The organism is Niveibacterium sp. 24ML (assembly GCF_026586805.1).
GTDB lineage: Bacteria > Pseudomonadota > Gammaproteobacteria > Burkholderiales > Rhodocyclaceae > Niveibacterium.
In genome coordinates, this window is sequence record NZ_JAPFHA010000019.1 from 57110 (window position 1) to 104472 (window position 47363).

The 47363-nt window shown below is 65.5% G+C and carries 40 protein-coding genes, 1 pseudogene and 1 riboswitch (1 of these 42 cut by a window edge); of the genes and pseudogenes, 9 read left to right on the plus strand and 32 right to left on the minus strand.

The features are described from left to right. The 12 genes from OPU71_RS15570 to thiD form a co-directional block, all read right to left on the minus strand. Positions 1 to 818 carry the 5' portion of an ABC transporter permease gene (locus tag OPU71_RS15570; RefSeq protein WP_267728930.1) on the minus strand. The gene continues 382 nt to the left of window position 1, outside the view, so the window shows 818 of its 1200 coding nt (coding positions 1-818); it begins with the start codon at positions 816 to 818; its stop codon lies beyond the left edge, outside the window. 13 nt (positions 819 to 831) lie between these two features. Then, positions 832 to 2052, minus strand: a complete 1221-nt coding sequence (locus OPU71_RS15575) for an ABC transporter permease (protein ID WP_267728931.1) — start codon at positions 2050 to 2052, stop codon at positions 832 to 834. A 152-nt stretch (positions 2053 to 2204) separates the two neighbouring features. Continuing rightward, entirely contained in the window at positions 2205 to 2888 is a 684-nt protein-coding gene (locus OPU71_RS15580; RefSeq protein ID WP_324256074.1) for an ABC transporter ATP-binding protein, read from the minus strand. 61 nt (positions 2889 to 2949) lie between these two features. Next, positions 2950 to 4686, minus strand: coding sequence for a hypothetical protein (locus tag OPU71_RS15585; RefSeq protein ID WP_267728932.1), 1737 nt, complete (start codon positions 4684 to 4686; stop codon positions 2950 to 2952). A gap of 323 nt (positions 4687 to 5009) precedes the next feature. Further along, complete coding sequence (locus OPU71_RS15590) at positions 5010 to 6194, minus strand: efflux RND transporter periplasmic adaptor subunit (protein WP_267728933.1); 1185 nt, start codon at positions 6192 to 6194, stop codon at positions 5010 to 5012. 523 nt (positions 6195 to 6717) lie between these two features. Beyond that, positions 6718 to 10062 (minus strand): DEAD/DEAH box helicase, encoded by a 3345-nt coding sequence (locus OPU71_RS15595; protein ID WP_267728934.1) that lies wholly within the window; start codon positions 10060 to 10062, stop codon positions 6718 to 6720. A gap of 22 nt (positions 10063 to 10084) precedes the next feature. Further along, entirely contained in the window at positions 10085 to 10834 is a 750-nt protein-coding gene (locus OPU71_RS15600) for a hypothetical protein (protein WP_267728935.1), read from the minus strand. Between the two features lie 43 nt (positions 10835 to 10877). Next, the gene (locus tag OPU71_RS15605) at positions 10878 to 11561 is read right to left on the minus strand and encodes an ABC transporter ATP-binding protein (protein WP_267728936.1); all 684 of its coding nucleotides are present in this window, start codon (positions 11559 to 11561) and stop codon (positions 10878 to 10880) included. Between the two features lie 2 nt (positions 11562 to 11563). Continuing rightward, a complete protein-coding gene (locus tag OPU71_RS15610; protein ID WP_267728937.1) occupies positions 11564 to 12787 on the minus strand; it encodes an ABC transporter permease in 1224 nt (407 codons plus the stop codon). 7 nt (positions 12788 to 12794) lie between these two features. After that, the gene (locus OPU71_RS15615) at positions 12795 to 14054 is read right to left on the minus strand and encodes an efflux RND transporter periplasmic adaptor subunit (protein ID WP_267728938.1); all 1260 of its coding nucleotides are present in this window, start codon (positions 14052 to 14054) and stop codon (positions 12795 to 12797) included. Between the two features lie 100 nt (positions 14055 to 14154). Beyond that, positions 14155 to 14658, minus strand: coding sequence for a hypothetical protein (locus OPU71_RS15620; RefSeq protein ID WP_267728939.1), 504 nt, complete (start codon positions 14656 to 14658; stop codon positions 14155 to 14157). A 102-nt stretch (positions 14659 to 14760) separates the two neighbouring features. After that, positions 14761 to 15603: a bifunctional hydroxymethylpyrimidine kinase/phosphomethylpyrimidine kinase gene (gene thiD / locus OPU71_RS15625; protein WP_267728940.1), complete on the minus strand. Its 843-nt coding sequence runs from the start codon at positions 15601 to 15603 to the stop codon at positions 14761 to 14763. Positions 15604 to 15775: 172 nt separating this feature from the next. Between thiD and OPU71_RS15630 the strand changes: the two genes are divergently transcribed. Beyond that, positions 15776 to 16840, plus strand: coding sequence for an acyltransferase family protein (locus OPU71_RS15630; protein ID WP_267728941.1), 1065 nt, complete (start codon positions 15776 to 15778; stop codon positions 16838 to 16840). A gap of 322 nt (positions 16841 to 17162) precedes the next feature. On the opposite strand, the gene OPU71_RS15635 is transcribed toward OPU71_RS15630, so the two are convergent. The 9 genes from OPU71_RS15635 to OPU71_RS15675 all read right to left on the minus strand — a co-directional run bounded on the left by OPU71_RS15635 (position 17163) and on the right by OPU71_RS15675 (position 26147). Continuing rightward, positions 17163 to 18281, minus strand: coding sequence for a DUF3369 domain-containing protein (locus tag OPU71_RS15635; protein WP_267728942.1), 1119 nt, complete (start codon positions 18279 to 18281; stop codon positions 17163 to 17165). Positions 18282 to 18335: 54 nt separating this feature from the next. Further along, on the minus strand, positions 18336 to 18935 hold the full coding sequence (locus OPU71_RS15640) for an NUDIX domain-containing protein (protein WP_267728943.1): 600 nt from the start codon (positions 18933 to 18935) through the stop codon (positions 18336 to 18338). Between the two features lie 28 nt (positions 18936 to 18963). Continuing rightward, on the minus strand, positions 18964 to 19605 hold the full coding sequence (gene alkB / locus OPU71_RS15645) for a DNA oxidative demethylase AlkB (RefSeq protein ID WP_267728944.1): 642 nt from the start codon (positions 19603 to 19605) through the stop codon (positions 18964 to 18966). Between the two features lie 48 nt (positions 19606 to 19653). Beyond that, positions 19654 to 20142, minus strand: a complete 489-nt coding sequence (locus OPU71_RS15650; RefSeq protein ID WP_267728945.1) for a response regulator — start codon at positions 20140 to 20142, stop codon at positions 19654 to 19656. A gap of 124 nt (positions 20143 to 20266) precedes the next feature. Next, the gene (locus OPU71_RS15655) at positions 20267 to 22258 is read right to left on the minus strand and encodes a peptidase U32 family protein (RefSeq protein WP_267728946.1); all 1992 of its coding nucleotides are present in this window, start codon (positions 22256 to 22258) and stop codon (positions 20267 to 20269) included. Between the two features lie 145 nt (positions 22259 to 22403). After that, positions 22404 to 22643 carry a hypothetical protein gene (locus OPU71_RS15660; protein ID WP_267728947.1) on the minus strand — a complete coding sequence of 80 codons (240 nt, stop codon included), beginning with the start codon at positions 22641 to 22643 and terminating at the stop codon, positions 22404 to 22406. A 179-nt stretch (positions 22644 to 22822) separates the two neighbouring features. After that, a complete protein-coding gene (locus OPU71_RS15665; RefSeq protein WP_267728948.1) occupies positions 22823 to 23833 on the minus strand; it encodes a sensor domain-containing diguanylate cyclase in 1011 nt (336 codons plus the stop codon). Positions 23834 to 24040: 207 nt separating this feature from the next. Then, positions 24041 to 25669 (minus strand): methyl-accepting chemotaxis protein, encoded by a 1629-nt coding sequence (locus OPU71_RS15670; protein ID WP_267728949.1) that lies wholly within the window; start codon positions 25667 to 25669, stop codon positions 24041 to 24043. 28 nt (positions 25670 to 25697) lie between these two features. Beyond that, positions 25698 to 26147: a cache domain-containing protein gene (locus OPU71_RS15675; RefSeq protein ID WP_267728950.1), complete on the minus strand. Its 450-nt coding sequence runs from the start codon at positions 26145 to 26147 to the stop codon at positions 25698 to 25700. A 452-nt stretch (positions 26148 to 26599) separates the two neighbouring features. Between OPU71_RS15675 and dcm the strand changes: the two genes are divergently transcribed. The 3 genes from dcm to OPU71_RS15695 are packed head-to-tail and all read left to right on the plus strand — an operon-like array spanning position 26600 to position 29399. After that, the gene (dcm, locus tag OPU71_RS21270) at positions 26600 to 28666 is read left to right on the plus strand and encodes a DNA (cytosine-5-)-methyltransferase (protein WP_324256075.1); all 2067 of its coding nucleotides are present in this window, start codon (positions 26600 to 26602) and stop codon (positions 28664 to 28666) included. Further along, entirely contained in the window at positions 28663 to 29034 is a 372-nt protein-coding gene (locus OPU71_RS15690) for a hypothetical protein (RefSeq protein WP_267728951.1), read from the plus strand. Before dcm ends, OPU71_RS15690 begins: the two co-directional genes overlap by 4 nt. After that, positions 29034 to 29399 (plus strand): hypothetical protein, encoded by a 366-nt coding sequence (locus OPU71_RS15695; protein WP_267728952.1) that lies wholly within the window; start codon positions 29034 to 29036, stop codon positions 29397 to 29399. Before OPU71_RS15690 ends, OPU71_RS15695 begins: the two co-directional genes overlap by 1 nt. Positions 29400 to 29544: 145 nt before the next feature. Here OPU71_RS15695 and OPU71_RS15700 read toward each other — a convergent pair. From OPU71_RS15700 to thiC, 5 genes and pseudogenes are all read right to left on the minus strand, one after another. Then, positions 29545 to 29904 (minus strand): annotated as a pseudogene (locus OPU71_RS15700) (phosphomethylpyrimidine synthase ThiC); the annotation flags it as partial. A gap of 61 nt (positions 29905 to 29965) precedes the next feature. Next, positions 29966 to 31300 (minus strand): aminotransferase class III-fold pyridoxal phosphate-dependent enzyme, encoded by a 1335-nt coding sequence (locus OPU71_RS15705; protein WP_267728953.1) that lies wholly within the window; start codon positions 31298 to 31300, stop codon positions 29966 to 29968. Positions 31301 to 31508: 208 nt separating this feature from the next. Continuing rightward, a complete protein-coding gene (locus OPU71_RS15710; protein WP_267728954.1) occupies positions 31509 to 32369 on the minus strand; it encodes a hypothetical protein in 861 nt (286 codons plus the stop codon). Continuing rightward, positions 32326 to 34080 (minus strand): diguanylate cyclase, encoded by a 1755-nt coding sequence (locus tag OPU71_RS15715; protein WP_267728955.1) that lies wholly within the window; start codon positions 34078 to 34080, stop codon positions 32326 to 32328. Before OPU71_RS15715 ends, OPU71_RS15710 begins: the two co-directional genes overlap by 44 nt. A gap of 363 nt (positions 34081 to 34443) precedes the next feature. Further along, positions 34444 to 36357: a phosphomethylpyrimidine synthase ThiC gene (gene thiC / locus OPU71_RS15720; RefSeq protein WP_267728956.1), complete on the minus strand. Its 1914-nt coding sequence runs from the start codon at positions 36355 to 36357 to the stop codon at positions 34444 to 34446. Positions 36358 to 36475: 118 nt separating this feature from the next. After that, positions 36476 to 36572, minus strand: a riboswitch (TPP riboswitch). Between the two features lie 211 nt (positions 36573 to 36783). On the opposite strand from thiC, the gene OPU71_RS15725 reads away from it, so the two are divergent. Further along, a complete protein-coding gene (locus OPU71_RS15725) occupies positions 36784 to 37344 on the plus strand; it encodes a hypothetical protein (protein WP_267728957.1) in 561 nt (186 codons plus the stop codon). On the opposite strand, the gene OPU71_RS15730 is transcribed toward OPU71_RS15725, so the two are convergent. Together OPU71_RS15730 and OPU71_RS15735 are read right to left on the minus strand one after the other, a co-directional pair. After that, positions 37320 to 38234 (minus strand): DMT family transporter, encoded by a 915-nt coding sequence (locus tag OPU71_RS15730; protein WP_267728958.1) that lies wholly within the window; start codon positions 38232 to 38234, stop codon positions 37320 to 37322. The genes OPU71_RS15725 and OPU71_RS15730 overlap by 25 nt on opposite strands. After that, the gene (locus tag OPU71_RS15735) at positions 38231 to 38635 is read right to left on the minus strand and encodes a hypothetical protein (RefSeq protein WP_267728959.1); all 405 of its coding nucleotides are present in this window, start codon (positions 38633 to 38635) and stop codon (positions 38231 to 38233) included. Before OPU71_RS15735 ends, OPU71_RS15730 begins: the two co-directional genes overlap by 4 nt. 120 nt (positions 38636 to 38755) lie before the next feature. Between OPU71_RS15735 and OPU71_RS15740 the strand changes: the two genes are divergently transcribed. After that, positions 38756 to 40156 (plus strand): PLP-dependent aminotransferase family protein, encoded by a 1401-nt coding sequence (locus OPU71_RS15740; protein WP_267728960.1) that lies wholly within the window; start codon positions 38756 to 38758, stop codon positions 40154 to 40156. 20 nt (positions 40157 to 40176) lie between these two features. Here OPU71_RS15740 and OPU71_RS15745 read toward each other — a convergent pair whose 3' ends face one another. Further along, the gene (locus OPU71_RS15745) at positions 40177 to 41058 is read right to left on the minus strand and encodes a LysR family transcriptional regulator (protein ID WP_267728961.1); all 882 of its coding nucleotides are present in this window, start codon (positions 41056 to 41058) and stop codon (positions 40177 to 40179) included. 112 nt (positions 41059 to 41170) lie between these two features. Between OPU71_RS15745 and OPU71_RS15750 the strand changes: the two genes are divergently transcribed. Further along, complete coding sequence (locus OPU71_RS15750; RefSeq protein WP_267728962.1) at positions 41171 to 41560, plus strand: VOC family protein; 390 nt, start codon at positions 41171 to 41173, stop codon at positions 41558 to 41560. 23 nt (positions 41561 to 41583) lie between these two features. Continuing rightward, positions 41584 to 42396, plus strand: coding sequence for an HAD family hydrolase (locus tag OPU71_RS15755; protein WP_267728963.1), 813 nt, complete (start codon positions 41584 to 41586; stop codon positions 42394 to 42396). A 178-nt stretch (positions 42397 to 42574) separates the two neighbouring features. Here the strand turns inward: OPU71_RS15755 and metW are convergent, their stop codons facing one another. The 3 genes from metW to OPU71_RS15770 all read right to left on the minus strand — a co-directional run bounded on the left by metW (position 42575) and on the right by OPU71_RS15770 (position 46140). After that, positions 42575 to 43162, minus strand: a complete 588-nt coding sequence (gene metW / locus OPU71_RS15760; RefSeq protein WP_267728964.1) for a methionine biosynthesis protein MetW — start codon at positions 43160 to 43162, stop codon at positions 42575 to 42577. Position 43163: 1 nt separating this feature from the next. Further along, positions 43164 to 44291, minus strand: coding sequence for a homoserine O-succinyltransferase MetX (gene metX, locus OPU71_RS15765; protein ID WP_267728965.1), 1128 nt, complete (start codon positions 44289 to 44291; stop codon positions 43164 to 43166). Between the two features lie 226 nt (positions 44292 to 44517). Next, a complete protein-coding gene (locus tag OPU71_RS15770; RefSeq protein WP_267728966.1) occupies positions 44518 to 46140 on the minus strand; it encodes a methyl-accepting chemotaxis protein in 1623 nt (540 codons plus the stop codon). Between the two features lie 233 nt (positions 46141 to 46373). Here OPU71_RS15770 and OPU71_RS15775 point away from each other — a divergent pair. Beyond that, positions 46374 to 47363: sigma 54-interacting transcriptional regulator (locus OPU71_RS15775; RefSeq protein WP_267728967.1), on the plus strand; the 990-nt coding region annotated here is incomplete at its 3' end.

The window sequence follows — 47363 nt, forward strand, 5'->3', positions numbered from 1 at the left end:
GTCAGCGTATCGAGGATGGTGCCGAACACATCCAGCATCTGTTGCTGCGTGATGATCGTGAAGTCCTCGCCGCTGTGCCGCGCGGTGAGCACCTGCTTGATGCTCGCCACCACCTCGTCCACCGGCGCAGTGGGCTCATACACGACGTGGATTTCCATCAGCCCGTCGCGGTTGAACATGTCCAGCGCACGGCCAACCGGGATGTAGGCGGTGTCGTCCAGATCGAAGCCGAGCATCTGGCCCTTGGGCGCCATCACGCCGACCACGATGTAGCGCTCACTGCCAACGCGGATACGCGCGCCGAGCGACTGCTGGCCGGGGAACAGCTCGCGCGCCACCTTGGCGCCCAGCACTGCGAAGGCGCGCGCGTTGCGCGGATCGTCGTCCGGCAGGAACTGGCCGCTTGCCACCTTCATCTGCAAGGCGTCGGGGAACTGGTGGCCAACACCGTACAAGGCCACACGGCGCGTGCGCTTGCCGAACTCCAGTTCCGCGTTGCCCTGCACCAGCGGATCGGTCACCCGCACCCAGGCCGCGCGGCGCAGCGCGATCGCATCGTCGATCGACAGCGGGCGGGTGGTGTTGATGCCGCCCAGCGGCGCGCCCTGCGTCTGGCTCTTGCCCGGCTGCACCGTCAGCAGGTTGGTGCCGAACTGGGTGAACTCAGCGATCACAAAGTGATGCAAGCCCTCACCGATCGCGGTGAGCAGGATCACTGCCGCGATGCCCACTGCCACCCCCAGCGCCGACAGCGCGGTGCGCATCCGGTGCGCGGTGAGCGAGGTAAGCGTGAAGCGGGTGAGGTCGGCGGTGCGCATTGTCAGTGCCCTCTCATCGCTTCGACAAGGCCTGCACCGGATCGAGCTTCGCTGCCTGGCGCGCCGGCATCACGGTGAACACGACTGCGGTGACCACGGCCGTGAGCGGCGCGGCCACCAGCGCCCACCACGGCGCCGAAAACGGAATGTTCGGGAAGGCCGCAATCAACGCCTGCTGGCCCAGCAGCCCCACCGCCACGCCCGCCGCCGCGCCGCCCAGCGCCAGCAGCACCGCTTCGCTGAAGAAGATGTGGCGGATCTCCGCCGCGGTCGCGCCGAGCGCCTTCAGCAGCCCGATCTCGCTGCGCCGCTGCGCGACCGAAATCAGCATCACGTTCATCACCAGGATGCCCGCCACCGCGAGGCTGATCGCCGCCAGCCCGCCGATCGCCAGCGTCAGGGTGCCGAGGATGCGGTCGAAGGTTGCCAGCACTGCATCCTGTGTGATCACCGTGACGTCGCGCTCGCCTTCGTGTCGCTGCATCAGGATCGCCTCGGCATCGGCCTTGGCTTGCGGCACCTGATCGCGGTGCTTGGCCTCCACCAGCACGCGGAACAGGCCCTCGGTATTGAAAAGCGCCTGCGCCGCGGCCACCGGTACGATCACCACTTCGTCGGTGTTGAAACCCAGCGAGGTGCCCTGCTTGCCAAGCACGCCGATCACGCGGAAGCGCCGGTCGCCAATGCGCAGCCAAAGACCCAGCGCGTTGCGGGCGCCAAACAACTCCTTGGCAAGGTCGCGCCCGATCACGCAAATCGGCTGCGCATGGTGCGGATCGCCCGCGGGCAGGAAGACGCCCTGCGCGAGCGTCATGTTGCGCACCGCGAGGAAGTCGGCCGTTGAGCCGAGCACCGGCCCCTCGCGCACGCGCGCGTCGGCGCCATCGGCCGCCCGCACCGCGCCAAGGCCCACGATCAGCGGCGCAAGGCGGCGCACCGCCAGGCTGCGTTGCAGGGCCAGCGCATCGTCCAACGTGATGTCGCGGGTCGTTTCGCCGCTCGCAATCGCCGGCCCGGCGCCCGCGGTCTCCGATCGCCCCGGCAGCACGATCACGAGGTTCGTGCCAAGCGCGCCGAACTGCTCGGCCACGTAACGCCGCGCGCCTTCGCCCAAGGCGCTCACCAGCACCACTGCCGCCACGCCGATGCCCATCGCCAGCAGCACCAGCGCGGTCCGCACCACGCCACCGCGTACCACGCGTGCGGCGTACTGCAGCAGATCGGCGTTGCGCATCTCAGTGCCGCCCGGCCGCCCGAAGGCGCTGAGGCGCCCCCCTGGGGGGGTGGAGCGAGGACTTCGCGAAGCACTGCTTCGCGCTCGCGGAACGGGCCGGCTGTGCAAAGCCGGCACTGGTGCGGTGAAGTGAGCGTGGGGGTAGTTTCATCTCAGCGTCCGTCCTGAACGATCTCGCCATCGACCATGTGCAACTGCCGATGCGCGCGGCGGCCCAGTTCCGGGTCGTGGGTCACGATGATCAAGGTGGCGCCCGCGGCCTGCAGGCCTTCGAGCAGGGCGATCACGTCCTGCCCGGTGTGGCGGTCGAGGTTGCCGGTCGGCTCGTCGGCGAGGATCAGCGAGGGCCGCATCGCCATCGCCCGCGCAATCGCCACCCGCTGACACTGCCCGCCGGAAAGCTGGTTCGGCCGGTGGTCGGCGCGCGGCGTGAGGCCGTAGTCGCGCAGCAACACCTCGACGCGCGCAGTGCGCTCCGCCGGGTCGATGCCCGCCAGCACCATCGGCAACTCGATGTTCTCGCGCGCCGACAGCCGTGGCACCAGATGGAAGGACTGGAACACGAAGCCGATCTTCTCGCGCCGCGCCAGCGCCCGTGCGTCGTCATCCAGCCCGGTCACGTCGCGGCCGTCGAGCAGGTAGTGGCCGCTGTCCGGCTGGTCGAGCAGGCCCAGCACGTTCAGCAGCGTCGACTTGCCTGAGCCCGACGGTCCCATGATCGCGATGTACTCGCCCTGCGCGATGCTGAGGTCCAGCCCACGCAGCGCTTGCACCGTCTCGTCTCCGACGGTGAAGCGGCGGGTGATGGCGGAGAGGTGGATCAGGGGTGGGGGCATCGTTCTTCGAGCCTGTGGTTGCTTGACCGCACCCTGAGGGGGGTTGAGGACATTGAGTGCCTCAGTCTCTGCGGACGAATGGGCCGAGTCTCCCAGACACAAAGTGGTTGGGGCGCCAGCCGGCACAAAGCTTCTCGACTACAAAGTTGTCCATGAATCCGGCAACAACGCCAACAACTGGGTTTGTTGCATCAAGGGCGAGAGTAAGCAGGTAGCGGAGGCTCTTCGCCGGGAGTTTCTGGATCCAACCTTCCGAAGTGACATCACGCATGTAGCTGCGAATCATGCCTTCGTCCGGACTTACAGTTTTCAACCAGCTTTTGAACCTTTCTGCACGATCCAGCATGACGAGAAACTCATCAAACGAACGCTCGCCGGCATCAATGACCTCTGCAACAGTGGGTGAGTCGGGCAGCGTGACCTCAGTAAACGCTCTGCGGGCGTTGATGTTGAGTTTTGATCTCCGGAGGAGTTCGGCGTGCCGCACTTGAATGATCGATGACGTGACTGATGACGTCACAAAATCGCCACCGTAAAACGCGGCCAGCGCGAGATCTGCTCTGGCGTCCAATAGATTAGTCAAGAGGTGCGCAATTGTTAGCGGCTCAAGAGATGGAACGGCGGCCGCCCTTCTTTTATTGATGCCGTCGAGATCGAGATTGGAGAACACAAATGCGCCCAGATCCGAAATAAGGACCTCGAACTTGAAGTCGTCTCCAACTTTGTAACCACCCGGAGTTACAGCGATTGCCGCCCGTATAGCCTGGGTAACAAACGCTGCGTCCGAAAGATCGTTCTTCGCAGCCTCTGTAATTCCACCGCGTAGGAAGTGATGGCCGGACAATTTCCGAACGGACACGCGTTCGAGAAAAGCTCCGACGAACTTCTTTGCTTTGGTTCTCGCGATGCCCAGACTCTCCAAGTCAAATTGCAGCCTGTCCTGCGTTGATCTCAATTCGCCGGTACTTTCGTTTCCCGAGAACCGCATGGCAACGAAGTTGTGATAATTCGATACGCCGACAGAATTTGTCTGCGTCCCCAGTATTTCCTCGCAGAAAACGCCCGATATGTCAGGACGACGAATTAACGTAAGTACGCCGTCGGTCCCAAGCTGGCGAACCAAGCCCAGCAACGTGCTTCGGTCAATGAAAACCTGCACTTTCTGGTAATAGAGCATCGACTCTGCGATTTGACCTGCCGAAATGGGCAGGCCTCCTTCCTCTCTGCGGAGCACTATGTGGTCAAACATTTGAGTCTCGTGGTTGGGACAGTTTCGTAGGTTGGGCTGAGTGGTGCGAAGCCCAACGTTTGGGTGCGTGATCGTGGGGTGCGGCTTGCGATGGGCGTTGTTGATTTGCGGGCGTGCTTTGGCCGGGAGTCCGTCCCGGCGGCCGGGTTCCTTTCTCTTGCTTGCCCAAGAGAAAGGAACCAAAGAGAAGGGCACCCGGCGTTCGCGGTCGGGCGCTTTGCGCCCGACTTCCCTCGCGTGCTCGCGAAGTCGGGCGGCTGCGGAACTCGGCCCTGCGGGCCTCAGACAGTCCTCGCCGTCGGCGCTCCGCGCCGATGCCCCGAGTTCGCTGCGCTGCTCGGCGCTCTCGACGGGACGCAAAGTCAAAACCGTCGGTGTTTCAACGTGCGTTGCGCATTCGTGGTCGGGATGAAGTGAAACGGAAGCTGGAGCGGCCAGTGAAATCGCGCACCCTGGACCCATGCCTGCGGCCAGCATCTCGCCTACCGGAGCGCCGCAACGGTCGAGCGTCGACGTTTTCCCAATCCCCTCTGAAACGCCGAGCAGCACAGAAGCGTCGGGTTCCGACGCGTAGCGGCGGTGGCGAGGACTGTTTGAGGCCCGCAGGGCCGAGTTCCGCAGCCACCCGATGCTTCGAGCAGCGCAGGGAACCCCTTGCGCAGCAAGGGGCGTTGAAGCGGGGCGACTTTCTTTGGTTTCTTTCTTTGTTCGCACAAAGAAAGAAACCCGCCCGCCGGGGGCGGGACCCCGGCCAACGAACGGTGGTGCCACGGCAGCCGACAATTGAAGTGAAGGGTCTGCGCGCGCGGGACGTTGGGCTTCGCTGCGCTCAGCCCAACCTGCGCTCAATCGCGTCGCCGGCCAGCGCGGCATCATTTCCTCACCAGATCAGCTTCCGCCTTCGCCCCCGCCTTCACGCCCGCGCGGTCCAGCGAGGTGACGATGCGATCGCCCTTCGCGAGTCCGCTCGCGACTTCGGTGAACTCCCAGTTCGACAGGCCGGGCGAGAACGTCACTTCCTTCAGCACGCCATCGCTGCCGAGCACCAGCACGCGGTTGCCGGGCATCACTGCTGCGGTGGGTACGCGCAGCACTGGGTCATGGGTGGTGACGATGATGTCGACGTCGGCGCTGTAGCCGATCAGCAACGCCTGGGTGTCGGCGGTGTCGGTGAAGTGCACTTCGACTTCGGCGGTGCGGGCCTGCTTTTCGAGCGCGAGTACGTAGGGCGCGATGCGTTTCACCGTGCCCTTGAAGTGGCGGTCGCGGAAGGCGTCGAGCGTGATGCGCGCGCTCATGCCGAGCTTGAGGCGCGCGGCATCGACTTCATCGATCGGGGCGCTGACGTAGAGGCAGCTATCGTCGATCAGGTCCACCGCCGGCAGGGTCTGGATGCCGGGGGGCGAGGGGGTGAGGTACTCGCCGACCTCGCCGTTGAGTTCGGCGACGATGCCGTCGAAGGGCGCGCGCAGCACGGTGCGCGCAGTGTCGGCTTGCGAGGCGCCGATGCGTGCCTGCGCCTCGCCGACTTGCGCCTTGGCGGCACTGCAGGCGGCAGCGCGGGACTTGGCTTCAGACAGGGTTTGTTCGATGCCTTCGGGTGAGAGGAAACCCTGATCGCGTAGTTGTTGAGCGCGGCGCGCGTTGGCAGCGGCGGTGTCGGCGACGGTGCAGGCTTCATTGACGCGGGCACGAGCGCTGAGCAGTTGCTCGCGGGCGATGCGTTCGCGCGCGGTGACGTCGTCGTTCCACAGTTCCAGCAGCAGGTCGCCGGCTTTGACGCGCTGCCCTTTCTTCACGGCCAGCGTGCCGATGCGGCCACCAGCGGGCGGTGCCAGTTTGGCGCGGCGGCAGGCGGTGACCGAGCCGGCGCGGGTGTTCGACACCGTGGCCTCGACGCGGCCGGGCTGGACTTCAGTAACGGTGACGGCGATCGGCTTGGGACGGGTGAGCGTGTAGGCGAGGGCAGCGACTGCCACTGCGAGCACCGCCACAACGATCAGGCGGCGTGTGAGTTTGCTGCGTGGCTTGCTGGGTGCGGTCTGCGGCGAGTCCATCTGAGCCTCTTGCACGGATAGAACTGCAGACACTACACCCCTTACGGGGGAGAGGGGTTTTGCGCGGGGTCAGGGGCGGTGGGATTTGGGTAGTGCCGCGTGGTGCGGCTGTGTGCTTCGTGGCGTAGGTTGGTGCTGAGCGTGAGCGGAGCCCAACATTTGTTGGCTTTCGGCTGGGTTTGATCAGCTGGGTCGGTCGCGGCTTCGAGCCGGGTCCCGGCCCGGCGGCCGGGGTTCTTTCTTTGTGCGAACAAAGAAAGAACCCAAAGAAAGTCGCCCGGCCTTCGCGGTCAGGCGCTGCGCGCCTGACTTCCCTCGCGTGCTCGCGCAGTCGGGCGGCTGCGGAACTCGGCCCTGCGGGCCTCAGACAGTCCTCGCCGTCGGCGCTGCGCGCCGATCCCCCGACCCCGCTGCGCCACTCGGCGCTCTCGACGGGATCGGGCCGCGATTCACGGCGGTTGCCCGCTCTCGGGGGGCGTTTGTCGGCTGGGCACACTCCTGCCGCAACGCGGCAAGCAATCCCTCAATCCGGCAGCGGCGCGAACAGTGCCTGCAAGCCGGCTTCGTCGAATTTGGCGTCGCCGGCGTGGTCTTCGGAGAGGATGCCGGCGGCGAGCGCGGCTTTCTGTTCCTGCAGCGCGAGGATCTTTTCTTCGATGCTGCCGGCGACGACCAGTTTGTAGACGAACACGTTCTTCGTCTGGCCGATGCGGTGGGCGCGGTCGGTGGCTTGGTCTTCGGCGGCGGGGTTCCACCAGGGGTCGAAGTGGATCACGGTGTCGGCGGCGGTGAGGTTGAGGCCCACGCCGCCGGCCTTCAGGCTGATCAGGAAGACTGGCGCATCGCCGTTCTGGAACTGTTCCACCACGGCCTGACGGTCGCGGGTGCTGCCGTCCAGCCGCACATGGGCGATCTTGGCTTCGCTGAGTGCTTCTTCGATCAGATCCAGCATCGTCGTGAATTGCGAGAACAGCAGCACCCGGCGGCCCTCTTCGACCAGGCCGGGCAGCAGGTCCATCAGCAGGTCGAGCTTGGCGTGTTCCTTCACCTTGGCGGCGGCCGGGGTCTGCAGCAGGCGCGGGTCGCAGCAGACCTGGCGCAGCTTGAGCAACGCATCGAGGATCACGATCTGGCTGCGCGCAAAGCCGCGTGCCGCCACTTCGTCGCGGATGCGCTTGTCCATGGTCGCACGCACCGTCTCGTAGAGGTCGCGCTGGCGGCCTTCGAGTTCGACGCTGCGCACGATGATGGTCTTGGGCGGCAGCTCGGCGGCGACTTCCTGCTTGCGGCGGCGCAGGATGAAGGGCGCCAGCCTGCGCGCCAGCAGCTCGCGGCGCAGCAGGTTGCCGTGCTTTTCGATCGGCGTGCGCCAGGTCTGCGTGAAGGCCTTGCTGTCGCCGAGGAAGCCGGGCATCAGGAAGTCGAATTGCGACCACAGTTCGCCGAGGTGGTTTTCCAGCGGCGTACCGGTGAGGCACAGCCGGTGTCGGGCGTCGACTTCGCGTACCACCTGCGCGGCGAGGCTGCGGACGTTCTTCACCGTCTGCGCTTCGTCGAGGATCAGGTAGTGCCAACTGCGCGCGGTCAGCGCTTCGCGGTCGCGCGCGAGCAAGGGGTAGGTGGTCAGCACCACGTCGTGCGATTCGATGATGTCGAAGCGTTCGCGGCGGTCGGCGCCGTGGAGTTTGAGCACCCGCAGATCCGGTGCGAAGCGCGCGGCTTCCTGCTGCCAGTTGAACACCAGCGAAGTCGGCAGCACCACCAGCGAGGGGCGATCCATGCGCCCGGCGCGCTTTTCGGTGAGCAGGTGGGCGAGCGTTTGCGCGGTCTTGCCGAGGCCCATGTCGTCGGCCAGGATGCCGCCCAGCTCGTGCGCGCGCAGATGCTGCATCCAGGCGAGACCTTCCTGCTGGTAGGCGCGCAGCGTGCTGGTGAAACCCTCGGGCGTTTCGACCGGCGCCACATGCGCGGCATCGGCGAGGCGCGCGATCCAGGGCGCGAGGCGGTCTACGCCTTCGAGTTCCCAGTCGCTGTCGATGAAGGCTTGCTTGAGCCGCGGCGCATCCAGCGTGCTGAGCTTGAGCGTGCCGTTCGGCGTATCGAACAGATCTACCAGCGTTGATGCGAGTGGCTTGATCCGCGCCGCGGGCAACTGGATGCGCGCGCCGTCCGGGCCGAGCAGTTCGATCGCCTCATCGTCGGGCATGGCATCGATCGCGGCGCGGTCGAGCCAGCGGGTATCGCGGCGGAACAACACGTAGAGCAGCGGGGCGAGGTCGAGCCTCTGGCCGTTCACCTCGATGCCGAGCGAAAGCGCGAGCCAGCCGTTGGCATCTTCTTCGAGCTCGGCATGCCAGTCATCGACGGTGAGCACATGGTGGCGAAAGTCCGGTGCACATTCGATCTGCCAGCCGGCAGCGCGCAGGGCGGGAGCTTCGGCGTTGAAGAATTCGCGCCAGGCCGCTTCGCTGCCAAGGCCCAGCATTCCATCGGGCAATCGCTCGAAGCTGCTCAGCGCGCGCGGTGGGGTGGGCGCGAAGCCGGCGCGCTTGAGCGCGGCCAGCGCGTCGGCCTCGGCCTTTTCGTCGCGTGCAACGCGCGCGGCGCGGCCGTCGGGCAGGCTGATCAGCGAATCGGCGCTGCCGGCAGCAAGTTCGGCCTCTGCGTAACGGAAGGCGGCGCGCGCGAAGTCGTAGAGCGCGTGCATCGCATTCGGGTAGTCGCGGTGCGCCATCAACTGCCACACGTGCAGGGTCTCCAGGCGCAGCACCGGGCGCACCGGCGCATCGATCTGGGGCAGCGTGGCGGCGGCAGGGGGTGGCAGTGCAGGCGCGACATCGGCCAGCACACTCGAAACCAGCGCGAGTTCGGCCTTGTTGAGCGGCGGCAGGCGCAAGGCCTCGGCCACCACATCAGCTTCCGGTACGGCGAGCAGGCCGCACTCACCGCCGTCATCGAGGTAGCGGAAGGGTTGCGTATCGAGCACCACCCGCGCGGCGGGCCGGGATTCGAGGTGCGCGCGTACGCCGCCCTCGCGGGTTGCTTGCCAGCTCAAGTGACCAGTTCGCTGCACGCCGAGGATGAGCGGAATCTCGCCCGGATAGTCGGGCTCGGCCTCGTCGCCAAGAAAGGCGCGGCCGGTGTCGAGCAATGCGTCGAGCAGCAGGCCACCGTTGCGCCCGGCCACCGGCACTTCGCCCCAGTTGCCATAGCGTTGGGTGCTGCGCTCGATCGCGCGAATCTGGCGCAGTACGGCCAGATCGTCGTCGTTGACGAAGGCCGGTGGTTTGAGCAGCGCCTGATCAACGTTGTACCAGCTGTCAGCCTGCGCGATGTCGCCGTCCGAATTCAGGCGCACCTTGTGGATCACGAGGCTCGCGCCCATGCCGTGCAAGCCTGCCAGCACGGTGTAGTGGAGCGTCTGGCGGCTGTTGGTCTTTTTCGGCTTGCTTGCGCTGCGCGCCTTGGCGACACGGCTACGCAACTGTTGGGCCCATTCGAGCACCTCGGCCCGCGGCTTCTCGACCAGCGCGCCGGGGCGCCTGGCCGCCAGCAGCAGTGCCACCACATGCTTGCAACGCCCACCGACCGGGCAGGAACAACGGCTGGCAATCTCGATCGTGATTTCGCCAAGCAGCTCACGTTGGCTCAACCTCACCACGGTGCGGTAGGGGCGGGGTGCCGAGCCGGTGACATTCGCCATCAGCGTTTCACCCGACAACTCCAGATCACGCACCCGACCGATGTACTGGCGGCCCCGCGCGATGGCGGCGCTGCTGAAGAATTCCTCCAGCAAGTTGTCGTCAAGTCGGGTCAGCAGATCGGTGAGCGGCATCGTGTCGAGATGAAAAACGGGGTGCAACAGCATACCGGCAAGCGGCGATCCGGCCTCATTTCAGCCGCTTGCGGCGTGTTTCGTCGAGGATGAAACCGACCAGTGTCAGGGCTGCGAGGGCCGCAACAACGATTCCGAACTTCCGCACGAAACGGTCGTCGGTGCTCTTCGCCTGGCGCTTTCGAACTTCAATCAGCTCAGGGCTCACCGACAGGCCGGGGTGTTTTGACCATGCGACTTCTACGTGGCCGTCCCCGCGCTCTGGTGCGGCTCTCAGGCAAACGTGGATAGGCACGAAGGCGTAGTCATGGCCGCGCGTGTTCGCGCTGCGCAACCACCTGCAGAAGTCATCGGCCGCGTGACAACTGATTTGGCGACTGCTGATGTGCGTGCCGACCTTCATTTCCAGCGTGCCACCCTTGAACCCTTTGGTGGGCTGGATCAGGCGCGCCTCGCCGCGGAACTCCGTACATGGAGCGATTTGCCCCGCCACATCGAGATTAGCGGGGACGCCCATGAAGGCAACGAAGGCCAGCATGCCAAAGCAGGCATTCAAAGCGGCGCAGAACACGTTGGTGCCCCACCGGTGAAAACCCCTGCGTAGCGGTCCGGGAGGCCCCATCAATCGATTCAATGTCAGCGACAGGGTGATTGGCGCGGTCGCGGCGAGCACCATGAAAACGATCAGCAGAGCGAGTGTCGACGCATTCAAGACTGCGGGCCTTTCAAGCGCGCTTGCAGTGCCTACGAGCAGTGGCTGGACTTCGATCGATTGCCGGCTCGCGAACACATGCCGCTCGCCCAAGGCAGTTTATCTTCGCGGAGCCCGGTTCTGGCGCCGGGTGGGATCAGGTGTAGAGCAAACCGTCCACCATCCGCACCGAGCGATCACAACGTTCCGCAAGGCGCGGGTCGTGCGTGACGATCAGGCAGGCCGATCCTCGCTCGCGATTCACCTCGCGCATCAGCGCGAAGATCTCGTCAGCGGTGTGGGTGTCGAGGTTGCCGGTCGGTTCGTCGGCAAGGATCAGGCGCGGCCCGAGCAGCAGCGCGCGCGCGATCGCCACCCGCTGCTGCTGGCCGCCGGAGAGCTGGTTCGGTTTCTTGTGCGAATGCGCTTCGAGGCCAACGCGGCGCAGCAGTTCGCGCGCAGCGGCTTCGTGGGCGTCGGTGGCGCGCCCCTCGGCGATGATGCCGGGCATCATCGCGTTCTCCAGTGCGCTGAAGGCCGGCAGCAGGTGGTGGAACTGGAAGACGAAGCCGATGCTGCGATTGCGCAGGCGGGTGAGGCCAACGTCGTCCTGCGTGGCGGTGTCGATGCCGTCGATTTCGATGCGGCCGGCGGTGGCGCGTTCGAGCAGGCCGACGAGGTTGAGCAGCGTACTTTTGCCGGAACCGGAGGGGCCGATCAGCGCGACGAACTCGCCTGCTGCGATGTCGAGGTCGATGCCGTGCAGGATCTCGGCCTCGACTTCGGTGCCGATGTTGTAGGACTTGCGGATGCCGGCGAGGCGGATCACGGGTTGCGTCATGGTCAGCTCCGGATCGCGTCGACCGGGTCGAGCGAGGCGGCGCGCCGCGCGGGGATCATCGCGGCGAGCGTGCCGACCACGGTGGCGATGAGGCAGGCGCCGATCACGATGTCGGCCGGCAGTTCGGGCGAAAAGATCGGCGTGCCATCGCCGTTGCGGAACACCGAGGCGAAAATCTGCAGCAGCCCCCAGCCGAGCGAGGCACCAAGGGCGGAGCCGACGCTGCCGACCAGCGCGCCCTGGATCAGGAACACCGCCAGCAGTTGCCGGCGGCCGGCGCCCATCGCGCGCAAGATGCCGATCTCGCGCTGCTTCTGCACCACCGACACCACCAGCACGCTGGCGATGCCGAGCGCGACGATCAGCGTGACGAAGCTGCGGATCAGGTTCAGCGAGGTGCTCTGGTTCTTCAGGCCGGCGAGCAGTTGTGCGTTGGTTGTCATCCAGCTTTCGACCTTGAGGCCGGTGGCATCGGCGAGCGGACGCGCGATCGCTTCCGCCTCGAAGATATCCGTCACCCGCAGGTCGACTTGCGACACGCCGCCGGCCAGGTCAAGCAGCGATTGGCCCAGCCGTAGCGACACGAAGACCCAGCGGCGATTGAGGTCGCGGTTGCCGATGTCGAACAGGCCGGTGATTGTCAGCACCTCTTCGCGGCCACCGGCGGTCTGCACCCGGATGCGATCGCCGAGCGAGGCACCCAGATCCTTCGCCAGTTCGATGCCGATCACCGCATTGGTGCCGGACGGCGCGAAGCGGCCCGCGGTGAGGTACTTGTCCATCAGCACGATGCGGCGGTAGGCGTCGGGCTCCACGCCCATCAGCGCGACCGATTTGCTCGCTTCACCGCGCAGCGCGAAGGCGGGGCCGGTCACCAGCGGCGATACGGCCACCACATCCGGCGTGGCGGCGGCGAGCTTCGCGACCGATTCCCACTGGTCCACCGGCCGCAGGCGCTGCGCGCGGGGCTGGTCGATGGCGAGCGTGCCGGGGGCGTCGGGCAGCGCGCGGCGGTTGATCTCGTCGGGCGGGCGGATCACCACATGCGGCTGGCTGCCGAGCACGCGCTCGATGATCGAGCTTTGCAGTTCGCCGATCAGGTGGGTGAGGAAGATCGTCACCGCGACGCCGGCGGTGACGCCACCGAGGATCAGCAGCGACTGCGTGCGCCCCTCGCGCAGGAAGCGCAGCGCGACGAGCAGTTCAAAAGGCAGGCGGATGCGCATTGCGGGCTTAGCGTGTCATGCCCGGTGCACCCTTCACGCCTGCGGTGCGCGGCGGCTTGCTGCGCACTCGCTCTCCGGGCTGGGTGGATTCGGCCGCTGGCACGATCAGGTCGCCGGCATCGAGCCCGCTGGCCACTTCCGCGGCGCCCATGCCGCGCAAGCCCAGCGTAACGGCGACGCGTTCGGCGCGGCCGTCACGCACGCGCAGCACCCAGGGCGATTCGCTTTCGGCCGCGTGGATCGCGTCGAGCGGCAGCACCACGGCGCTGTCCTTGCGCGCGACGACGATCTCGACCGATACCGTCATGTCCGGCCGCAGGAAAGCCGGCGGCTGCGGCACCGAGAACTTCACTTCCACCGTGCCGCGCTGCGCATCGACGCCGGGTGCGACATAGTCGATCACCACGTCGAAGGGCTGGCCGGGGTAGGCGTCGGCCACCGCCTTGCCTGCCACGCCGGGCTTGAGGCGCGCGAGGTGCTTCTCGTCCATCTGCGTGACGATGCGCAGGGTGCCGCCGGCGGCAAAACGCATCAGCACCCGCCCGGCCTGCGTGATGTCGCCGACATTCACCTCGCGCGAGAGCACCGTGCCATCGGCTGGCGCGCGCAGTTCATGGTTGGCCATGCGGGCGCGGGCGGCGCGCAGGTTGGCCTCGGCCTGAACGCTGCGGCTGGTGGCGGCGGCCATCTCGCTGCCGGCGGGCAGGTTCGCGGCGGCCTGGCTGCGCGCGGCGGCCAGCGCGGCTTCGGCGTTCTGCAGGATGCGGTTCGCGTCGTCGCGCCGGCTGGGCGAAACGAAGCCCTGCGCGATCATCGCTTCGACCCGCTGGTATTCCAGTTGCGCCACGCGCAGGTTTTCTTCCGCCTGCCGCTGCTGCTGGCCGCTGACCGGGCGCGCTACCTGCTCCACCTGCGCGAGCCGCGCGCGCGCTTCGCTTGCCGCGGCTTCGGCGGCGGCGAGGCTGGCGCGGGCTTCGTCTGCACGCAGCGCGATCAGCAGATCGCCTTGCTTCACGACGCTGCCTTCCTTGGCCGCGAGGGTTTCGACAATGCCGGCGACCGGCAGGCCCAGTTGCACTTGCGCGGGGGTTTCGATGCGGCCGGTGGCGATCAGGGTCTGCGCGATGGCCTGGCGCGTGGCGCTGCGCAGTTCGACTTCCTTGCCGCGGCTCATCATCCAGCCGATCAGCAGGACGAGGGCGAGCAGGATCGCAAGCGGCAGGCGCCAGGGGCGAAGCCGGGCGCCAAGTTGGTTCAGTGTGAGCATCATTGTTCTTGTCTGTTCGGGCGGCGTTTGCCCAGACCGCAATTATGCGCGGCAGTTCCCTTCAGGGTCTCCCGGCGGTGGCGGGGGACGGCGGGCGGGTTCAGGTTTTCGGGCGTTTGAGGAAGAACTTGTTCGTCCCGGCGGGTTTGCCTTTCGCAAATACCTCCCACTCCGCTTCCATCGTGTCGGCGCCATCGAGCCGGATCTCGCCGCCGTGGATGTGGGTGGATTGTGCGGCATCCATGTTGCTGCCGCCGGTGAAGTCAAAACGCAGGCGCTGGCCGTCGGCCGCGACGAGTTTCATGCGCGGCTGGTTGCCCATGGCGCAGTAATGCGTCATGACCAGCTGATCGCCGTCGAGGTGGTAGATCGACGTCATCTCGTGTGGTGTGCCGGGGAACAGGACTTCCATCACCGCAGTGCCGCCCGAGATATTGCGGTAGCTGACCTCGGCCGCCGGGCCGTCGGCCTTCTGGACATGGCCGATCCAGCGGCCTTCCAGCGCTTTGAGCTGCGCGAAGGCGGCGGCCGCATCCGGCGGCGCGGCATGGGCCAGCGTGCCGGTGCTGAGTGCAAGAAGAAGGGCGAAGCAATGACGTTTCATGGCGGCGTGCCTCCGGGCTGGCCGCAGGACCGCGGCGTCGCCAGAGTGCGGCCGATCGCCCGGCGCTGCAAGGGGTAGGGTGCGGAAGTGGCGGCGCGGTGCTTAGCGCTTCCAGAGCGCGTGGAAGTGGTGCACCGGCCCGTGGCCCTTGCCCACCTCCAGTTCGCCGGATGCGGCAATCGCGCGCAGCAGCCATTCGCGCGCATGCCGCACCGCGGCTTCGACCGGGCGGAACTGCCCCTGCGCCTGCGGCAGCAGCGCGGCGATGGCGGCCGAGAGCGAGCAGCCGGTGCCGTGGGTGTTCTTGGTGTCGATGCGCTGGCCCGGCAGCTCGACCATGCGGTCGCCGTCGAACAGCAGATCCATCAACTCGCCGCCGGGCAGGTGGCCGCCCTTGAGCAGTACCCAGCGCTCGCTGGAGAGCGGCAGCAGCTCGCGCAGGCGTTCGGCGGCGCGGTACATCTCCTTGACTGATTCCGGTGCGCGTTGATCCAGCAGCACGCCGGCTTCGGGCAGGTTGGGCGTGATCATGAAGCTTTGCGGCAGCAGCGCTTCCTTCACCATCGCGACTGCGTTCTTCGCGAGCAGGTGGTCGCCGCTCTTGGCCACCATCACCGGATCGCAGACCACGAACTTCGCCGCGTAGTGGGCGAGGCGGTCGGCGACGTTGAACACGATGTCGGCGGTGCCGAGCATGCCCAGCTTTACGGCGTCGATCCGCACATCCGAGAAAAGCGTATCAATTTGTAGCCGCAGGAAGTCAATCGGCGGCGTGTGCACGCCGGTTACCGCCTGGGTGTTCTGCGCGGTGAGTGCCGCAACCACGCCACAGCCGTAGGCGCCGTGCGCCGAGAAGGCCTTGAGGTCGGCGTAGATGCCGGCGCCGCCGGAAGGGTCGATGCCGGCGATGGTCACAACATTGGGGATCTGGCGGGGCGTGCTCATGGTGTTCAGTCAGCGGCGGCAGGAAGGGTAGGCGCGGATTTTCCCATGAACCGGGCGGGCGTCGTGCGGTGGCGACGCCTCGCGAGCCTGCTGCCAAGGCTGCTAGAATCCGCGCGCCTTCACTTTTTTGCATCGCAGCAGTCACAAGCCGTCTGCGCTGCCCACCGGATTCATGAGTCGTACCGCATCACGTTTTGTCCTCATCGATGCGCTCAAAGCGCTCGCCTCGCAGCTGATCGTGCTTCACCACCTTGCCTACTACGGCCCCATGTCGGACCTGGCGAGCGCGCTCGCGCCCGCGCTGTTCGCGTGGCTGGCGCACGATGCGCGCCTGGTGGTGCAAGTGTTTCTGGTGATTGGCGGCTTCCTCGCGGCGCGCGGCCTTGCGCCCGATGCCCGGTTCTCCGCGCGTGAGGGCCTTGTCACGCTGGTGTGGCAGCGCTACCTGCGGCTGGCGGTGCCCTTGATGGCCATGCTGGTCTTCGCAATTGTGGCGGCGGCAATCGCACGCGCCTTGTTCGAGCATGATGCAACGCCCGCGCGGCCGAGCATTGTGCAAGTGCTGGCGCACCTGTTCCTGTTGCAGGATCTCGTCGGGCAGGAGGCGCTTTCGGCCGGGGTCTGGTATGTCGCGATCGATCTTCAGCTGTTCGCGCTGTTTGCCATGATCATGTGGCTGGCGCGGGCGCCCGGCCCGCGCGTGAGTGCCGTGCTTGGGCCGGTGGCGGTGGCGGGCCTCGCGCTGCTGTCGATCTTCTACTTCAATCGTGACGCGGCCTGGGATGTGGCCGCGCCATACTTCTTTGGCGCCTACGCGCTCGGGGCCTTCGCATGGTGGGGGGCGCAGCGTGGCCGCGCCTGGTGGCTGATGGCCCTGATGACGGCGACGCTGCTCGCCCTTGAGGTGGACTTCCGCGAGCGTCTGGCGCTCGCTGCCTGCGTGGCGCTGGCGCTGATGCTGGCGCAAAGCAAGCCGCACTGGTGCCGGGCGCTGGATTGGCGTTTGCTGGCCTGGTTGTCGCGGATTTCGTATCCGCTCTTCCTGATCCATTTCCCGGTGTGCCTGCTCGTGAACGCCGCGTTTGCGGTGTGGTTGCCGCAGACGGCGCCGGTGCAGGCGCTGGGTGTGTTGATTGCGTGGCTGGGCAGTGTCGCGGTGGCAGACCTTTTCGGTCGCTGGGTGGACACGCGTGCGCCGTTTGCCGCACGGCCGGTGGCGGCGCCTCAGCGCGCCTGATCCGGGGCGTCGGGCATTTCCATTTGGCGGGGCAGCCGCCGCACCCGGCTGGAACTGGGCGCAGGGTTGAGTTTGCCGCGTTGCGTGCAAGCCTTTTGAGTCGGGTGCGGTTTCACGCCAGGGCTTGATCGGGTGATGAATGCGCCGCCCGGACGGTGTTCTTTGTCTGCCCCAACTAAGGAAGGTCTGAATAAGTGGCTGCGACGGCGCATCGCTGCGTTACGGCGTGCTCACTCCCGCGCCTATCTATCAGATCTGTCCTGGTCGCTGCGCGCGCCGCGCCTTGCGCTGCATCCGTCTCGTTCACTTATTCAGACCTTCCCTAAGCGGCCGGGGCGAGCCCGGATGCACCCTTGTCACGCTGCAGGGCCCGCAGGATCTGCGGGTCAAGTTCGACGCGCGGGCTGGGCGCCTCGACGTCGATTGTCTGGCGCGTGAGTGCCAGCAGCTTGTGCTGCAGGACGAGGTTTTCCCATGCGCTGACGACATTGGCCGCGAAGCGGGTAAGCAATTCGCGGTCGTCCGCCCGCACCACGTGCTTGAAGGCCATGTAGAGCAGGCCCTCGCTGCCGGCGGCAGTGCGGTGGTAGGCCACCATGAAGCCGGCCTCATCAATGCTGCGGCCGAGCGTGCGCGCGCGCTGGAAGGCGTCGGCCACGTCGGGCGGCAATTGATCCGCCGAGGGGGCGGTGCGGTACTGCACGTAATCGTCGGTGGTGGCCAGTACCGTCATCGGCACCGCGCGTTCGGCCGGGGTGTCGTCGTAAGTGGCAAGGCAGGTGGCGCACAGGCCGGAACCCTGATCACCCATCAGGTTGCGCGCCTGTTCGAGGATGGACGAGGCCAGTTCCGCGAGGCTGGGGCTGTCGCCAATGCGGGTGATGGCATCCACGGTGCGCCGCAGTGCGGTGCGCGAGCGCTCGATCGTGAGGATGTCGCGATAGCCGCGCAGCGCCACGTAGAGCGCGGTTTCGAGCTTGCGCTTGGTCAGTTCGGCCTTGGTCTTGTAGTCGTTGATGTCGTAGTCGCGAATCACCGATTCTTCCGGCGCCTGGCCCGCCTGACCGGTGCGCAGCACGATACGCACCGCGCGGTTGCCAAGCCCCTCGCGGATCTCGCGCACCAGATCGAGCCCGGCGGTTTCGGTTTCCATCACCACATCGAGCAGGATCACCGCAATGTCGCGGCGTTCGCGCAGCACCACGCGTGCTTCGTTGGCGCTCAGGCAGTTGATGATATGGAGCGGTCGGTCTTCGAAGGTGAAACCCAGGGTGCCCAGGCGGGTGACCTGATGTACATCGGGCTCGTCGTCCACCACCAGCACGGTCCATGCCTCATCGGCACCGCCCTGGCTGGGCGGTGTTTCCGGTTCGTCGACAAACATCAGATCGTCCATGGCGGATTCGTGTTCGCTGGTGAAATGCTGGGCGTGCCAGATCATTTACGGCCCGGTGGCGGCCCGACTTGAGCCGTCGCACCGGGCCGCACGGCGGGATCAGGCGGGCTGACGGGGGGCGGTAAAGATGTGCAGCGCAGCATGCTGTAGCAGCATGATGGTCTTGGCGTCGCAGATGCGGCCATCGCCCACCATGCGCATTGCTTCGTCGAAGCCCAGCTCGAAGACCTCGATGTCCTCGCCTTCGTGTTCGAGCCCGCCGCCTTCGCCGATGCGGTCAGACGGGTCGTATTCGGCAACGTACAGGTACAGCCTTTCGGTGACGGCGCCGGGGCTCATGAAGGCCTCGCAGACCTTGCGCACATCGCGTACCCGGTAGCCGGCTTCTTCCTCGGCTTCGGCGCGGATGCGGGTTTCCGGATCGGCTTCGTCAAGCAGCCCGGCCGGCACCTCGATCATCAGATCATCGTGGTGGTTAACGAAGGCCGGGTAGCGGAACTGCCGCGTCAGGATCACGGTGCGCTGCGGCAGGCTGTAGAGCAGGATCGCCGCGCCGTTGCCGCGATCGTAGCTTTCGCGGTGCTGCGCCTGCCAGCGGCCGTCGCGGCGGCGGAACTCGAAGTGGGTGGTCTTGAGGATGTACCAGTTGTCTGACAGCAGACGCTCGTCAAGGACTCGTACCCGCTCCGAAATGCTCATTGCTTGCTCCGTGATGGTCGGTGAGGCGTTACGCGGCGCGGCGGAAGGTCAGGTTTATCCGCTGCATGCCAAGCAAGGAGTGTAACCCTTCGCCGATCGGCTTGACGCCGTGAAACCGAAGGCGATCCGGCCCGCCCCAGACCAGCACATCGCCGTGCTGCAGCGTCAGGTGCTTTACCGGATCGCTGCGCACCAGGCCGCCGAAAAGGAACACTGCCGGCAGCCCGAGGGAGACGGACACGATCGGTGCGCTGTAGTCGTGCTCGTCACGGTCCTGATGCAGCGATAACCGGGTGCCCGGCGTGTAGCGGTTGATCAGGCAGGCATCGGGCGCGAAGCCGGCAAAGCCCGCCTGCTCGGCCGCGCTGTGTGCCAGCAAGGCGAAGCACGCCGGCATGGGGGGCCAGGGCAGGCCGCTCTGCGGGTCGATTGCCTGGTAGCGGTAGCCCGCGCGGTCGCTCACCCAGCCGAGCGCGCCGCAGTTGCTCATGGCCACCGACATCCGCTGCCCACCGGGCGTGACAAGGTGGCGGAAGGGCGCTTGGGCCGTGATCTGGTCAATCGCGTTAAGCAGCGCCGCCGCCTTTGATTCTGCAAACCGGTGCAGCAGCATCGTGCCGGGCCCAAGGCGCTCCGCGGGGCTGGTTTCGGCGAAGAGATCGGCGTTCATCGGGGGTTTGGGATCGGCAAGCGGGCCGTGAGTGGGCGATCAGCCACTTCAGTGTGCGCGGGCGCTCGCGGCACAGTAGGCCGTGAGCGATTCGGTGACGATGCGCTCAAGCCGCGGTTTGTCGATTTCGCTTTTCCATGCAAAGCCATTGATGCCTGCTTGCTCCAGGGCCGAGCGCGAGCAGTAGCCGCCGGCCGCGGTGCGGATCACGATCTGCGTGCGGTCGTATGCCGGTTTGGCGCGCAGCGCGCGGATGACGGCCAGGCCTGCGTCGATGCGCTCCATGACGATATCGAGCAGGATCAGCGCGATCTCCGGCGTGCTCGGGAGTATCGCCAGCGCTTCGTCGCCGCTGTAGCAATCAATGAAGTGCAGCGGGCGCCCTTGAAAGCGGAAGTGCTTGAGCGCCATGCCGGTGATCGTGTGGACGTCGTGATCGTCGTCCACCACCATCACCACCCAGCCGGCATCTGCCTTCGCGTGTGCGGCGTGCGGTGGCTCTGCTTCTTCGTCTTCGATGAAAAGCAGCTCATCCATGGGATTGGTATCCGGCCGGCATGGGACCGAGATGGGGCCGACAGGGCGCCGGCCTATGCTCTTCAGTGTAGGCCGCGCGCGCCGCGCGCGACAAGGCCACGCGCTGAACGGCCGCTGCGCGGCTTCAGGGCAGTGAGGGGGCGTCGCTGCGGCGCTTGTAGAAGCTCACTTTCGCGCTGACCGGCACCTGCGAGGGCGGCGGGCTCTGCAGGATGTGTTTCTTGGCCTTGCCGATCACATGCATCTCGCACGGCTTGCAGTCGAATTTCAGCGTGAAGCGCTCGTTGCCATTGACCAGCGTCATCGGCTCGGCCCGCACCTGCCCCTGCACGCCCTGCACGCCCTTGGCCTGCTTGGGGCACAGGTTGAACGAGAAGCGCAGGCAGTGCTTGGTGATCATCAGGGGCACTTCGCCGGCTTCTTCGTGTGCTTCGTAGGCGGCGGCGATCAGCTTGACGCCGTGGCGGGTGTAGAAGTCGCGCGCGGCCTGGTTGTAGACGTTGGCCAGAAAGCTCAGCGTGTCTTCCGGATAGGCCACTGGCGGCTCGACTGCGGCTTTGCGCTGCGGCCGTTGCCAGCTTGCAAGCCGTGCCGCTTCGAGCTTTGCCACCGCGTCGCGCCGCAGGGCATTGATCGCCGATGCCGGCACGAACCAGGCTTGCGCGCAGGCCAGCGTGGTCGATTGCAGCGTGAAGGCGGTGCCGCCGAACTTGGCCAGATGTTCGCGCAGGGTGGCCTCGGCCTTGTCGGCGTGCTGCGCGGGCTGCTTGTCGAAGGCGGCTTCGGCGGTGGCGCTGATGCCGTCTTCGTCGGTCAGCGTCAGCGCAAAGCCGGTGGCGGTGTCGGCAAAAGTTGCCCAAACCGCGATGCGGCGCTCGGCGGACTTTTTCGTCAGCGCCTGTTCCCAGGCGTGGTCGCGGTTGCGGCTCACCGCCACGCCGGGCTTGAGGCCCGGCAACTGCGCCACCGGCTCGTTCGGGAACACGCGCCACAGCGTGCCTGCTTCACCTGCACCGAGCTTTTCGACCGTGTTGGCCTGCAGGCCAACCACCTCGCGCTTGTGCATGTAGTTGAGCCCGTCGCCGTTGGCGAGGGGCTCGGTGGCGTCGATCTCGAAGCAGTCCTTGCCGACGCGGCTCACGGTACCCAGCGGCAGGCCGACGAAGGTGGGCGTGTCGAAGGCGCCGATGTCTTCCTTGCGGCCGGTGGCGAAGTAGTCGGTGGCGCCGCGGTGGAAGGTCTTGTCGGGGTTGGGGGTGAACAGCAGTTGCGTGCGGCCGCTCGACGCCCTTGCAAGCGCGGGCTGCGCCTCGATGATCTGGTCGAGCAACTGGCGGTAGTGGCCGGTGATGTTCTTGACGTAGCCGGCGTCCTTGTAGCGGCCTTCGATCTTGAAACTGCGCACGCCGGCGGCGATCAGGTGCGCGAGGTTGGCGCTCTGGTTGTTGTCCTTCATCGACAGCAGGTGCTTGTCGAAGGCCACCACGCGGCCTTGCTGGTCCTGCAGGGTGTAGGGCAGGCGGCAGGCTTGCGAGCAGTCGCCACGGTTGGCGCTGCGGCCGGTGTGGGCGTGGCTGATGTTGCACTGGCCCGAGAAGGCCACGCACAGCGCGCCGTGGATGAAGTGTTCGATCGTGGTGTCGGCCGGCACCGCGGCGCGGATCGCGGCGATTTGCTCGATCGTCAGCTCGCGCGCCAGCACGATCTGCGAAAAGCCGGATTCGGCGAGGAACTTCGCTTTTGCGACGGTGCGGATGTCGCACTGGGTTGAGGCATGCAGCTCGATCGGCGGGATGTCCAGTTCCAGCAAGCCCATGTCCTGCACGATCAGCGCATCCACGCCGGCGTCGTAAAGCTCATGCGCCAGCTTGCGCGCCGGTTCCAGCTCGGCGTCGTGCAGGATGGTGTTGAGCGTGACGAAGATGCGCGCGTGGTAGCGGTGTGCGAATTCGACCAGCGAGGCGATCTCGCTCACCGTATTGCTGGCGTTGTGCCGCGCGCCGAAAGACGGCCCGCCGATATACACCGCATCCGCGCCGTGCAGGATCGCCTCGCGGCCGATCTCGGCCGTCTTCGCGGGGGAAAGCAGTTCAAGCTGGTGGGCGGGCAGGCTCATCGCGGTCTCTTCGGGGTCATTGCGGCGGCGCGCGCAAGCCTCTGCGGGCCCGCTGCGCGAGGGCGCGGATTGTAGCCCGTCCGCCCCCCGGAATCGACAAAAATCGTTTTGCGTCCGGGACTTGGCGCTGCTGCCCTGCGGCGGATCAGCCGATTGAAATCACGCCCTGAATCCGCTCGCCGGCGGCCTTGGTGGGCGGTGAGCGGTGCGGTTCGAGCCCCGGTGCGCGGGCTTGCTCGCCGTAACGCAGTCCTTCCGGGTGGCTTTCGGTGGCGTAGGCCGCATCAAACCCCATGTCGCCGAAGAGTTTGGGCCGATCGCGTGCGAAGCGTGCTTCGCCGATCGGGTCGTCATCGGTGCCGCTTGTGGTGGATATCGTGTCCATGCCGGTTCCCCCGAGTTGCCGCGCGTGATGGCGCGATGCTGGCCGGCGCAGGATCACCGCCGCCGACCTGTTTCAGACCTGCCGCTGTGCCCTTGGTTCAAGCCGCGCGCAGCAAGCAGGCCGCATTGATTGATAGGTGCTTGTGCGCGCAGAAGCAAGGCTGCAGCGCAGCGGGGCGGCTAGTCGCCGACCAGCACGCGGTTGCGGCCGGTGGACTTGGCCTTGAGCAGCGCGAGGTCGGCGCGTTGCAGCAGTGAATCGAGCGCGGCGTCGCGCGCCGGGTCGTAGTGAGCAACGCCGATGCTCAGGGTGCAGGGCTCGGCGAGGCCATGCTTGCAACTCGCAGCAGCCAGGCGCAAGCGCTCGGCGATCTGCCGGGCTTCGCCGGCATCGGTGTCGGGCAGCAGCGCGAGAAACTCCTCGCCGCCATAGCGGCCTATCACATCGGACTGCCGCAGGACCGAGAGGAAGAGTTCGGCCAGATCCCGCAGCACCTGATCACCTGCTGCGTGGCCGTAGCGGTCGTTAACTGCCTTGAAAAGATCCAGGTCGATCATCAGCAGCGACAAGGGGTGGTCACCGCGCGTTGCACGGCTGAACTCATGCGTGGCCAGCTCGAACAGGTGCCGCCGGTTGTAGAGGCCGGTCAGCCCATCGCGCGTGGCCAGTTCGGTGAGGCAAGCGTTGGCGTACTCCAGCTCGGCGGTGCGTTCGGCAACGCGTCGTTCGAGCGCCTCGTTTGCGCCGCGCAACCGGGCTTCGGCGCGCCGCAGTGCGCTGATGTCGCGCGAGATGCCCAGGATGTACTCGATTCGCCCCTGCGCATCAGCTGCCGGCACGAGCAGGGTGTGCCAGTGCTGCGGCGGTGCATCGGGTGGGCCGCCGGTTTCTTCGTAGTGCATCGGCTGTCCAAGCGCGATGCATTGCCGGTAGTGCTGGCTCACCGCCTCGAACTGCTCCGCCGGCAGCACCGTGTCGAGCGGCAGGCCGTGTGTGGCTTCGCCATCGCGCCCGAGCAAACGGGCCAGTGCCGGGTTGATCGCCTCAACAATGAAGCGGCCGTCGGCTTCACAGCGGATGACGAAGACGTTATCGGGGAATTGCTCCCAAAGCTTCTCGAAGGCCCCGAAGCGTCGTCGCAAGAGGCTGCTGATGCGGTGCGGCAAGTTCAGATCAGAACGCGGATTCATCGCCAAACGCCCCCATTGCGGCTGGCGCATCGCCGCCCGCCGCTTGCCAACAGCACATCACAGCGCGGCGCCTGGCTTGATGACCCAAGGCAAATGCGGCGGGATCTGGCGGGGGAATCGACTTCGCGCGCCGATCTGCGACGCATCCGCCAGCCCCGCGCTGGCATCACCCGGCTGATGCCGTGGTATCGGGCAGCCAGCGGGATGTCAGTTTCTGAATCGGCCTGCGGTATCGCTGAGTGTTCTGGCGAGGGTGTTGAGCTCTTCGGCGGCCTGCGATGCTCCAGAGACGTCACGCAGGTTCTCGATGGCAAGGCAGCCGACCTGTGCCATGCGATCCGAGATTTCGGCGCTGGCGTCGCGCTGGTGCTGGACCGCGCTGGAAATCCGGCCCACTTCGCTCGCCGTTTCCGCCGCCGAGCGTTTTGCCCGTTCCAGCGATTCACGCAGCCGCGCGAGCATGTCGTTACCCGACGCCGCCGAGGCGGCGCTCAATGCCAGCGCGGTGCGTACTTGATCGGCGCGCAGCGAGAAGGCGCCGGTGATGTCCTGGATGCTGCTGGCGGTATTGCTCGAGCGCACCGCGAGCTTGCGCACTTCGTCGGCCACCACGGCAAAGCCGCGTCCGTATTCCCCGGCGCGGGCAGCCTCGATCGCCGCATTGAGCGCGAGCAGATTTGTCTGATCGGCGATCTGCTTCACCTCCGCCGATGCCGCCGTGATGCGGGTGGCGTCTTCAACAAAGCGCCCGACGGCATCCACCGTCTGCTGGGTTTTGTCGGATACGTCGGCCATGTGCAGCAGCGTGTTGTCGATCCCGCTCAGGCCTTCGTCCGCAAGGGTGGCGGTTTCGCGCGTGTTGGCCAGCACCACGTCGGAGTCGGCGGCGATCTCGGCGATTGCTGCGGTGAGTTGCTCGGCGGCCACGCTGACTGCCTGCGCAAAGTTGACCTGTTCCTTCGACGACGATTCGATGCTGTGCGCCGTGCCGGCGAGGGCGGCCGAATGTTCGTGTTGGGAATTTGCGTGACGGTTCACCTCGCCCATCGCGGTGCGAATGCTGTCGGCAAAGGCTTCGAACGCGCGCGCGGTGTCGGCGATTTCGTCGCGTGAACGCGTCGCCAGATGGGCGCCCAGATCGCCGGTGAGCATGCTGCGTGCGGCATCGCGGATCTGATACACATCGCGCCGGATCACCCGGCTGACCAGCAGGGAAATCAGTGCCGAGGCGAGAAACGCGACGCCCAGGGCCGCACCAAGGCTCCATTGCAGCATGCCGGTGAAGTCGACCACGCCGTTGATCGCATGCGAGGACTCGCGCACCTGGGCCGCATTGAGCTCACCCAGACTTTGCAGAATGCCGTCCCACTGCGGCGCGCTGCGCAGCATCATGGTTGTGGCAACGCTGTTGTCGTCTTCCAGCATGTCCAGCGCATCGGCCATCTTCTTCCGGTAGCCGTCAACCGCCGGTTGCAGTTTCTTGAGAATGGCCGTTTGCGCCGCGCTTTGCGGCGTCTGCGCGGTGCGCTTGAGGCGGGCCGCGGCAGCGTCCATCGTCTTCAAGGCATGCGCTGCCACCTCGTTGCGCTTCTCGGCCGGGTACGAGGCCGACGCCATGGCCAGCACCTGAAAGACTTCGCGCTGGGCCTGCTGCATTTCGCGCTGGATCTCGCCGGCCTCCACCATCAAGGCCTGGCGGGCACTGACATCGGTCTTGAGGCGATGGGCTTGCTGGGCCAGTCCGAACATTGCCGCGAGCACGACCAGAGTCAGCAGCGACAGCACGACAACCGGCCCCAACAGCAGTTTGGGGCCGAGTCTCAGGCGGGAGAGCATGGTTATGCGCCTCGCAGGCTTGTCAGGCTTACTTGTAGATACCCGCAATTACAAACACGTCGCCGGTACGCGCCACGTAGGAAGACTTCGGCTCAACCTTGCCGTTGGTCGGGTTCTTGAACTTGTAGTCCACCCAGCCCTTGCCCTTGCCTTTGGCCACTTCGACCATTTCCTTGCCGTATTCCTTGCCGTCCACGTCAGCGATGTCGAGCACGCTCTTGCCCACAAGCTTGGGGTTAACCGGATGCGCGAGTCGCACCCCATCGAGTCCGTACACCACCACATACAACTCGCCCTGAATGAACTCCGCATTCTTGGCATTGACCTCGGCAATCAACTTGTCCTTGCCGTTGGCTTTGGCGAAGGCCACCGCCTTGTCGACCATCGCAATCGCATCCTTCTCGGTCGGGTCTGCCGCAAGCGAAGTCAGCGGAACGGCAAGAAAACAGCACAGCGCCAGCGAAATGAGGTGTTTCATTTGATCAATCTCCAGCAAGAGAGGCTGACGGGCGCCCGACCAAGAACGATCAGGCCTTACGCCTCCGGCTTATCGGCCCCGGATTGCCAGACTTGAGCTACGAATTCCTTCTTGGTTGCGTTGGGGCAAAGCTCCCGTCAAGGGCGAGGCTCTGACCGGGCCGATCCTCGCGCGGAAAATGCCAAGCAGGCCTCGCGACTCGAGGCCCGAGCATCAAGGGGCTGCCGATTTCTGAACCGGAACAAGGTAAATATGCCGCTGGGCAGAGCCCACGGACGACCCAAAAATGGCGGGGCGGCGAGCCGATACGGGAGCGGTCGGCACGGTCCGGCGGCGGCAGTCGGTTAAATGGCGGCTGTATGTGCATACATATCAAAGGTTTGCGACAAGGGCTTGCGAGGTCTAAAAAGCGGGCGTAATGTCCGCAACCATTCCCAGCGACGAGGCCGATCATGGCAACAGTTTTTACCACCGGGCCGGACATGGATATCGACGCCGTCCTGCAATACCTTGCCATCGCACGCCAGCACTACACACAGCAGCAGATCGCAGATCACCTCGGCCTAAAGGATGCGAAGACCATCCGGCGCTGGGAAACGGGCGAGAGCAAGCCCAAGCCTTATGCAGCCCAAGCCCTGCGCCAGTTGATCCTGCCCTTCGGCACGCCCAGTACCGACGACGCGGCATTCCGTTTCATTGACCTGTTCGCCGGCATCGGCGGAATCCGTGCAGCCTTTGAAGGCATCGGCGGGCGCTGTGTCTTTACCAGCGAATGGGACAGCTACGCCCAGAAGACCTACGCCGAAAATTTCCATGACGGCCACTTGATCGCCGGCGACATCACGCAGATCGAAGCCAAGGACGTACCCGATCACGAGGTACTGCTCGCTGGTTTTCCCTGCCAGCCCTTCTCGATTGCCGGCGTCAGCAAGAAGAACGCGCTCGGCCGCGCGCACGGCTTTCACGACGAAACGCAGGGCACGCTGTTCTTCGATGTGTGCCGAATCATTGAAGCCAAGCAGCCGCGCGCCTTCCTGCTCGAAAACGTCAAGAACCTGATGTCTCACGACAAAGGCCGCACCTTCGACGTGATCCGCCGCGCGCTGCTTGACCTTGGTTATCACATCCACTACCGCTTCATCGACGGCGCGCATTTCACGCCCCAGCACCGCGAACGCATCCTCATTGTCGGTTTTCGCGAAGACGTGCCATTCGATTTCGACGCGTTGCCCCTGCCCGAAAAGGGCAGCAAGCGCATGCGCGACATCCTGCACCGCACCGACGGCAGCGAACCGAGGCTCGACTGGGACGGCGACAAGTATTTCGACCATGCCGGGCAAGCCGTGCTCGCCAAGTACACCCTCACCGACAAGCTCTGGGCCTACCTGCAGAACTATGCCCAGAAGCACAAGGCTGCTGGCAACGGCTTCGGCTTCGGGCTGGTGTATCCGGACAGCGTCTCCCGCACGCTCTCGGCGCGTTACTACAAGGACGGCTCCGAGATTCTGGTGTGGCAGGGCGAGGGCAAGAACCCGCGCCGGCTGACCCCGCGTGAGTGCGCCCGGCTGATGGGGTTTCCGGATTCGTACCGGATTCCGGTGTCCGATACGAAAGGTTACGAGCAGTTTTCGCAAGCGGCGGTGGTGCCGATGCTCGAAGTGGTCGCTAGACTCATGGCTCCGCATCTCATCAAGAGGGAGTCGGCGCCCGCGCACACAGCGGATGCGCCGAAAATCATGACGACTTCCAATCTCTGGACACGAGAACAACTCAAGCTTGCATTTCATCTTTACTGCCAGTTGCCCTTCGGGAAATTGCACAAGTCGAACCCGGAAATCGTTCGGCTTGCCGGATTGATTGGGCGAACTCCGTCAGCCGTCGCGATGAAGTTGGTCAACTTTGCCAGTCTCGATCCTGCGATTACCTCAACTGGACGCAAAGGCTTGGATGGCGCGTCGAAACTGGATCGTGAAATTTGGGCCGACTTCCACGCTGATTGGGAAGGGCTTGCCGTCCAATGCGAATTGTTGCGTAGGGAACTCGACCCTGAACCAGCACAGGATGAAGCGGACGAACAACTGCTACCAGAAGACTTCACGGGCGAGACTCGGAGAGTAGTGACCGAACAGCGAATCAAGCAAAGCTTCTTCCGCCGTGCTGTGCTGAGCAGCTATGGCGGCCGTTGCTGCATGTCGGGCGTTTCAGAGCCGCGTCTGTTGATCGCCAGCCACATCGTGCCGTGGAGCAAGGACAAGCAGAACCGACTGAATCCGAGCAATGGCCTTTGTTTGTCAGCGATTCACGACCGGGCTTTCGACACAGGGCTGATTACGCTCAGCGACGATTTCAGAGTCATCGTCTCCGATGAGTTGAAGCGGCGTGATGAGGCATTCGTACAGGCAGTGTTTTTGCCGCTGGAGGGTTGCGCGATCGCTTTGCCGGAACGGTTTGTTCCCGATTCAGCGTTCATCGCACGCCATCGCGCTGAAGAATTCATCGACAACCGAAAAGCGGCATGAACACCCACTGCATCTTTGAATACCTGTATCGCGATGCCGGCAACTTCAAGGTTTGGGGTGCGCTATTGCTTAAAGGCCAGCTATCCGAGGACGACATTGCCCTCATTACCGAGCGGTTTGATGAAGGGAATCTCTTCGTCGCCGAGCAGATTGGCGTGCCGGCACTCTGCGAGAAGCTGTGGCGCGAGTGTCAGTGTGATCCATCAGACGAGATGGATCATGTCTGGCACGAATTCAGCGCTATCCGTGCGGCAACAAGCGAAGACGTCGCTCGGCTCGAAACGTGGGGTTCTGCGGCGGAGCTGCTCGAACGAATCAAAAACGTCGACTCATGGGATCTGACCCTTTCGCCGAATTGGGCGCTTTGATGACGACGCCTAGCGAAGTTCTATTGCTCCACGAAGATGCGTTCTACGCATTCTTCAAACCGTATCGCCACCCCGAGGCGCAGCACGATATCTGGGGTGGTCATGGCCTTGAAACCTTTGGCCATGATTTCGATCTCGTTTGCAGGCTGGATCCGAATTACATCTGGACGGTCGTCGATGGGGAGGGCGGCGATCAGTGGATTACGCCGGGCATCCGCTACGTCAATCGCGTTTGCTACTTGGTTACTGAGGTTTCTCACGCAGGGTTTGAGGCGGATTTTCGCTGCCCTGATCGCTTGTCGACGCTTACGCCGTCAGGATTAAAACGGCAACTTAACAAACTGTGCCGAGCCTGCTGTGAGTAGCAGGAGGCTCGGCACAGGCCGCCGGCCGAGATCCGGGGCGGCTTGCGAGCGGGGCGCCAGACCCGGATTCCGCAGCGTGGCATCTGTGCTACCGAAAAGAAGAAGGGCCGCGAATGCGGCCCTTTCGTTTTCTGAGCGGGGCAGATCAGACCTTGTGATACACCTCGGCGCCCTTCTTCACGAACTCCACCGACTTCACTTCCATCCCCTTCTTCAGCGCTTCTTCTTCCGACACGCCTTGCGCGGCGGCGAAGTCGCGCACGTCTTGCGTGATCTTCATCGAGCAGAAGTGCGGGCCGCACATGGAGCAGAAGTGGGCGACCTTGGCGCCTTCCTGCGGCAGGGTTTCGTCGTGGTCGCTGCGGGCGGGGTCGAGGCCGAGGCCTAGGTTGAACGGGTCTTCCCAGCGGAACTCGAATCGCGCCTTGCTCATCGCGTTGTCGTGGATCTGGCTGGCCGGTTGGCCCTTGGCGAGGTTGGCGGCGATCTTGTCGGCGAGGATGCCCATGCTGCCAAGCAAAAAAAGGGCCCCGTGGGGCCCTTTCGCACATGCCGGCGCAGTGCGCTCACATGGTGTGTGCCTTCTCCAGCCCGCCCAGCAGGCGGTCGAGCTTTTCGATCAGCATGTCGATCTCTGATTCGCTCACGTCCAGCGGCGGGCGGAAGCGGATGCTGTCGGTGCCGGCGCCCAGCAGGAGCAGGTCTTCGCGGTCGAGCGCGGCGCTCACCAGCGCGCCCTTGTCGGCCGGGTTGAGCAGCGTGAAGCCCTGGTAGAGCCCCATGCCGCGCACGTTGGCGATGCGCGCCGGGTGGCGTTGGCACAGCCCTTCTAGCCCGGCAACAAGGCGCTCGGTCTTGGCCGGCACGGCCTCGATCAGGTGCTCGTCTTCGACGATCTGCCATTCTTCGACGAAGCGCACCATGTCGGCGAGGTTGCCGCCCCAGGTGGAGTCGAGCACGCCCACGTCTTCCATCGGGTTGAGCATGTAGATCACGCCGTTGCCGAACTTCTTCGCCACCGCAATCGCCTGGGGCGGGTAGGGCACGTCGTAGAGGTCGATGCAGAACACCTTGCCGGTCTGGCCGCCCGAGGTCTGCACTTCATCCAGCCCCCAGCTCACGTCGAAACGCTGGCACAGCGCCGACAGCTCGCGGTAGAAGCGCGGCAGCGCCACGCGGTGGCCGCCGGCCCCCTGCATCGGCTCGAAGATGACCCCGACGATCTCGTCGCCGTAGGTGCGCATCAGGTATTCCAGCGCTGCGAGGCAGGCGTCGACCTCGCGCTCGTTTTCCTCGTCGCTGCGGTTGGCGTCGAACTCGGGGAAGGGCACCTGCAGGTTGCCCTGGATGATGCCCTGATAGTCGCGCGTGGCGATGGGGTCATTGGCGAGCTTGGTAATGTTCAGCGCATACACCGTGCGGCCGTGGAAGGCCTGCTCGAAGTAGATGAAGCGGCGGTTCAGCGGCGTCTTGCCCTTTTCCTGCAGCTTCTTGTGATGGAGATTGATGAGGTACTTCATCATGTTCTCCACCGCCTCGGCGCCGGAGTTCACCGCATACACCTCAACGCGCTGGCCGCGCATGCACTCGGGCGCCAGTCGGTGCAGCAGCCGGTAGTAGGCGAGGCATTCCTCGGTGAGGAAGTCCGGGTTTGCCATCTTGTTGTTGGCGGCGAAGGACAGGCGTTCCAGATAGTCGGCCGCGTACAGGCGCGGGTGGTTGTAACCGAGCAGGCGTGAGCCGTAGAGGCCGCACCAGTCCATGATCCGGTCGCCGTCGGCGGTGGCGAGCCACAGCCCGCGCGAGCGGCGAATATCGACGACAAAAGGCTTGGGTTCGGCGATGACGTACTGGTTCAGTTCGGCCAGCATCGCCTGGCTATGGGGCTTGGGATAGGTCATGACTCGTCGCGGGGGCAGGCAAGCACCGCCCGGCGGGCGGCGCATCAGTGCCAGAAGGCTACTCGCTGGCTGGGCAGCCATTAACCACTATAAGTACCGGCGACGGGCGATCAGGGTGGCTAATGCGGGACGGCCACGTATCGCTTCGCAATGTGCGCCCAGGACCTGCGCCGGCATTGGGCGCAGGTCCTGGGCGGGGCGGCGTCTGTCAGGCGGCGGGCAGGACGCGGCCCTGCAGGGCAAAGCTTGGGCTGGCGGCGAAGTCTTGCGGGCTGACCGTTGCAGTGTTGGGGAAGGGGTCGACGATCGCCTTGGCGGCAAGGGTGCGTTTGGCCGGCCCGGCGCGGCGTGCGCGGATCAGGGCGGCCTGCGCGGCGATGTGCGGATCGGCCGACGCTGACGCAGCGGTGCTCAGTGCCCGCGGGGCGGAGGGGGCCGCGGGCAGGGCGCGGTTGGCTGAGTGGTGGCGTGCGTCTTCGTACTCCTCGATCAACGCGATCCAGTCGATCTTGGGGAAGGGCGCCGGTTTCTGCTCGACCACTTCGATGACCGGGCGCAGCGCACCGGCAGGCTGGGTGTCGGCCTCGGCATAGCTGCGATAGACGAACTCGCTGCAAACCATCTGATTCGGGTCGCTTTCGACCACGTGATCCAGAGCCACACGCAACAGCCAGCGCAGCGGCTCGGGCCAGTCGAGCTGGCTGCGCACGGCGCACACCACGCCCAGCTCGAATAGCTTGTCGAGCGGGTAGGGCGTGCCCAGGAACGAGCGCGCCTTCGCCTCAAGCGCGGCAAGCTGCGCCGCGTCCGGCCCGGCGCCAGCGGGGCCGAAGCGATAGACGTCGATCAGGGTGTAATTGGTGGTGTCGGTCAGGCGTGTCGACATCGTGCGCGTGATGACGCCGGTGGCGCCGGCCTCGATCATCGTGTCGGCTTCGAGTGCCATTGCCGCGTGGCTGTAGATCGAGTTGCTGGCCCACGCGATCAGGTCGGAAAGCGGCCCTACACCACGGTGTAGTAGTACATCACCGGGGCGTACGGCAGAGAGGGGGATGGCTGAGCTGTTCAATGCGCGCTCCTTCAGTTTGAGCGGGGTCGGGGGCAACCAGGGCTGAGTCCGGCGCAAGCGCAACGCGGTTGCGTCCGTCGCGCTTGGCTGCGTAAAGCGCGGCATCGGCGCGTGCAATCAGGTCTTCGGCCGAGAGTGCATCACTGCCGGTGCTTGCTACGCCGATGCTGCAGGTCAGATCGATCTGTGCGCCCTCGGCATGCACCGGGACACTGGCGAGCGCGACGCGCAGTTGCTCGGCAATCGCTGCGGCCGCAGAGCGGTCAACGCCGCGCAACACGACGAGGAACTCCTCGCCGCCGTAGCGACCGACCGCGTCGGAGTGCCGCAGTGTGCCAACCAGCCGGCGGCTTGCCTCGCGCAGGCAGGCGTCACCGGCCAGATGGCCGTGGTGGTCGTTGATCGGCTTGAAGTGGTCGAGATCCACGAACAGCACCGAGACGGGCTCGCCGAAGTCACGGAATCCCGTGCGCGCGGCGTCGAGGCGTTCGAGGATGGAGCGCCGGTTGAGCACGCCCGTCAGGGCATCGGTGCTGGCCCTTGCCTGCGCCTCATGCAGTGCTGCGCGCATTTCGCGCACACGGTCTGCCAGGCCCAGCGCCAGCAGGATGCCGGAACCTACCATCGAGAGTGGAAAGCCATAAACGATGATGTTGCTGCTCTGCACTCCAAGCGTGTCGTTGAACGCGCGCGCAAAGGTAAAGCCTTGCATCACGAGCCACGCCAACAGGAAGAAGGCCGAGGCGCGACTGCCGTGCCGCCAGCCAACTATGGCCGCGGCCGCAACGGTCAGCGTGCCCGCCAAGATCAGCACGTTCCCGGTGAGCGAAAGCGCCGCGATGTAGCGATAAGGTGTTGCGAGCATCACCAGCACCAGCAGTACAAACAGGATTTGCTGGGCGCTGAAAATCTGAGCGATGCGCGGTGCGAACTGGTCGGCATTGGTCATGCTGCGTGCAAAGCGGATTGCGGCGATGCAGGCCAGCACTGCGAAAAAAAAGGGGGTGCGTACCCCGAACTGCAGCAGATCGCGCAAGCCCGGCAGCGAGTAGGCATCGTAGGTGATCAGCGTGACGTACAGGGCCTGACAGCCCACCAGCGCGGCGTAAAGGATGAACAGGCGTTCGCGCAGGAGCAGCCAAACGCACATCGAGCTCAGCGCCAGCGCCATCAGTGCCGCGAAGCAACTCGCACTCAGACGCACGTGCATGAGCGCGGTGGCACGTGCCTCGTCGTAGCTCGTGATGCTCAGCCATGGCACCAGGCGGGTGGGCGAGCCCACGAGCCGGGCCTGCAGATACAGCGGCTGGCCGGCACGGAAGCTGTCGCCCAACGGGAAAATCAGCACCCCGCGCGTCTGGCTGCCTGGAAAGTCCGCCTGCAAGGCGCTGAGTGTTGTCGGCCGCCCGCCACCGGACGGGAACACCGTGAAGCGCTGAAAGCGCGTCTGCTGCACCACCAGTACTGGCGGTGAGTCCGACTGCCAGTCGGACGCCGGGATGATGCGGAACCAGGTGTCGCGATCAACCGTGCTCAGCGCCACCCGCGCGACCGCATCGAACTGCCCGTCCTGCGCCCCCGACAGCACCGACGCTTCGCTCGCCTCCACCCCGGGCCGCAGGCGTTCGAGACGGAACTCCACCGTCTGCGCTGCTGCGAGGAGCGGGCACAGCCACAAAAGGGCCAGGAGCAGGCGTCGGAGGAAGTGCATGTTGCGGCAGCATGAGAAGACCGCCAAGCATAGTCTCGGCGCCCCCATATTGTCCTTGTTTTGAGGCAGGTAGATGGCCGTTCTGACGAAGAAATTGGTGGGGCTGAAAGGTAGCGTGCCGACCGGGCGCGGGCGTGGCGAGTCGTTTGTTTGGTTCGAGCGAGCCTGCACAACCAGGTCAGCAGGATCCAGATTTCCATGCTGTTGTGTAAGCGTTGTAAGGAAGCCCGGGTGTTGGCCGCAGGCCGGGACCTGGGGGCACAGTAAAAACGGGGAGTTCCCGGATTCCGCCGCGATGCATCCGGGCGACCGAAAACAAAAAGGGCCGCGAAAGCGGCCCCTTCGTTTGCAGTGCAGGGCAGATCAGACCTTGTGATACACCTCGGCACCCTTCTTCACGAACTCCACCGACTTCACTTCCATCCCCTTCTTCAGCGCCTCGTCTTCCGACACGCCTTGCGCGGCGGCGAAGTCGCGTACGTCTTGCGTGATCTTCATCGAGCAGAAGTGCGGGCCGCACATGGAGCAGAAGTGGGCGACCTTGGCGCCTTCCTGCGGCAGGGTTTCGTCGTGGTAGCTGCGCGCGGTGTCGGGGTCGAGGCCGAGGTTGAACTGGTCTTCCCAGCGGAACTCGAAGCGTGCCTTGCTCATCGCGTTGTCGCGGATCTGGCTCGCCGGGTGGCCCTTTGCAAGATCGGCGGCGTGGGCCGCGATCTTGTAGGCGATGATGCCGGCCTTCACGTCGTCCTTGTTCGGCAGGCCGAGGTGCTCTTTCGGGGTGACGTAGCACAGCATGGCGCAGCCGTACCAGCCGATCTGCGCGGCGCCGATGGCGCTGGTGATGTGGTCGTAGCCCGGTGCGATGTCGGTGGTCAGCGGGCCCAGCGTGTAGAACGGCGCCTCAAAGCACCAGTCCAGTTGCAGGTCCATGTTCTCCTTGATCAGCTGCTGCGGCACATGGCCGGGGCCTTCGATCATCACCTGCACATCGTGCTTCCACGCGATCTGCGTGAGTTCGCCGAGCGTCTTCAGCTCACCAAGCTGCGCTTCGTCGTTGGCGTCCCAGATCGAGCCGGGGCGCAGGCCGTCGCCGAGCGAGAAGGCCACGTCGTAGGCCTTCATGATTTCGCAGATCTCTTCGAAGTGCGTGTAGGTGAAGTTTTCCTTGTGATGCGCGAGGCACCACTTGGCCATGATCGAGCCACCGCGGCTGACGATGCCGGTCATGCGGTTGGCGGTCATCGGCACGTACTTCAGCAGCACGCCGGCGTGGATCGTGAAGTAGTCGACGCCCTGCTCTGCCTGCTCGATCAACGTGTCGCGGAAGATCTCCCAGGTCAGGTCTTCGGCCTTGCCGTTCACCTTTTCCAGCGCCTGATAGATCGGCACCGTGCCGATCGGCACCGGGGAATTGCGCAGGATCCATTCGCGCGTTTCGTGGATGTTCTTGCCGGTCGATAGATCCATCACCGTGTCGCCACCCCAGCGAATCGACCACGTGAGCTTGTCGACTTCTTCCTGAATCGACGAGGACACCGCGCTGTTGCCGATGTTGGCGTTGATCTTGGTGAGGAAGTTGCGGCCGATGATCATCGGCTCGCTTTCGGGGTGGTTGATGTTGCTTGGGATGATGGCGCGGCCGCGGGCCACTTCGTCGCGCACGAACTCGGGCGTGATGACATCCGGAATCGCTGCACCGAAGCTCTGCCCCGGGTGACGGCGGCCCATGAAGGCGGCCATCTTCTCGCCGGTGGGGCCAGTGGCCTTGAGCGATTCGATGTAGGCGGCGCGGTTGAGGTTCTCGCGGATCGCGATGAACTCCATCTCCGGCGTGATGATGCCGCGGCGCGCGTAGTGCATCTGCGTCACGTTGGCGCCGGCTTTTGCGCGGCGCGGCTTGCGCTGCAGGTTGAAGCGCAGGCCATCGAGCGAAGGGTCCGCTTCGCGGGCACGGCCGTAGTCCGATGTCATCCCCGATAGCTGTTCGGTGTCGCCCCGCTCTTCGATCCACTTTGCGCGCAGCGCCGCGAGGCCGTTGCGCACATCCACCTTCACCGCGGGGTCGGTGTAAGGGCCGGAGCAGTCGTAAACGTAGATCGGCGGGTTCTTCTCGCCACCGAAGGCGGTCGGCGTATCGGCCTGCGTGATCTCGCGCATCGGCACGCGGATGTCGGCACGCGAGCCTTCGAAGTAGACCTTGCGCGAGTTGGGCAAGGGCGCGATGGCGGCCTCGTCGACCTGGGCGGTCGACGCGGCGAATTTGTCTTTTGCGTTCATGGTGCTTCCTCAGTCTCTGTTGTTCCGCGGGTCGCACACCTTGCGCCCTCGTGCGGCGAGGGTCTGGTGCTTGCGGGTCATGGCGGTAGGGCGGGAAGCAGGCAGGCGGGCAGGGCGCCCGGTGGCGGCTTCGCCTCCCTACGCCGGCATGACCCGGATCAGGTTCGGAGGGTGTCTCTCACCCCGAACACCTTCGGGGACCCCTGGCGAAAGCGTGGAGGCTAACCAATGGGGCAGGGGCTGGCAAGTCGGGGTTTCGGGCGTGGCGGCGGGAAGCTACGCTAAGGGTGAGTTGCTTTGGCGCGGGCAGCCACTTCAAGGGGGGCCGCCGCGCGTCTTTGCCCGCAGCCGTTGATCGCGCAAAGGCTTGCTGCACGATCAACGCGGTGCTTTAACGGCTGCTCACAAGAGAACGGAGATTCAAGCATGAGCCCAATCGCCCGATTCTTGCCCATCGCGGCGGCATCCATTCTTGTTGCATGCGCGACGACCCCGCCGCCCGCGCCGACCCCGGTTGCGCCGCAAGCCGAGCCTGCACCGGCCTTTGTTGCGTCGGTGCCCTCGTTCACGCCGCCGCCGGCGCCGCTCGAGCCAAGTAAGCCTGCCAAGGCAAAGACAAAACCGGGCAAGAAGGCCGACAAGCCGGAGAGGCCTGAAAAGGCCGACAAATCTGCCGATGCACCACCCGCGCCGGTTTCCGAGACCGTCGCCCCGGTGGCCGAAGCCTCAGCGCCACTGCCGCCGCCGCCCGCGGAAGTGCAGCCGAAAGCGCAGATCAAAGGGCCGGCCTGGCTTTCGAAGTGCGCTGCGGTGCGTAACGAGGGTGGCGCGATCTTATGCGATGCGGATTCGCTGTTGGCGACGCCTTCGGCCAACGTCAAGGTGTATGCGCGTGAAGAGAAGCTTGCCGGACCGGTTACGAACGGGGGGCGTATCGAATACCGGCCCGGGCTGCCGCGGCGCTATCGCTTGTTCGTCGTGCCCTGACCTGCGAGCGCCGGGCTTGCGGCAATTGGTGCGCGGCGACCCAGCGCAACACAAGCCACCACCCCGGCGGCAAACAGCCACATTTGCGGCGCGACCGACTCGCCAAACCAGAAGGCGGCGGCCAGCAAGGTGAGAAACGGTTGTAGCAATTGCACCTGCGCCACGCGCGCAATGCCGCCCAGTGCCAGCCCGCGGTACCAGGCGAAGAAGCCAAGAAACATGCTCACGACGCTGACGTAGGCAAACGCGCCCCATGCGGCGGGCGATGCGGCCGGCCAGCGCATCGGCCACAGGGCAAGCACCAGCACCAGCGCCGGCGCAGCAAGCACCAGCGCCCAGCAGATCACCCGCTCGGGTGGCATCTCGCGCGCCAGCATCGCCCCTTCGGTGTAGCCCACTGCGGCGGCCAGCATAGCGCCTACCAAGGCCAGATCGGCGTGGCTGATCGATCCGGCGCCGCGGTGCAGTGCGTTGCCAAGCACGAGCGCGCTGCCCGCCAAAGCGAAGGCCCACCATTGTGCCGAGGGGCGTTCGCCCGCGCGAAGCGCACCGCCCGCCGCCGTGGCGAGCGGCAGCAAGGCGGCAACCACCGCGCCGTGGCTGGAATCGGCTGACTGCATGGCCCATGCGCTGAGCAAGGGAAATCCGACGATCACCCCCAGGGCGACAAGGACAAGGCGGGTGATCTGGGTGCTGCTGGGTGCAGGTGCGCGCTGCCAGGCCAGCACCAGCAGTGCGAGCACCGCCGCCACCACGGCACGCCCGAGTCCGACGAACACCGGATCAAGCTCGGCCACCGCCCGCCGCGTCATCGGGAAGGTGAGGCTGAAGCTCGCCACCCCGATCAGACCCAGCAGGTAAGCGTGGGTGGTGGGTGCAAGCGACTTCATGGCGACTTGCGCCCGCCGCCTGCTGCCTGCGGTGCGCGCGCAAGCCGGGCTTCGTCACGCCGGATCAGGTGCAGCGTGCGGGCGTCGTAGTGATACACCGCATCGTCGCCGGTGACGGTGAGTACAGCCTGCGCCGGGTCGAGCGATAGCCGCGTCACGGCGCGCCGCTGTGGGGCGCGCAGCACGCCGAACTCGCTCACGCCGTTGCGGATACCGACGGCGTGCACCGCGCCGGTGTGAGCTTCCGCCCAGAACACCACCTGGCGCTCGGCCCACAGCGCTTCAGGGCGCGCCGCGTGCTGTGCGCTGGCCGCAACGGGCAGCATTTGCAGGCCCGCCGCAAGCAGGCAGGCGGTGTGCAGTCGGTAGCCGGAAAGCCGGCGGGGCGGGAAGTTGGGCATGGCAGTCTCCGTTGCGTTGAAGCCGACAATACCGGACACTTATCGGCTTGAACCCTGACAATTGTCTTGGCGTGTGCGGGACCGTACCGGTCTGCCGACCATGACAATCCGGAGCGCCCGATGCTGAACCTCTCACTGGATACCTCGACCAGCCTGCCTTTGGTGGAACAGATCGTGCGCGGCGTGCGCGAGCAGATCGATGACCGCTTGCTGCGCGGCGGCAGTCGCCTGCCGCCAATCCGCCAGTTCGCCACGCACTACGGCGTGAGCCGCTTCACCGTGGTGGAGGCCTACGAACGCCTGGTGGCGCTCGGTTATGTGCAGTCGCGGCGAGGCTCAGGCTTCTACGTGCAGTCGCGCGACGATCGCGGCCCGGTACGCGCCGCCGAACCAGCCCCCGATCGGGCCTTGGACGTGGCCTGGGTGGTGCGCAGCGGGCTTGATGCGCCCGACGAGCAATTGCGCGCCAGCGCCGGGTGGCTGCCGCCATCGTGGTTGCCCGAAGAGGAGATCCGCCGCCAGCTGCGTGCGATCGCGCGCGACGAGAATCCGCGCCTGACCCGCTATGGCTGTTCAATGGGCCATTTGCCCTTGCGCGAGCAGATCTGTGTGCGGATGGGCATGCGTGGCATTGCGGTGCAGCCAGAGCAGGTGCTGCTGACGCAAGGTGCTTCGCAAGCGCTCGATCTGGTGGCGCGTCTGCTGGTGCGGCCCGGCGATGTCGTGCTGGTGGACGACCCCGGCTACCACGCGTTTTTTGGCAACCTGCGCTTACAGGGAGCGCGCCTGATCGGCGTGCCGCGTACTGCTCAAGGGCCGGACCCGGATGCGCTGGAACAACTGGCGGCCGAACACAAGCCGCGCCTGTTCTACACCCAGTCTGCCCTGCACAACCCCACCGGCACCGACCTGTCGCCCGCGGTGGCGCACCGGGTGTTGCGCTGCGCCGAGCAGCATGACTTCGCGATCCTTGAAGACGACGTGTTCGGCGGTTTCCAGACGACGCCGACGGTGCGACTCGCCACCCTCGATCAGCTTGCGCGGGTGATCTATGTGAACAGCTTTTCGAAGACGATTTCGGCCGATCTGCGGGTCGGCTACCTTGCTGCCAACCCTGCGCTGGTGGCCGCACTGCGCGATCTGAAGCTCCTCACGAGCAACACCTCGGCCGAGCTGAATGAATCGCTGGTGCACGGCATGCTGGTGGGCGGGCAGTACCGGCGACACTGCGAGCGCTTGCGCGAGCGACTCGATGCCGCGCGGGCCAGTGCCATGCGCATGCTCGAACGCGCCGGCTGCGAGGTGCCCTACGTACCGGCGGCCGGCATGTTCCTCTGGGCCCGCATGCAGGGGGTTGAGGATGCTGCGGCGCTGGTGGAGGCGGCGGCCAGGGTGGGCATCCTGCTGGCGCCCGGGCAGACTTTTCGCCCGCAGATGCAGACTTCGCCCTACTTCCGCATCAACATTGCGTACGGCAGCGACCGGCGCCTGGAGCGTTTTCTCGCGCAGGTGTCCGCTTAGTCCCGGTGGCGCGCCATGGCTCAGACGGCGTTGCTGGCCGCAAGGCAGTCGCGCAGCGTGGCGGCCCACAGCCGGGCGGTGACCGACGGGTAGTAACTGAGGTAGAAGGCGGTGGGGGCTGGCGCGCCATCGCGCAGGTTCAGTTCCACCAGCCGGCCCAGCGCAATCTGTTCGGCGACCAGGTAGCGCGGCAACAGGGCCACCCCCAGCCCCGCGCGCACGCCTTCGAGCAGCGCAAAGCTGTTGCCGAGCACGCGGGTGTCGGTTAGCGAGCCGAGTTCCATGCCGGCGGCCGCGAGCAGGTCGCTCCAGCTATGACTGCGCTCGGCATTGCGCAGCAGGATGCGGTGCGAAGCGAGCGTAGCGACCGTGTCCGGCGTGCCGTGCGCGCTGGCGTAGCTGCGGCTGCACACCAGCAGACTGGCGCTGGTCAGCAAGGGCTCATGCACCAGCCGCGCTTCGTCCGGATGGTTGCGCACCGCAAGGTCGAAGCGGCTGTCGGCAAGGGCCACCGGCTGATCGCTCAGGTGCAGATCAACGATCAGTCCATGCGCTTCGATCTGCGGCAGGCGTGGGGTGATGTAGCAACTGCCCAGGTCCACCGGGGCGGTCACGCGGATGCGTTGGCGCTCGCCGACGATGCGGATCATGTCGAGCGTGCGTTCGATCGATTTTTCGGCGAGGCGGTATTCCTCCAGCAGCAGTGCGCCGCGCTCGGTCAGGCGCAGCGGCTGGCCCGGGCCGCGCAGAAAGAGCGCGAAGCCCAGCCGGTCTTCAAGCTGGCGGATCTGATAGCTGACGCCCGCTTGTGTGAGCGCCAGCTCTTCGGCCGCCCGCGAAAAACTGCCGTGGCGGGCGACGGCGGCAAAGCCGGGGAGGTGAGGCAGCAGCGATCTGAGCACAAGGCAAACTTATGGCAATAACAGATCGCCAAGTTTGGCTTTTGGCGGCGCGGCGCGCAAGATCTTGTCACCGACCCCGCCACGGGGGACGCGCCAAAGGAAAGGGGCTGGTATGAAGATCGAGCATGTCGCGATCTGGACGACGGATCTCGAAGCCATCAAGGACTTCTATGTCGAGCGTTTCGGGGCCACCGCCAGCGCGCCCTACCGCAACGAGAACAAGGGCTTCAGCTCTTATTTTCTGAGCTTCGGTGGTGGCGCGCGGCTTGAGCTGATGAACAAGCCCGGCATCCCGGCCAGCCGAGACGACCCACATCTCCAGCGCCTCGGGCTGATCCACCTGGCCATCTCGGTGGGCAGCAAGGATGCGGTGGACCGCCACCATGCCCGCAGTGTCGCCGACGGCCTTTGCGTGGTGGATGGCCCGCGCTGGACGGGCGACGGTTACTACGAGTACGTGTTGCTCGACCCTGAAGACAATCGCATCGAAGTCACGATCTGATGCGCACAATGGCTTGATTGAAGATGAACGGAATCCGACTGATCGCGTGCGATCTCGATGGCACCTTGCTCGACGAGCGCAAGCAACTCCCCGATGACTTCGCCGCCACGCTGGCGCGATTGGGCCGCCACGGTGTGGTGTTCTGCCCCGCCAGTGGCCGCCAGTACCACAGCATTGTCGCGCTGTTCCCGGCGCTCGCGGCGAGCCTGCCGGTGATCGCCGAGAACGGCGCCCTGGTGATGATGGGCGAGCGGGAACTGGCGTCGAGCTGCGTCGCAGCCGCCGATGTGCCGCGACTGGTCGCCACCTGGCGTGGCTTGGTCCGCCAGGGGCGAGCGCTTGGGGCGGTGCTGTGCGGCAAGCGTGCGGCTTACGTTGAACGCAGCGACACGGCATTCGTCGAGGAAACGGCCAAGTACTACCCGCGCCTCGAAGTCGTGGATGACTTCTGCACGGTGGATGACGAGGTCCTGAAGTTTGCGCTGTACGACAGCGGCTGCGCCGAGCGCGAGGTGTATCCGCACTTTGCTGCGCTGGGGCCCAGCCTCAAGGCGGTGGTGTCAGGCGAACACTGGGTCGATGTGATGGCCGCCGGGGTGAACAAGGGCCGCGGCCTGCAACAGTTGCAAAAGGCGCTGGGGATCGAGCGGGCGCACACCATGGCCTTCGGCGACTTCACCAACGATCTTGAAATGCTCGAAGCCGCGGCGCATTCCTACGCAATGAAGAACGCCCATCCGGCCGTGCTTGCGGTGGCGCGACATCGTGCGCCCTGCAACACCGAACGCGGCGTACAGCAGGTGATTCACGGCATGCTGGCCGGCGCGGGCGTCTGAGCGGCGCAAGGCCCGCGCCGCCAGCCCGGCCTTAGGGAAGGCCAGAATAAGTGGCTGCGACGGCGCATCGCTGCGCTGCGGCGTGCTCGCTCCCGCGCCTATCCCTTTGATATGTCTTGGTCGTTGCGCGCGCCGTGCCTTGCGCAGCATCCCTCTCGCTCACTTATTCAGACCTTCCTTAGCGTGCCAGCCGGTACATCGCCATGCTGGCAAGGAAGTTCGGCTCCTCGATCACCGGCTTGTCATCGTCGAAAGCCGCGCGTTCGAGGATGCGGATACCGCGCGCTTCGCACAGCGCTTCGAAGTCCGCAATCGTGAAGAAGCGGACGTTGGGCGTGTCGTACCACTCGAAGGGCAGGCTTTCGGAGACCGGCATGCGGCCGTTGAGAATTGCCTGCCGGTGCTTCCAGTAGCCGAAGTTCGGAAAGCTGACGACCGCTTCGCGGCCCACGCGCAGCATTTCGTCGAGGATCTTTTCGGTGTGGTGCACCGCCTGCAGCGACAGGCTCATGATCACATGATCGAACTGCGCGTTCTGGAAGTCGGCGAGGCCTTTTTCCATGTCGATCTGCAGCACGTTCACATCGTTGCGTACGCAGGCCACCACCCGCTCCGGGTCGGCTTCGACGCCGTATCCCTTCACGCCGCGGGTGTCGCGCAGGAAGGCGAGCAGGCTGCCGTCGCCGCAACCCAGATCGAGCACGGTTTCGCCGGGGCTGACCCAGCGCGCGATCACTTCAAAATCGAAACGTTGTTGTGTTTGCATCTCAGACCTCGATTCCATCGAACCATGCACGCAAGACGGCGTGGTACTGCGGATCGTCGAGCAGGAAAGAGTCGTGGCCCGCCGTGCTTTCAAGCTCGGCGTAGCTCACCTTGAGGCCGTTGCGGATCAGCGCGAAGACCAGTTCGCGCGAACGCTCGGGTGAAAAGCGCCAGTCGGTCGAGAACGAGGCGACGAAGAAGTTCGCCTTCGCGCGCGCCAGTGCGGCGGCCAGGTCACCGTTGTAGTTGAAGGCCGGGTCGAAATAGTCGAGCGCCTTGGTCGCCAGCAGGTAGGTGTTAGCGTCGAAGTAGCCGGCGAACTTGTCGCCCTGGTAGCGCAGGTAGGACTCGATCTCGAACTCCACGTCCCAGTGATACTTGTGCTCGCCGTGACGCAGCTTGCGGCCGAATTTCTCGGCCATTGCGTCGTCGGAAAGATAGGTGATGTGGCCCACCATGCGCGCGAGTTTGAGGCCGTTGACCGGCACCACGCCGTGCTCGTAGTAGTGGCCGCCGTGGAACTGCGGGTCCGACTTGATCGCCTGCCGCGCCACCTCGTTGAAGGCGATGTTCTGCGCCGAAAGCTTGGGCGCGGCGGCAATGATGGCGGCGTGTGCAACGCGCTCGGGGTAGGCCAGTGTCCAGTGCAGCGCCTGCATGCCGCCGAGGCTGCCGCCCACCACCGCGGCAAAACGTTTGATGCCGAGCCGGTCAGCCAGGCGCGCCTGCGCCTCGACCCAGTCTTCCACCGTGACGAAGGGGAAATCGGCGCCCCAGGGCTTGCCGGTCGCCGGGTTGATCGAGGTAGGGCCGGTCGAACCGTAACAGCCACCCAGGTTGTTCACGCCGATCACGAAGAACTTGTTGGTGTCGAGCGGTTTGCCGGGGCCGACGAGGTTGTCCCACCAGCCGACGCTCTTGGGCTGGTTGGCGTAGGTGCCGGCCACGTGGTGCGAGCCTGAGAGCGCGTGGCACACCAGCACCGCGTTGTCGCAGCTGGCGTTGAGGGTGCCGTAGGTCTCGTAGACCAGGTCGTAGGCGGGCAGCACGGCGCCGCTTCGCAGCGTCAGCGGCTCGGAGAAGTGCGCCGTCTGTGCTGCGACGACGCCAACGGATCCGGATGAGTTCATGTTTTAGGCAGTCAGAAAAGCGAAAACCCGACCGGCTCGTGGAGAGCAATCGGTCGGGCTGCCCTCGCTTTAGCCGGATTTGTATTGCGCCCGCAAGCTGTGAATCAAATCGGCGCAGTGGCAGGAAACTAACGCGGGGCGGGGCGGAAGTCAAACCGCGGGGTCAAGATAGAAAGGGCCGTCGCAATGCGGCGGCCCACCCGAACGCCCGCAGCGGACGCTGCGCTCAGAGCCTGAACTTCGACACCGCGGCGCGCAGTTCGGCGGCCATGCCTTCCAGATCACTGACGGATGTCGCACTGCGGGTGATGGCCGCATTGGTCGAATCGCTCATCTGCGCGATGCGTTCGATGTGTTCGGCGATCGCGTGGCTGGCCGAACTTTGCTCCGTGTAGGTCTCAACCAGTTCGGCCACTTCGTGGCGGGTGGTGTCGGCGCCGGTCTTGAGCGAATCGAGCGCCGGCCCGAGGCGGCTGATCGCCTGCACGCTGGAATTGGCCTGCGTGGCCGAGGCGCGCATCACTTTCGCCACGCTTTCGGTTTCGCCGTGGATGGCGCCCAGCGCTGTCATGATTTCGCTGGTGGCCTTGCCGGTCTTCTCGGCCAGCTTGCGCACCTCGTCGGCCACCACCGCAAAGCCGCGGCCTTGTTCGCCGGCCCGTGCTGCTTCGATGGCGGCGTTGAGTGCAAGCAGGTTGGTCTGGTCGGCGATCTCCTTGATGATGCTGGCGATACCGCTGATGTGGGTGGAGTGCTTCTCAAGCCGGCCGATGTTTGCCGCGGCGGTGTTCACCGATTCGGCCACGCGGCCCACTTCGCCGCTGGCATCCTCGGCGATGGCGGTGCCGTCTTGCGAGAGGCGGTGCGCGCTCTCGGCCTCTTCCCGCACGCGGGATGCGCGCTCGGCCACATGGTCGAGGCCGGCGGTCATTTCCTGCACCGCGGCGGCAATGCCCGCTGCGGCTTCGCTTTGCTGCGCTGCGCTGCCTTCGATCTCGTGATACGCGCTGTTCAGATGCTGCGCTGCACCGGCGATGTTGCCGCTGGACTGTTCGATCGCGCTGATCATCTCGCGCAACTGGTTCTGCATGGCATCGAGTGCTTCAAGCAGCTTGCCGGTTTCGTCGCGGCGCGTGGCGGTGATCTTGGTGCTCAGATCGCCGGCAGCAATCTTCTGCGCCAGCTTGACCGATTGCCCGAGCGGAATCGTGACCGAGCGGATGATCGAGAACGACAGCGCGGCAGCCGCAACCAGCCCGACAAGCGCGATCCACATGGTCGAACTGTTGATCTTGGCGGCGGTGGCCGCCACGGCTGCGTTCGAGGCTTCAGTGTCCTTCACCTGCATCTTGAGCAGCGCGGTCAGGGCGTCGATCGCCTGCTCGAAGGCCGGTAGCGCGTTGGAGCGGAACTCGGACACCGCCTGCATGCGGTCGCCCTCGCCGTACAACTTGATCAGCTTGTCGCGCGACTCGGTGAATTCCGTGTAGCTGGTCTGGAAGGTCTTGATGTGCTTTTTCGAGGTGGCATCGTTCATCAACTTGAACGCTGCCTGCAAACCCTTGAGCGCGTCGGCATCGAGCTTGCGCATCGCCTCGAAGTGCTCTTCCGCAGTCTTCACATACTGGGTTTCCATCGCCAGCACGATGCGCATGCGGCTGCGGTGCAGGGTGTCGAGCGACACGCCCAGCTGGGACATTGGCACGGTGTGCTGGGCGTAGGCGCTGTCGATCTGGGCGGTTGCGGTACTCAGGCCCGATCGGCCCAGCACCACCACCACGACCACCAGCAAAAGCAGAAAGCTGGAGAGCAGGACCAGTCGGGTCGAGATCCGCAGGTTCTTCATCATTTTTGTTTTGGCTCCTGTGAAGGGACTGGCAAGTGACAACATCGTTATCGGCAAGCTTCATGGCAACTTGAGCACAGGTAGGGGCGTTCCTTGCCACAATGTGAAACGAGCCGGGTGAGGGGGGTGTGCTTGGTTCGATCGAAAAACATGACGTCGGCGTGCGGCTCGCCTATAACGACTACTCGCTCCAAATGACTTGTCGTCCCGCGCAGGGGGCGGCAGTGGAGGATTGAATGTCGGTATTGCCCAACCTGATCGGACAAGCCCCGAATTTCCTGCACGCCATCGGCCTCATCGAGCGCATGGCGCGTTTCGACGCGCCGGTGCTGATCACCGGTGAGACCGGCACGGGCAAGGAGGTGGCGGCGCGCGCGATTCATTACCTGTCCGCCCGCCGCGATGCGCCTTTCGTGCCCCTGAACTGCGGCGCCTTGCCCGACGCCCTGATCGAAAGCGAGCTCTTCGGCGCCGAGCGCGGGGCCTACACCGATGCGCGCCAGTCGCGCGGTGGCCTGGTCGAGGCGGCCGATGGCGGCAGCCTCTTTCTTGACGAAGTGGATGCGCTGCCCCCGCGTGCGCAGGTGTCGCTGCTGCGCTTTCTGCAGGATCAGACCTACCGCCCGCTCGGGTGTGCGCGCGAACGGGCGGCGAATGTGCGCGTCATCGCCGCTGCCAGCCCGCGCTTGGCGCAACTGATTGCGCGCGGCGAGTTCAGGCCGGACCTGGCCTGGCGGCTCAACGTGCTGGCGGTTGAGCTCCCTCCGCTGCGCGAGCGGCCGGGCGACCCCCGCCTGCTGGCGGAGCACTTCCTTGCGCGCTACTCACGGCGCTACGGCGTGGCGTGCCGCGGGCTTGATCCGGCCAGCGTCGCCTGGCTTGAAACCCAAGCCTGGCCGGGGAATGTGCGCGAGCTCGATAACCTCATCCATCGCAGCCTGCTGCTGTGCGATGGCGGCGTGCTTCGGCTCGGCGCCCCGCCGACAGCAGGCGCCGCCGGCGATGCGGCGCAAGCGCACCTGAGCTTCAACGATGCGCGCGCGGCGGCGATCGAGGCGTTCGAGCGGCAGTACCTTGAAAACCTGATGCAACTCACCGGTGGCAACGTCAGCCTTGCCGCCCGTATTGCGGGCAAGGAGCGCCGTTGCCTGGGCAAGTTGCTCAAGAAACACGGCCTCGATCGCAGCACCGCTGCCGGTGCCATTGTGGGTGGGTCTGCGCAGACC

What these genes read in the sequence shown, in the direction of transcription:
- OPU71_RS15575 (WP_267728931.1), bottom strand. Translation starts at nt 2,052, where the DNA reads ATGCGCAACGCCGATCTGCTGCAGTACGCCGCACGCGTGGTACGCGGT.
- OPU71_RS15580 (WP_324256074.1), bottom strand. Translation starts at nt 2,888, where the DNA reads ATGCCCCCACCCCTGATCCACCTCTCCGCCATCACCCGCCGCTTCACC.
- OPU71_RS15590 (WP_267728933.1), bottom strand. Translation starts at nt 6,194, where the DNA reads ATGGACTCGCCGCAGACCGCACCCAGCAAGCCACGCAGCAAACTCACA.
- OPU71_RS15595 (WP_267728934.1), bottom strand. Translation starts at nt 10,062, where the DNA reads ATGCTGTTGCACCCCGTTTTTCATCTCGACACGATGCCGCTCACCGAT.
- OPU71_RS15605 (WP_267728936.1), bottom strand. Translation starts at nt 11,561, where the DNA reads ATGACGCAACCCGTGATCCGCCTCGCCGGCATCCGCAAGTCCTACAAC.
- OPU71_RS15610 (WP_267728937.1), bottom strand. Translation starts at nt 12,787, where the DNA reads ATGCGCATCCGCCTGCCTTTTGAACTGCTCGTCGCGCTGCGCTTCCTG.
- OPU71_RS15615 (WP_267728938.1), bottom strand. Translation starts at nt 14,054, where the DNA reads ATGCTCACACTGAACCAACTTGGCGCCCGGCTTCGCCCCTGGCGCCTG.
- OPU71_RS15620 (WP_267728939.1), bottom strand. Translation starts at nt 14,658, where the DNA reads ATGAAACGTCATTGCTTCGCCCTTCTTCTTGCACTCAGCACCGGCACG.
- thiD (WP_267728940.1), bottom strand. Translation starts at nt 15,603, where the DNA reads ATGAGCACGCCCCGCCAGATCCCCAATGTTGTGACCATCGCCGGCATC.
- OPU71_RS15630 (WP_267728941.1), top strand. Translation starts at nt 15,776, where the DNA reads ATGAGTCGTACCGCATCACGTTTTGTCCTCATCGATGCGCTCAAAGCG.
- OPU71_RS15635 (WP_267728942.1), bottom strand. Translation starts at nt 18,281, where the DNA reads ATGATCTGGCACGCCCAGCATTTCACCAGCGAACACGAATCCGCCATG.
- OPU71_RS15640 (WP_267728943.1), bottom strand. Translation starts at nt 18,935, where the DNA reads ATGAGCATTTCGGAGCGGGTACGAGTCCTTGACGAGCGTCTGCTGTCA.
- alkB (WP_267728944.1), bottom strand. Translation starts at nt 19,605, where the DNA reads ATGAACGCCGATCTCTTCGCCGAAACCAGCCCCGCGGAGCGCCTTGGG.
- OPU71_RS15650 (WP_267728945.1), bottom strand. Translation starts at nt 20,142, where the DNA reads ATGGATGAGCTGCTTTTCATCGAAGACGAAGAAGCAGAGCCACCGCAC.
- OPU71_RS15655 (WP_267728946.1), bottom strand. Translation starts at nt 22,258, where the DNA reads ATGAGCCTGCCCGCCCACCAGCTTGAACTGCTTTCCCCCGCGAAGACG.
- OPU71_RS15660 (WP_267728947.1), bottom strand. Translation starts at nt 22,643, where the DNA reads ATGGACACGATATCCACCACAAGCGGCACCGATGACGACCCGATCGGC.
- OPU71_RS15665 (WP_267728948.1), bottom strand. Translation starts at nt 23,833, where the DNA reads ATGAATCCGCGTTCTGATCTGAACTTGCCGCACCGCATCAGCAGCCTC.
- OPU71_RS15670 (WP_267728949.1), bottom strand. Translation starts at nt 25,669, where the DNA reads ATGCTCTCCCGCCTGAGACTCGGCCCCAAACTGCTGTTGGGGCCGGTT.
- OPU71_RS15675 (WP_267728950.1), bottom strand. Translation starts at nt 26,147, where the DNA reads ATGAAACACCTCATTTCGCTGGCGCTGTGCTGTTTTCTTGCCGTTCCG.
- dcm (WP_324256075.1), top strand. Translation starts at nt 26,600, where the DNA reads ATGGCAACAGTTTTTACCACCGGGCCGGACATGGATATCGACGCCGTC.
- OPU71_RS15690 (WP_267728951.1), top strand. Translation starts at nt 28,663, where the DNA reads ATGAACACCCACTGCATCTTTGAATACCTGTATCGCGATGCCGGCAAC.
- OPU71_RS15695 (WP_267728952.1), top strand. Translation starts at nt 29,034, where the DNA reads ATGACGACGCCTAGCGAAGTTCTATTGCTCCACGAAGATGCGTTCTAC.
- OPU71_RS15705 (WP_267728953.1), bottom strand. Translation starts at nt 31,300, where the DNA reads ATGACCTATCCCAAGCCCCATAGCCAGGCGATGCTGGCCGAACTGAAC.
- OPU71_RS15715 (WP_267728955.1), bottom strand. Translation starts at nt 34,080, where the DNA reads ATGCACTTCCTCCGACGCCTGCTCCTGGCCCTTTTGTGGCTGTGCCCG.
- thiC (WP_267728956.1), bottom strand. Translation starts at nt 36,357, where the DNA reads ATGAACGCAAAAGACAAATTCGCCGCGTCGACCGCCCAGGTCGACGAG.
- OPU71_RS15725 (WP_267728957.1), top strand. Translation starts at nt 36,784, where the DNA reads ATGAGCCCAATCGCCCGATTCTTGCCCATCGCGGCGGCATCCATTCTT.
- OPU71_RS15730 (WP_267728958.1), bottom strand. Translation starts at nt 38,234, where the DNA reads ATGAAGTCGCTTGCACCCACCACCCACGCTTACCTGCTGGGTCTGATC.
- OPU71_RS15735 (WP_267728959.1), bottom strand. Translation starts at nt 38,635, where the DNA reads ATGCCCAACTTCCCGCCCCGCCGGCTTTCCGGCTACCGACTGCACACC.
- OPU71_RS15740 (WP_267728960.1), top strand. Translation starts at nt 38,756, where the DNA reads ATGCTGAACCTCTCACTGGATACCTCGACCAGCCTGCCTTTGGTGGAA.
- OPU71_RS15750 (WP_267728962.1), top strand. Translation starts at nt 41,171, where the DNA reads ATGAAGATCGAGCATGTCGCGATCTGGACGACGGATCTCGAAGCCATC.
- OPU71_RS15755 (WP_267728963.1), top strand. Translation starts at nt 41,584, where the DNA reads ATGAACGGAATCCGACTGATCGCGTGCGATCTCGATGGCACCTTGCTC.
- metW (WP_267728964.1), bottom strand. Translation starts at nt 43,162, where the DNA reads ATGCAAACACAACAACGTTTCGATTTTGAAGTGATCGCGCGCTGGGTC.
- metX (WP_267728965.1), bottom strand. Translation starts at nt 44,291, where the DNA reads ATGAACTCATCCGGATCCGTTGGCGTCGTCGCAGCACAGACGGCGCAC.
- OPU71_RS15770 (WP_267728966.1), bottom strand. Translation starts at nt 46,140, where the DNA reads ATGATGAAGAACCTGCGGATCTCGACCCGACTGGTCCTGCTCTCCAGC.